Genomic DNA, 56,162 nt, shown 5'->3' with positions numbered 1-56,162 from the left:
GCTACCGGGCAGGCTGGACGGTGCTGGCCTATCCCGTGCTGTGGGTGGCCATCGATACCGTGATGGCGGCCTTGCTTCCCGATGGGAACTGGGGCAGCCTGGCGTATTCGCAAGCCGATAATCTTGCTGTGCTGCAGGTGGCCGCGCTGGCCGGCGTGCCGGGCCTGCTGTTCTTGCTGTGCCTGGCGCCGTCCGCGCTGGCCCTGCTGCTGGCCGGTGGCCGCGCATATGCGCCGGCGGCGGGCGCCACTGGCGTGGTGCTCGTGGCCGCGTTCGCGGGCGGCGGCTGGCGCACGCACGCGGCGCCGGCGCCGGCGGGGCCGCTGGCGGGACTGGCGGTCATCGACGATTTCATCGGCCCGGCCACGCCGCCGGCGCGTGCGCAAGCCGTCTGGGACCAGTACGCGCGCCACGTGGCGCAGCTGGCCGGGCAGGGCGCCCGGCTGGTGCTGCTGCCGGAAAAGATCGCCGTGCTCGCTCCAGCGCAGGCCGATGCCGTGCGGCAGCGCTTCCAGGCGCTGGCGCGGCACGCGGGGGTGTGGATCATTCTCGGCATCGGCGTGGAGGAGGCGGCCGGGCGGCGCAACCTGGCCTGGCTGTTCGCGCCCGATGGCGCCGCGCCCACCAGCTATCAAAAACATCATTTGGCGCCGCCCGAGCGCGATTTTCTTGCCGGTAGCGCGTATGCCGTGCAGCCGGTGGCGGGGCTGGCCATGGGCCTGGCCATCTGCAAGGACATGCATTTTGCGCCGCTGGGGCAGGCGTATGGCGCGGCCGGGGCGCGCGTGATGCTGGTGCCGGCCTGGGATTTCCAGCTCGATGGCTGGATGGGCGCGCGCATGACCGTGGTGCGCGGCGTGGAAAACGGTTATGCGGTGCTGCGCGCCGCGCGTGAAGGCCGGCTGACGGTCAGCGACGCGCATGGGCGGGTGCTGGCGGAGCAGGCCAGCAGCGCCATGCCGGGCAGCACTTTGCTGGCGCCGTTGCCGGCGGCGCTGCCTGTGGCGACCTGGGCCGGTTGGCTGGGACCGCTGTTCGGCTGGCTCTGCGTGGCGCTGGCGCTGCTTTTCCTGGGCATGGGGCGTCGCGCCGTGCCCGCTGCCTGACAGGACCTCCTTCATTTTGCTGCAATGCGCAAACACACCGCCGCGCCGCGCCTTTTCATATTAATAGCGGGGCAGGCACATAATCGCCCATGATGATGACACGGCTGCCGCATATATATAGGCGCAATGCCGGAATATATATTGCACTGCAATAAGTGGTTTTCTCTGGTATTGAGAAAAGCGTGAAACTGGTATTAATTGGTACTTAATTCGGCCACGAAGTCATACATATCGCCGCGGAAGTAAGAGCGGCAAAATTCCACGGCCCGTCCATCGCGCAAAAAACCCAGCCGCTCCACCGACAGGCCCGCATCGCCTTCCTCCGCCTGCAGCAAACTGGCCTGCTCCCCCGTCAGCAACAGCGCGCTCAGGCGCTGCAATGCCCGCACGGGGCGGTTGCCCGCCTGTTCCAGCGCGTCGTACATGGAGATGTCGACGGCATCGAGTGCCGGCAGGCAGCTGGCCACGATGGTGGCGTATTCCAGGCACATCGGCACCTCGTCCGCATAGCGGATGCGGTGGAAGCGGTAGACGGGGGCGCCCGGCGACAGCCGCAGGCGCAAGGCTTCTTCCGGCGTGACAGTTCCCTCGGAGCGCTTGAGCCAGACGCTGCGCGGCGTGCGTCCGCGCGCCCGCATGTCCTCGGAAAACGAGGTCAGTTTGGCGAAGTTCTTTTCGATGCGCGTATTGATGAAATTGCCCGAACCGGGACGCCGCACCAGCAAGCCTTCGTTGACCAGGCCGTCGATGGCCTTGCGCACGGTGATGCGCGAGACGGCGAGGTCGCTGGCCAGCTGGCGTTCGGCCGGCAGCGCTTCGTCAGGGCCGAGGATGCGTTTGTCGATCGCTTCGCGCAGGGCGCGCTGCAGTTGCTGGTACAGGGGCAGGCTACTCGTCTGCCCCAGGCCTTGCATGATGTGAGCCAGGGTGGTCATACGCTTGAGGGTCTCCGTGACGGCGCGTTGCAGACGCGCTCTGTATCTGTTTTGTGTCGCTGGATAATACCAAAAAAGACCGTCATAAAACCAATTTGAATTATCAGGCCAACAATTTCTCATTTGTCTCGCCGGTATTTGGTCCTGTCATACGGGCTACAGATTGATTCAAGTGAAGTGGTCTGTGTGATTCAAACAACGTTATAAAAAAAAAGTTGCAACTGGTAGTGTTCTGGTATTGGATAGTAGTATATTGGCGTTGAATTGGTTTTGTAAGTGGTTGTACCGAAGGGTCTGCAGCATGCCGGCGCGAGCGGGTGGGCTGGAAAGAAGACCTACATTAAAAATGAAAAGGTTCCAATCCTGGGGCCTAAATCAAGGGGGAGTACATGAAACGCAATTTGACAGCTAGCTCTACAGCACGCAATTTGACGCCGATCGCCGCTGCTGTGGCTATGTTGATGGCAGGCGCGAGTTTCTCGGCGCATGCGCAGGACGCCGTGGCAGCAAAGCCGGCTGCAACGGCTGATGCTGATGACAGCCAGACCGTCGTCGTGACGGGTATTCGCGCATCGCTGCAACAATCCTTGAACCAAAAACGCAATTCCGACAGCCTGGTCGAAGTGATCACGGCGGAAGACGTGGGCAAGATGCCGGACAAAAACATCGCCGACTCCCTGCAACGCGTGCCAGGCGTCAGCGTCGCTGCCGCCGGCGGCAACGAAGGCAGCTTTGGCGAGAATGACCGCGTGGCACTGCGCGGCACACCGTTCGGCCTGACCCTGACCACTTTCAATGGCCACTCGGTCAGCAGTGGCGACTGGTTTGCCGACAATATCATCGGCGGCGGCCGCAGCGTCAGCTTCTCGCTGTTCCCATCCGAACTGATCGGCCGTGTCACCGTGCACAAGGGTTCGCAAGCAAATCTGCTGGAAGGCGGCGCGCAGGGCGTGATCGATATCGAATCGCGCAAACCGCTGGACTTCAAGAAACAAATTACGGGTCAGGTCAGCCTGGGCGCCGTGTACTCGTCCAACTCGGGCAAGAAAGATCCGCAAGTCAGCGGCATGATCAACTGGAAGAACGACACCAGCACCATGGGCGTGATGCTGCAGGGCTTCTATCAGAAGCGCAAGCTGAGCCGCGTCGGCCAGGAAAATGGCGTCTGGTATGACGCCGTTGCTGCGGATTCGGCAGTCGCTGGCGCCTTGCCTGGTTCGGCTGGCGGCCGCGTCAACTACATGGGCGGCACCGCGTGGTTCGAACAGGAACGTACGCGCAAGGGCGGCCTGATCGACGTGCAGATCAAGCCGAGCAGCGCGCTGACGCTGGACTTTAGCCTGTTCCACTCGGAACTTGATGCACCGAACATCAACCATAACTTCATCCAGACCGTCGGCCTGGAAACAGGCAGCAAGGGTGGTTATCCGGTCGGCAATATTACCGGTACCTATAAAGGCGGCATCGTGACCGGCCTGCACACCACCGTGCCTGCCAACTGCGGCGCCATCTGCGCCGGCTACTCCAGCGCCGTGCAGGAAGAGTTCAGCCGTCCCGTGGCGGAAAGCAAGTCCGACTTCTTCAACGTCGATGCCAAGTACCGCGTCAATGACCGCCTGACCTTCTCGGGCAAGGTCGGCACGACCAAGGGCGTCGGCAATACGGAAAGTGGCGCGCTGGGCGTTTGGATGCCTTGGACGGGCGGCGGCTATACCCAGAACGGCGCCAGCCATGGCGTGATCTACGATACGCCGGGCGCCGACAAGTTCTCGATCGGTGGCCGTCAGGCAACGCCTTACACCTATGGCTCGCACGTTACCGCGAACGACAAGGAAACCTATGGCCAGATCGACGGTATCCTGAAACTGGATCTGCCAGCGATCTCGTCGGTGGAATTTGGCGCCCGCGTGGCGGAACACAAGCGTGACCTGACCGCCATCGGCATCGTCGCCAAGCCATCGCTGGGTGTCACCGCCAACCTGCCGATGAACGGCCTGACTTCGTTCCCAAGCAACTTCAACGATCTGGGCGTGAATGGCGCCGGTTACTGGACGTTCTCGCAAGCGAGCGTCAACAAGTGGCTCAAGGAGAACGCCACGTACGAAGGCAACCTGCGCCAGTCCGAGTTCAACATCAAGGAGCCGACCCAGTCGGTGTACGCGATGGCGAACTTCAGCACCGAAGGCTTGTCGGGTAACTTCGGCGTGCGCTACGTGCACACCAAGGAAGACGTCAACCGCTACGAGCTGAACCCGGCCGCCCAGTACGAAATCAAGAACTACACCAACACGTACAATGATTTCCTGCCTAGCGCCAACTTCCGCCTGGACGTGACGAAGGACATCATCGGCCGTTTCGGCATCAGCCGCACCATGGCCCGTCCTGAACTGGGCATGATGGCTGGGCTGGATCTGCGCGACAACCAGCTGGACGGCAACGCCGGCAATCCTAACCTGCGTCCTATCCGTTCGAACAACGCCGACGTGGGCGTGGAATGGTACTTCGCGCCGAAGTCGATGGTTTCGGCTGGCATTTTCTACTCCTCGCTGGATGGTTATGTGACCTACGGCAAGGGCGTGACGACGTTCTACAACCAGTTGCAGAACAAGTTCACGCAGTATGAAGTGGGCACGCCAACCAACACCACGGCGGAAGTCAAGGGTCTGGAGCTGGCCTACGTGCAAGCATTGCCGGCAGGCTTCGGTGTGAATGCCAACTACACCTATACCGATGGCAAGGAAACGGGCAACGTCAAGGGTTCGCCATGCGGCGATAGCGGCGAGTGCACCATGATCGGCACCTCGAAGAGCGCGTACAACCTGGGCGCCTTCTTTGAGAACGCCAAGTTCAGCGCACGCCTGACGTATAGCTACCGTTCGGAATTCCTGAACGGCACCTCGCGCCGCAGCGCCGCCTACCAGGCTGGCATCGGCAGCCTGTCGGCATCGATCGCCTACCAGCTGACGGAAAACCTGGCCATCACCCTGGACGGCAAGGACCTGAACAATCCGCTGTCGCGTTCGATCATCAAGACCGCCGGTGCGGACGACATGCCAGGCGCGTTCTACAAGAATGGCCGTCAGATCTACCTGGCACTGCAAGGCAAGATGTAAGACGTTTGACTCAGTTGATGCCTCCCGGCGGACACCCGGGATGGCATGACACATGGCGGAGCGCTGTTGGCTCCGCCATTTTTTTATCCGTATTTCCACCGTATCGTGCGCTTCGTCGCCGTTCATGGTTCCTGCCGGCAGCGGGTGCATCATCCTTACTAACGTCAGGCCGGACTGTCCAGGGCAGCCGGATTTCAGGAGATAACATGCAACGATCATTGAGTACCGTCCTTACGCCCATCGCCTGGGCGTGCGCCACGCTCGTGCTGAGCCTGCCGGTGCAGGCGCAGCCCGTGGCCGCGGAAAAACCCGCCGAACCCATGGCCGAAGTGGTCGTCACCGGCATCCGCGCCTCGCTGGAGCAGTCGCTGAGCCAGAAGCGCAACAGCGATTCCGTGATCGACGTCGTCAGCGCCGAAGACATCGGCAAGCTGCCCGACAAGAACGTGGCCGACGCCGTGCAGCGCGTGCCGGGCGTAAATATCTCCTCGTCGGCTGGCGGCGAGGGCGGCTTTTCCGAAAACGACCGCGTCAGCATCCGTGGCACCAGCCCCAGCCTGACGCAAACCCTGATCAACGGCCACGCCGTCGGCACGGGCGACTGGTTCGTCACCGACCAGGTGGGCACCGTGGGACGCAGCGTCAGCTTCGCCCTGCTGCCGTCGGAAATCGTCAGCCGGGTCACGGTGCAAAAGAGCGCCCAGGCCGACCTGGTGGAGGGCGGCGTGGCAGGCTCCATCAATATCGAGACGCGCAAGCCGCTCAGTTTCAAGCAGCCGTTCACGGCCGAACTGGCCGTGCAAGCCATCTACGCGGACTTGCCGGGCAAGACGGACCCGCAAATGAATGCCCTGTTCAACTGGAAGAACGAGGCGAAGACCATGGGCGTGCTGTTCCAGGTGTTTTCCGAGAAGCGCCACGAGCGCCGCGACGGCCAGGAATTCTTCGGCTACGGTGCCATCGACGCCAATAGCCCGGCCGCGCAACAGCATCCGGAACTGGCCGGCGTGCTGGCGCCGCTGGGCATCAACTCGGCCCTGTTCGAACAGGTGCGCAAGCGCCAGGGCGGCAGCGTCGACCTGCAATTCAAGCCGACGTCTGATTTGATGCTCGACGTCAACGGCTTCTATTCCAAGCTGGACGCAGCCAATTACAACCGCAGCTTTTATAACCAGCCCGGCGCCAACCTGAACGCCGTCGACAATGACGGCAAGCATGTGGGCGTCATTCCGGCCACGTTCACCGTCAAGAACAATACCCTGGTGGCGGCCGATTTTCCCGCGTCGCAATTTCCTGCAGCCAATGCCACCACGCCCTACAACGGCCAGCTGTATCCGGCCCTGGTCGACCAGATCTACCGCCCCGGCTCGAACTCGTCGACGGCCTACATCGACGTCAACGGCAGCTACCGCGCCAGCGAGCGCCTGCGCATCACGGGCAGCCTGGGCTACACGCGCGGCATCGGCGAAACACCCGTCGACCTCGGCTATGAGGCGGGCTTGACGAGCGTGGGCGTGTCGTACCAGCTGAACGGCCTGTCGCCGGCCAGGCTGAATTTCCCTGGCCTCGACATCTCCAAATTTACCAACGTGGTGACGGCGTCGGCCTGGGGTTCCCACGTGGAAACCCTGGACACGGAAAAATACGGCCAGGCCGATGGCGAGTTGAGCATGGATTATGGCGTGCTGGAATCGCTGAAGTTCGGCGCCCGCTATGCGGAACACCACCGTAATGTGGCGTGGCCGGAAAACCGCAGCTGCGCCGTATGCGACGGCACGACGAACGCGCCCTTGCCGAAGTGGAATGGCGGCACGTATCCCGGCGACTATGGCAAGGGACTGGGCGGCAACGCGCAAGGCCGCTACTGGCAGCTCGATCCGGCCGACCTGGTGGCGTGGGCGAACAAGTACGACAATTCGGGCGGCCCGAACTCGCGCAACTGGCCGGCCGAGCTGGACGTGAAGGAAAAGGATAGCGCCGCGTATATCATGGCCAACCTGGCTGGCAACAAGTGGCGCGGCAATGTGGGCGTGCGCGTGGTGCGCACGCAGCAGACGACGGTGACGAACGTGCCGGGCGGCGAGAACCCGATCGGCCAGGAAAACATCTTTGGCACCTATACCCCCACCATCGTCAAGCACAGCTACACGGACGTGTTACCGAGCGCAAACATCAAGTTTGACTTGAGCAAGGACCTGGTGGCCCGCGCGGCGGTGGCGAAAACCATGGCGCGCGCCGACTACAGCGCGCTGGTGGGCGCCGTCAACCTGAACGACCAGCTGCTGACGGGCACGGGCGGCAATCCGGACTTGAAACCGATCCGCTCGACCAACTACGATGCCACGCTGGAGTGGTATTTCGCGCCGAAGGCCATGCTGTCGGTGGGCGCCTTTTATATGGACATGGCATCGTACGTGACGTTCGGCACGGCGCCCGTGACCTACTACAATAATACCTTCAAGAAATTCAACACCTATGTGATCCAGTCGCCGACGAATATCGGCGCCAGCAACAAGGGTGTGGAACTCAGCTATCAGCAGGGCTTGTGGGGCGGCTTCGGCGTGGTGGGCAACTACACCTATACGGATGGCAAGGCGGATGATGGCGCCGCCGTGGTGGGCAGCTCGCGCGGCACTTATAACCTGGAAGGCTATTACGAAGATGAACGCCTGAGCGCACGCCTGGCCTATACCTACCGCTCCAGTTTCCTGGCCGGCCTGTTCAGCAGCTCGCCCCAGTATGTGCATGGCGTGGGCAACCTGGCCGCGTCGCTCAACTACAAGATCAACGAGCGTTACTCGCTGACCTTCGACGTGCTGAACCTGAACAACCCGGTGCTCAAGTATTACGGCGCCAACCAGGACCAGCCGACGGCGCTGTATGCGAATGGCCGCCAGTATTACTTTGGCTTGCGCGCCAAGCTGTAAGACCCGTGGCGCAAGCTTGCTCCGGCGCTTGCCTGCCGGGGCGGTGTCCTGCCTGACCGGCGCCGTGCGCGCCGGTTTATTTGTTTCTTTTTTTGTAGCGAGATTCACATCATGAAATTACACGCCCTGTTTGTTGCCTGCGCGCTGCCCTTGGCTGCGCTTGCCGCTGCCGCCGCGCCGGCCCCCGCGCCGGAAGTGGTGGCCTATTATCCCGGCTGGAAATCGGCCGACTTCCCTGTCACCGAGACCAATATTCGCGCGGGCAACGTCAGCCTGATCCAGTATGCGTTTGCCGATATCTGCTGGGATGGCGAACATGGCAATCCCGCGCCCGATGGCGGCGGCGTGAGTGCCTGCCTGGATGCGCAGGGCCAGCCGTCGCGGCCCGCGAATGGCAGCATCGTCTTGCCGGCACCCCGGGCCGATGCGGAAAACTTGCGCAAGCTCATCGCACTCAAGCGGCAGCATCCCCGCTTGCGCGTCCTGCTGTCGGTGGGCGGCTGGATCTGGTCGAACCGCTTTTCGGACGTGGCCGCCACGCCAGCCGCGCGCCAGGCCTTTATCGCCTCGGCGCTGGAACTGGTGCGCCGGCACGGCCTCGACGGCGTCGATATCGACTGGGAACATCCTGCCACGGGCGGCATCCCCTGCATCGAGGGCAAGGTCTGCCACCGCAGCGACGACAAGGAAAACTACGTGCGGCTGGCCGCCGAATTGCGCAGCGCCTTCGAGCACGCAGGCAAACAGGCCGCAGGTCGCCATTACCTGATCACCATCGCCGCGGGCGCCCACGCCAGCCTGACCGACGACAGCGATGCAGCGCCGGGCTGGATGGCGCGCCTGGCGGCGCAACTGGACTGGATCAATCTGATGACCTATGACTACCGTGGCGTATGGGATGCCGAGAATGGCCAATTGGCCCCCCTGTATGCCGACCAGCACGATCCGCAGGGCGGGAAACATCTGCATGCGGACGCCACCGTGACGCGCTTCCTGCGCGCCGGCGTGCCGGCGGACAAGCTGGTGCTGGGTGTGCCCTTTTATGGCTATGGCTGGAAACAGTGCGCCGCCGGCCCGCGCGGCGATGGCCTGTACCAGGCATGCCAGGGCGCGGCCAGCGGCAATGACGGTTCGCCCACCTTTACGTATCGCCACCTGGTCGAGCAGGGCTACCTGGTGGACGGCCAGGGCGCGCGCGGTTTCCAGCGCTACTGGAATAGCGCGTCGCAAGTGCCGTATCTGTATAACCGCGACAGTGGCGTCTTCATCAGTTATGAGGATGCGCAATCGGTGGCGGGTAAAGTGCGCTATATCCGCGACAAGGGCCTGCGTGGCGGCATGTTCTGGGAATTGAGCGGCGATGCGCAGCATGTGCTGGGCACGGCACTGGCGCCTGTCCTGTCGCAGGGCAAGCCATGAGCCAGCGCTATCTTGCCCTCGACGTCTTGCGCGGCCTGACCGTGGCCCTGATGATCGTCGTCAATACGCCGGGTGATTGGGGGGCCGTGTATGCGCCGTTTTTGCATGCCGAATGGCATGGCTTTACCTTGACCGATCTGGTGTTTCCCAGCTTTTTGTTTGTCGTCGGCAATGCCATGGCGTTTGCGCTGGGGAAGTATGAGCATCTGGGCCATGGCGCCGTGCTGGCCAAACTGTGCAAGCGCAGCGCGCTGATCTTTTTACTCGGCTTCCTGTTGTACTGGTTCCCCTTCTTCAAGCTCGATGACGCAGGCCAGTTCGCCTGGTCGCCGTGGTCGCTCACGCGCATTCCCGGCGTGCTGCAGCGCATTGCCCTGTGCTACCTGGCCGCCGCGCTGATCCTGCATTACGGGAAGACGCGCGGCGCGCTGGCCTTCAGTGCCGTTGCCCTGCTGGGCTACTGGGCCATCCTGTCCCTGTGGGGCGACTACAGCCTGCACGGCAATGCGCCCGCCAAGCTGGACTTGCTGCTGCTGGGCGACAGCCACCTGTACCATGGCGAAGGCATCGCCTTCGATCCGGAAGGCATCCTTGGCACCTTGCCGGCCATCGTCAACGTCATCGCCGGCTATCTGGCGGGCAGCCTGCTGCGCCAGACAGCGCCGGCGCAACTGCGTGCCCGCCTGGTTCAGCTGGCCGTGGCCGGCGCCCTCTGCGTGGCCGTGGCCCTGTGCTGGAACGAAGTTTTTCCGATCAACAAGAAGCTGTGGACCAGCTCCTATGTGATGCTGGGCATCGGCCTGGACTTGCTGCTGCTGGCTACGCTGATGTTCATCATCGACGTGCGTCACATGACGGGCTGGACTTACTTCTTTGAAGTCTTCGGCAAGAATACCCTGTTTATCTACCTGGTATCGGAAGTGCTGGTGATCATTGCGTTTACCGTGCGCACCGGCGGCGGCAATCTGTACCAGTGGCTGTACACGCAGTGGTTTACCGGCTGGGCGCCAGCGCGGGTGGGCTCGCTGCTGTTTGCCGTCAGCTTCATGCTGCTGTGCTGGCTGATCGCGTATGCCATGGACAAGCGCAAGCTCTATATCAAGGTCTAGAATTTCAACTTCAGGCCATGCCGCGTGGCCAGTGCCGTGAACAGCAGCATCAGGGCGGTGACGGCGGCGGCGTTCCACAGGCCGGCCGCGCCGCCCGTTTCCCAATACGGCCACCAGAAGCGCGGCAGGTGCAGCACGGCCGCCAGTTGCTGCCACAGGTCGGGCACGATGTAGGCGAACAGGGCATTGGTGCCGGCCGGCAGCAGCAGCACCGCCCAGGCGCGCCAGCGCCAGACATCGATGACGACATAAAACACCAGGAACAGGGCCAGGATGATGGCGCTGCACACGAGGGTGTAGGACTCCGTCGCCGCGATCTTGTTGATGTGGTGATACGGCCGCAGCAGCATGCCGGCGACAAACAATCCCAGCGCGAACCACGCCATGAAACGTATCCTGTGGCTCGGCGTGAAGGTGGTGCCGCGCAGGAACAGCTGGCCCACCAGGGTGCCGGCCAGCACGTTGGCCGACGTCGAGCCCAGCACTTGCGGCACATTGACGATGGCGTTGATGCCTGCCGGCAGGAAGTCCAGGCTACCCGCCGTGCCCCCCATGTACAGCACGATCAGCAGGGCCAGCACGCCCATCAGCGCGGTGCTGCTGCCGTGGCAGGCCAGGTACAGCAGGCTGCACAGCAGATAGGCCCAGCCGATCATGCCCAGGATGCCCCACCAGGACGGTTGCAGCCAGGTGCTGGAAAATTCGCTGTCGAGCGTGCCGCGGAAGGTCGCCAGCAAAAAGAGCATCAGGATGGCGCCCGCCGCCAGTTCAAACCTGCCCGCGCCCTGTCGCCACAGCAGGATCATGGCCACGTAAAACAGCAGGAAATACATGGCCTGCGGCAGCAGCGCCGCTTGCGCATCGTAGCGGTAGGCGTTGGCCAGCACCACGCCAGCGAGCATCAGGCTGGCGGAGCGCCACAGCAGCCGCGCCAGCAAGGCCGGCGTGACCTGGCCGCAATGGCGCTGCATGGACAGCGGGATCGCCATGCCGACCATGAACAGGAAGCCGGGAAAGACCAGGTCCGGCACGGTGATGCCATCGGCGCGGGGCCCCGCATGTTCAAGCCACCAGGCAATGCCGGGCATGCCGGCCAGGTAGTTGACCCAGATCATGGCGATGATCACGCAGCCGCGGAAGGCGTCCAGGCTGATCAGGCGTTCGGTGGTGGTGGCGGTGGTGGCTGGCGGCATGGATGGCAGGAGAACGTCGAAAAAAAAGCGGCCCCGGCGTTGACCGGGAACCGCTCTTGCAGGAAAGACCTAGGCAAGGATTACTGTGCCGCTGCTGCCGGCGCCGCCGCTGCCGTGGCTGGACGGTTCAGCCACAGGATCCAGTAGCGTGCCAGGTCGCTCACGCCATCGTTGCCCTTGACGGTTTCCAGGACCTTGATGGCTTCGTCTTTCTTGCCGGCCATGGCGTAGGAGTAGCCCAGGCGCAGCTTGGCATCTTCAGGACGCTTCAGGCCGCCCTTGGCGATGCCTTTCTGGATCAAGTCGATACCTTTGTCGAACTGGTCCATGGTCACATAGGCGTAGCCCAGGTTGATCAAGCCCGTGCCATCCTTGCTCTTCATGGCGGAGGCTTCGCCAGCGGCGATGTTTTTCACGTCATCGGCGGCAGCCTTGTTGGCCTGGTCGCGCAATTTCTTGTGCTTGGCGGCGTTCGCACCCGTGCCCAGCAAGCCCTTGGCATAGCCGGCGTCGAGGACTTTTTTCGCCTCCGTCGGGAAGGCATTGACCAGGGCGATTTCCGCCATGTCGCTGTAGTCCTGCGGCTGCATGCTGCCGACTGCCAGGAATTGCAGGCGCAGCACGTCCAGCGCGAAGCGGTCGGAGTAGCCGGCCTTGCCTTGCAAACGGCCCAGCAAGTCAGTCCAGTAGTCGTCCGACGGGTAGTAGCGCACCAGGTTTTCCATGGCGATCAGGTAGGTGGCCGGATCCTTGCTTTTCGAGCCGGTGTTGGCCAGCAATTGCAATTCTTCGATGGTCGGCGTCTTGCCGGCTTGCTGCTTGGCCGTCAGGTCGGCCATCAGTTCCTGCTTGGCGCGGGCGAAATCATTGCTGAAGTAATAGGCGCGGATGATGTACGGGCGCACGCTGGCCACGTCGCCAGTTTCTGTCTGATAACGGGTGAACCACTTGATGGCGTTCGGGTAATCCTTGGCGTTGTAATGGTAGTTGGCCAGTGCCTGGATGAAATCACCTTGCGATTTTTTGTCCAGCTTGCCCGATTCGATCACCGCTTCCAGTGCCGTCATGGCCATAGGCGCATTGTTGGTGGTGGAGGCCAGCGCCACGCGCAGGCGGTTGATGACGAACAGTTCGTAGGGTGTCAGGGCCGGAGTCGCGGCCGCCTGGTCGATGCGGCTTTGCACGTCGGCATAGTTTTTCGCATCCATCGATGCCTTCACGGCAGCCGGGTCGAGCAGCTTGAAGATTTCAGGGCGCACCGTGTCGGCCGGGGCAGCGGCAGGCGCACCGGCAGCCGGAGCTGCCGGTTTGGAATCCTGGGCATGCGACAGGGCAGGCAGGGCGTTCAGGCCGATGGCGGCCAGGAGCAGGCTAAGACGTGCAAGACGGAATTGGGACATGGGTTATCCTTCAATCAATAACAAAAATACGCCCCGACACTGCTTGCCGCAACAGGGTGCGGCGGTCTTGCCGGGGGGCAGGGAATCTGAAAAAACACGTATTTTGCCATCCACACCGCACAAGTCAAAGGGCGGCAGCATGGTAAACAAGGGCTATTGTCACATAAACGGCTGGGCTGGAGCGCCAAACGTGCGCGGCAGCGCATTGCCCGCCGCATCGAACAGCAGGCAATGCGCGGGCGGCAAGTGCAGGCGCATGGCGTCGCCCGCCTGGCGCAAGCCGTCGCCGGCCGGCAGCTTGACGGCCAGCGTCTCGGCCAGCATCCCGTCCGCGCCAGGCATGCTGGCGTAGACGATGGCCACGTCGCCCAGATATTCGACATGGCTGACGGCCGCGTCGACCACGTTGTTCCCCGCCCGGGCGGCGTCGTGCAGGCTGACATGTTCGGCGCGCACGCCCAGGGTCAGCTTGTCGCCCGGCGCCACCGTTTCGCCATTGGCCACGGCGTCGATGACGGTGCCGCCGGGCAGGCGCACGGCCACCGAGCCTGGGCCGCTGGCGACGGCCTCGCAGGCGATGAAGTTCATCTTCGGCGCGCCCAGGAAGCCGGCCACGAACAGGTTGCCGGGATGGTTATACAGTTCGTGCGGACTGCCCACCTGTTCGATGCGCCCGCCGTTAAACACCACGATGCGCTCGCCCAAGGTCATCGCCTCGACCTGGTCGTGCGTGACGTAGATCATGGTGGTCTTGAGTTCCTGGTGCAGGCGCGAGATTTCCACGCGCATCTGCACGCGCAGCGAGGCGTCCAGGTTCGACAGCGGTTCGTCGAACAGGAAGACCTGCGGCTTGCGCACGATGGCGCGGCCGATGGCCACGCGCTGGCGCTGGCCGCCCGACAGGTCCTTTGGTTTGCGCTTGAGCAAAGGCGTGATCTGCAGGATCTCGGCCGCGCGTTCGACGGCGGCGCGCACCTCGGCCTTCTTGTGTCCCGCCAGCGTGAGGGCGAAGGCCATGTTCTCGAACACCGTCATGTGCGGATACAGGGCGTAGCTCTGGAAGACCATGGCCAGGCCCCGCTCTGCCGGGGCGATGTCGTTGGCCAGCCGGCCGCCGATGTGCAGCTCGCCGTCCGTGATGTCTTCCAGGCCGGCGATCATGCGCAGCAGGGTCGATTTGCCGCAGCCGGACGGCCCGACGAAGACGACGAATTCGCCATCGCGGATATCCAGGTCGATGCCGTGGATGACCGGGTGCTTGTCGTCGTACAGCTTGACGATATTCTTTAAAACGATATGGGCCATGTCGTGTTTCTATCCTAGCTGGCGCTGGCTGGCGCTTGTGGCGACGCGGCCTCGGCTTGCGCCTTGGTCTGGTCAGGTTGGTCGGCATCCTCCTTCGGCCCGACGCGGATGAAGCGCGACAGGATCAGCACGGGGATGGCCGACACCAGCACCCACAGGAAGAAATTCTTGTAGCCGAGCGCCGTCTGGATGTCGCCGCTGATCATCTTGAACAGCACGAAGCCCAGCTGCATCACGCCCGTGGCGAAGGCATAGTGGGCCGTCTGGTATTTGCCCACCGAGACCACCTGCATCATGAACAGGATCAGGCCGACGAAACCGAAGCCATAGCCGAACATTTCCACGCTCAGGGCGGCCGTGATCAGGGCCAGGTCGGTCGGCATGCTGTGGCTCAGGTAATAAAACACCAGGTTCGGCAAGTTCATGGCCAGGATCAGGAAGAACATGGCGCGCTTCAGGCCCAGCCAGGAAGTGAAGTAGCCGCCGCCGATGCTGCCCAGCAGGAACGCGACGGTGCCGGCCGTGCCGTACACGGCGCCCACTTCCGTCGTCGACAGGCCCAGGCCGCCCAGCTCGCGCGCTTCGCGCAGGAACAGCGGGCCGATGGTCTGCACTTGCGCCTCGCCGGCGCGGAACAGGATGATGAAGGCGATCATGCCCCAGATGCCCGGTTTTTTCAGGAAGTCGACCAGCACGTCCCACAGGGTGCGGCTGATGCCGGCCACGCTCTTGTCGGCCACGGCCGCGTTGCGCACCTGCGGCAGCGCCCACAGGTGATACGCGGCCAGCGACAGCATCATGGCGCCGATGATCAGGAAGATTACCGACCAGGCGGGCTGGATGCCGATTTTTTTCTCCAGGTAGCCGGCCAGGATCACCAGGCCGCCGAGCGAGATGAACTTGCCGGCATTGAAGAAGGCGCCCTGCCAGCCCGCGTAGGCCGCCTGCTGCTTGTCGGACAGGCTGGCGATGTACAGGCCGTCGCAGACGATGTCGTGCGTCGACGATGCCAGCGCGGCGACAAACAGCACGGCGATGCAGGCGGCGAACCACAGCGGCGTTTGCAGCGCCAGCGCGATCAGGCCCAGGCTCAGGCCACCGAGGAACTGGAACAGCACCACCATGGTCTTCTTGCTCGATGCCAGTTCCAGGAAGGGACTCCACAGCGACTTGAAGACCCAGGCGAAGCCGATCAGCCCCGTCCAGCGGGCGATCTGGTCGTTCGGCACGCCCATGCTCTTGAACATCAGGCCGGCCACCAGGGCCACGGCATAAAATGGCAGGCCCTGGGCGAAGTACAGCGTGGGCACCCAGGTGATGGGGCTGCGGGCGCTCTTGCTGTTATTGCTGCTCTTGTCGTTCATGAACACTTCCTCGGGTGATGGCGCCATCCAGCGATGGCGAAGGTACGGCTGTTATGCATGCGCTTGTTCGTTTCATGGCTGTCGCGCCAGCGCGGCCCTGCAGCGACGCCAGCCTTCGGCCAGGATGATGCGGTCGGCCGCCTCCTGCACGTAATGCTGCGTGTGGTTCTCCGCCCTGGCCGGATAGCGTCGCGCCTGCGTGGCCAGGCGCGCCAGGCGCGTGCCCGCGGCCTCCAACGGCAGGCGGCCCGCGGCCAGCGCGCCAGCCACGGCGTCGAGCGCGGCGACAGCGGCGCGATGCTCGAGCACCATGGCCATGTCGCTGCCGGCCGTCACGCTGCCCAGCGCGATCTCGCCCGTCATGTGGCGTTCGCGCACGGCGCCCGTATCGAGGCCATCGCTGAGGATCACGCCATCGAACTGCCACTGCCCGCGCACCAGGTCCTGCAGCACGCGCGGCGACAGGCTGGCGGGCAGCTCGGCATCGAGGGCCGGATACAGCACGTGCGCGCTCATCATCGACGCCGCCTGCGCGGTGGCCTGGCGGAACGGCACGAAATCATATTCTTCCAGCTGCGACCGGCTCTTGGCCACCGTCGGCAGGCTGGCTGCCGGCGCTGCGGCGCTGGGCATGTGCAGCCTGGCGCAGCAGGCCACGCCTTCGGACTGGCTGCCGGCGATCCAGGCCATGGCCATCGCCGTCGCATGCGTGGGATCGCCGCCAAACGCATGTTCGGCGCCCGGCATGGCCGCTGTGGCGCCGGCGGGGGCCAGGTTCAGCAGTGGCGCCAGGTGCCAGTTGATGCCCAGCGAGCGCAATGCGCGCGCCACGCAGGCGCCCGTGCCATAGGCCAGACTGGCGTCGCCCTCGGCGCACAGCGCCGCGGCGGTCGGCGGCACGGGCAGCCAGGCCGGGTAGGTGGCGTTCGCGCCGGCCGTGTCGATGGCGATCAGCGCCTGCGGGCCCAGCTCGCGCTGCAGCGCGCAGGTCAGGCGCAGCAGCTGTGCCTTGTCGGCGATGTTGTCGGCGCGCAGGCAGACGGCGCGGATGCCGCTCTGCCGCAGCCATTGCGCCGTGGCCGTATCGAGTTCGGTGCCTGGGACCGCCGTCATCAGCAGCTGCCCGGCCAGCAGGCGCAGGTCGGTGGCGATGGCGGCGCTCATTTGACGGCGCCGTCCATGCCGCGCATGAAGAAGCGCTGGGTGAACAGGAAGGCGAGCAGGGTCGGCACGATGGTGATCAGGGTGCCGGCGGCGATCACGCGCGTGCTGCTGCCGAAGGTGCCGCGCAAATACAGCACGCCCACCGACAGGGGGAATTCATCGGGCTTGCTCATGACGATGGACGGCCAGATGTATTCATTCCACGATTCGACGGCCGTCAGGATGCCGACGGTGGCCAGCCATGGCGTGATCAACGGCAGCATGATGCGGCTGAAGATGACCCACTCGGACGCGCCATCGACCCTGGCCGCGTCGATCAGGTCCTGCGGCACTTCCTCGAACGCCTGCTTGAGCAGCAAAATGGCCACGGCCGTCACCACGTTGGGCAGGATCACGCCCGTGTAGGTGTCGACCAGGCTCATTTGGGTGATGGTGATGAAGTTGACGAGGAAGTTGACCTCCGACGGCAGCACCAGGGTGGCGAGGATCAGGCCGAACACCAGCTTGCGGCCGCGGAACTTCAGGCGCGCCAGCGGATACGCGGCCAGTGAGCACAGCAGCAGTTTCCAGAACACGGTGAACACGGCGATCAGCACGGAGTTCTTGAAGAACGACCAGATGGGAATCGCATTGAACACTTCGATGAAGTTCTCGAAGGACGGCGCCTTCGGCCAGAAGGTGGGCGGGAAGGCGAAGATATTGCCTTGCGTGGAAATGGCCGTCACCAGGGTCCACCAGAACGGGAAGACGCAGACGACGGCGATCGCGCACAGCACGGCATAGTGGCCCAGTATCTGCAGGCGCGTTTTCAGGGGGCGGGAACGGGTTGTCATGGTCATTGCCCTGTCAGCGGTGCTTGGGTTTCAGATAGCGCAGGCACAGCAGGGCGATGCCGATGCAGAACAGCGAGACGACGAAGCTGGCGGCCAGCGCGCGCGGCAGTTTCAAGTGTTTCAAGCCCTGGTCGTAGGCGTAGTACAGCGCCGTGAAGGTCGAGTTCATGGGGCCGCCCTGGGTCAGCACGTCGACTTCCTGGTAAGCCTTCAGGGCCGCCAGCACGGACAGGATGGAGCACAGCATGATGGTCGGGCGCAGCATCGGCACGGTGATTTTCCAGAAGCGTTGCCAGCGGCTGGCGCCATCGAGCATGGCCGCTTCCTGCATGTCCGAGGGGATGGACTGCAGCGCCGCCAGGTACATCACCATGTACCAGCCCAGGCCGCGCCACAGGGTGACGAACATCACGGCGAACAGGGCCAGGCTGTCGTTCGACAGCCAGCCCACGGGCGCGTTCACCAGCTTTAAGGTCAGCATCACGTAGTTCAGCGCACCCTGTTCATGGAACATGAAGCCCCACATGATGCCGACCACGGAGACCGTCGTCACCACCGGCACGTAGAAGGCGGCGCGGAACAGGCGGATGCCGGGCAGGCGGTTGTTCACCAGCACGGCGAGGGTGATGGCGCCCACCTGCACGAAAGGCACCATCAGCAAAAACATCAGCGAGTTTTTCAGGCCCGAGACGAACATCTCGTTATGGAAGATGTAGCGGAAGTTATCCAGGCCGACGAAGCGCGTCTCGCGTATCAGGCTGTAGTCGGTGAAGGCCAGCACGGAGCCATAGCCGACGGGCCAGAAGGAAAAGGCGGCCAGCAGCAGCAGGGCCGGGGCCAGGAACAGCCAGGCTTGCAGGGTGTGGCGGTGGGCGAGTTTCATGGTGTCCTTGATGGCCTTAATGGCGCGGCAGGGTGGCCAGCTTCTTGTTCCAGATGGCGACCGCCTGGTCCAGCGCCTGCTGCACATCCTGCTTGCCCGTCACGCCCGCCTCGACGGCTTTTACCAGCGAGCGGCGCAACTCGTCGTAGTCGTCGATGCCGGCCACGTACAGGGTGCGCGAGTGGCCCATCGACAGGGCGCCGGCGGCCACCGCCTTTTCGGCCGCGCCCGCGTTCTTCGGCGTGGACAGGAAGAACGGATCGGCGGCCGCCTTGACGGTGGTGGGGAAGACGCTGGCCTGGCGCGCGAAGTCCAGCTGGTTGGCATCGTTGGTCAGGAAGCGGGCGAATTTGCCGACTGACGGCAGCAGGCGCGCCGGCACGCCTTTCGGAATGGCGAAGTGCACCAGCCAGCCGCCATCGGCGATGCCGGTGGGCCCCAGCGGCGCGGGCGCCACGTCGGTGATGGCGTAAATGTCCTTGGCGTCGCCGCGGATGCGCTGCATGGCCGTGGGCGGCGCCAGCAGCATGCCCAGGCGGCCGCCCTTGTAGGCGTCGATGACGGCCGGGAAGTTATCTTCGGCGAACAGGCTTTCCTTCAGCAGGCCGCCCACCTTATAGGTGTCGGCCAGCTTTTGCACCAGCGCCACGTGCTGCGGCGAATTGAAGACGGCGCGGTTATCCGTGATGACGGCCAGGCCCTGCTGCATGAACAGGCCGTCGATCTTCGACAGGGCAGGGGCGATGCCGGCCTTGCCCGTCTGCCTGGCGATCTGCCGCGCGAACGCCAGCTGTTCATCGAGGCTGGCGGGCCCGCGCGTGAGTCCCGCCTGCTTGAAGATGTCGGTATTGAAGGCGATCACGGCGACATTGCTGTACATGGGGAAGCCGTAAGTGCCACCCTTGAAGCGCAGGTCTTCCAGGGCGCTGGGAATATAGCTGGCGCGCGCCGGCGCGATCAGGCCATCGACGGGCGTGAGCAAGCCGTCGCGCGCATATTCGTCGGCCCACGGCACGTTCAGGCTGACCAGCGCGGGCGGCGTGCGGGCCACGATGCGCGTGACCAGCTTGGTCTGGATGACATCCCACGGGAAGTCGATCCATTCGATCTTGACGCCGGGATTCTGCGCCTCATAGCGCGCCACCACGGCATTGAAATACGGCGTGAACTTGGGCTTCATGCTGAAGGTCCAGAATTCGATTTTCTCGACAGCCCATGCCTGTGGCGCGAGCAGGCTCGCGCAGGCAAATGCTGCCAACAGTCTCTTGATCATTATTATTATCCTGGCGACTGACCCCGCAAGTGCCGGGGTCGGACCCTCAGGATCCGACCCCCGTCTCTGCCTTTGGGGGGGCGTAAGTGACTACTTGTTGCTTAGTTTGTTTTTGTTACCTTGCTCAAGTGACGCGGCGCGTCCGGGTCCATGCCGCGCGCGGCCGACAGTTTCGCCGCCATCACGTAGAAGGACTGGATGGCGACGATCGGATCGAGATCCGGCGTGGCCGATACGGGCAGGGTCAGGTCGCGCTCGGCCACGTCGGCGGGCGCCGCCAGCAGGACCTTGGCGCCACGGCCGCGCATTTCGCTGGCCAGTTGCAGCAGGCCGGCCTGGGTCGGGCCGCGCGTGGCGAAAATCAGCAGCGGATAGCCGTCTTCGATCAGCGCCATCGGGCCGTGCTTGATTTCGGCGCCGCTGAAGGCCTCCGCCTGCAGGGCCGAGGTTTCCTTGAATTTCAGGGCCGATTCCAGCGCCACGGGGAAGCTGATGCCGCGGCCGACGACCATGATGTTGCGGGCCGGGGCCAGCACGTCGATGGCGGGCGACCAGTCGACGCGGGTCGCTTCGAGCAGCGCTTCGGGCAGCGCTTCCAGGCCTGCCTGCAGTTCAGGGTCGTTCTGCCACTGGGCCACCATGCGCGCGCCGGCGACCAGGCTGGTGATGAAGCTCTTGGTGGCGGCGACGCTCTGCTCCTTGCCGGCGCGCAGGGGCATGGCCCACTCGGCGGCGTGCGCCAGCGGCGAATCGATGTCGTTGACGAGGGCCACGGTGGTGGCGCCGCCGTCGCGGAAGTAGCGGATCGGTTCGACCACGTCGGGGCTTTGGCCCGATTGCGAGATCGAGATGGCCAGCGTATCGCGCGTCACCAGCGGCGACTTGTTCAGCGTGACCAGCGACATCGGCAAGGATGCCACGACGCGGCCCAGGCGCGCCATGATCAGGTAGGCGACGTAGTTGCAGGCATGGTCCGAGCTGCCGCGCGCGATGGTCAGCGCGGTCGAGAACGACGTGCTCCTCAATTTGCGGCCCAGTTCCGCGTAGCGTTCCGTGTCGCTGGCCAGTTGCAGGGCGACGCATTCGGCGGCGGAAATGGCTTCTTTAAGCATCATTGAGGTCACAGATTTCTCCTTCTATATACACAGCTTTGAGTTTGAGATCACGATCGAGTACCACCAGATCGGCGTAAGTACCGGGGGCCAGCCGGCCACGTTCTTCCAGGCCCAGGTAATCGGCGGCGTTGGTCGACACGCGCTTGGACGCGTCGGCCAGGTCCAGTCCCAGTCCCACCAGGTTGCGCAGCGCCTGGTCCAGGGTGAGGGTGCTGCCCGCCAGGGTGCCGTCTGGCAGGCGCACGCCGCCCATGCATTTCTGCACGGCGTGGCGGCCCAGCATGTATTCGCCGTCCGGCATGCCGGTGGCGGCGGTCGAATCGGTGACGCAGTACAGGCGCGGGATGGCGCGCAGGGCCACCTTGATGGCGCCCGGATGCACGTGCAGCAGGTCGGGGATCAGTTCCGCGTATTCGGCGTGCGCCAGGGCGGCGCCGACCATGCCCGGCTCGCGGTGATGCAGGCCGCTCATGGCGTTGAACAGGTGCGTGAAACCCATGGCGCCGTGTTCCAGCGCGGCCACGCCGTCTTCATAGGAGCCCAGCGTGTGGCCGATCTGCACGCGCACGCCGGCGTCGGCCAGGGCGCGCACCAGGTCCAGGTGGCCCGCGATTTCCGGCGCCACGGTGATGACGCGCAGCTTGGCCAGGGTTTGCAGGCGCTCGATTTCGGCCAGGGTGGCGGCGCGCGCGTAGTTCGGCTGCGCCCCGAGCTTGCCGGAGTTGATGTACGGGCCTTCCAGGTGGGCGCCCAGCACGCGCGCCGTGTTCGGGCGGCGGTCCTTGGCGGCGGCGCCGATGGCCGTCAGGGCCATGTCGATGTCTTCCGGCGGCGCCGTCATGGTGGTGGCCAGCAGGCTGGTGGTGCCATGGCGCGCATGGATGGCCGCGATGGCGTACACGGCTTCGCCGCCTTCCATGATGTCCTTGCCTGCGCCGCCATGCACGTGCAGGTCGATGAAGCCGGGCAGGATGTAGTCGTCGCTGTTGCCGGACGGGTGGAGGGAATCGCCCTCGATGCTGTCGACGCGCTCGCCGAAGGCGATGGCGCCGTGGATCCAGCCGCCGGGGGTAAGGATATTGCCTTTGATTGTGCTGCTCATCTGCGCGACTCCGCTACGAATTCATAATAATCACTGCGGCAATACGAGTGGGTCAGTTCCACCGCCGCGCCGTTATCGAGATAACTGACACGGGTGATGTGCAGCATGGCTTCACCCGTCTTGATGTTGGCCAGCTTGGCCTGCTCCGCCGTGGCGTTGACGGCGCGGATATGCTGCAGCGCGCGCATCGGGATGGTGCCGCGCGATTCCAGGTAGCCGTACAGCGAATCGGTGACTTGCTGCGGGTCCGGCATGTACAGCGCGGGAATGGTGGTGGTCTCGATCGCCATCACCACTTCGTCGGCCGTGCGCAGGCGGCGCAGGCGCGCCACCGGCATGTGCGGCGACAGGCCCAGCGACAGCAGTTCCAGCGGCGCCGCCGCGCCGATGTCGCGCTGCAGCCAGCGCGAGCCGGCCGTGAAGCCGCGCTGGCGCAATTCTTCCGAAAAACTGGTCAGGCGCGACAGCGGCTGTTCCAGCTTCGGCGTGATGTAGGTGCCCGAGCCGCGCTTGCGCGTCAGCATGCCCCGGTCGCACAGCATGTCGATGGCCTTGCGCGCCGTGACGCGCGAAATTTCCAGGATGTCCGACAGCACGCGCTCGGAAGGCAGGGCCTGGTTGGCGCGCCAGTCGCCGCTGGCGATGCCGTCCGACAGCATGTTCGCCAGCTGCATGTAGAGCGGCGTGTCGCTGGCGGGGTTGGGTTTGAAGGCAGACAGTTTGGCCAGCATGTCAGTGCTCCCGCAAGTGCTTGCGTATCAGGCGCAGGCCGCCTGCCGCCGAGTCGCCCTGTGCCGGCACGACCAGTTTCAACAGTTCCGCCGGCAGGTAGGCCGACAAGGGCGCCGCCAGGCCGCCGCACAGGGCCACGGGCAAGCTGCCGGCCGGGTCCAGCGCCCTGGCGATCAGCGCCACCTGCTGGCCCGCCTCGACGAGGATGGCGCGCGCCACGGCGTTGCTGGCCGCGTGTTCCAGCACCAGGCGCGCCAGCTGTGCGTACGTGGTCTGGCTGGCCGCCGCCAGCCACACCTGCATGGCGTCGCGCTGGCCGCCGCAGGCGTGGATGATGGCGGTGGCAAAGGCGCTGCCGGGCACGCGGCCGTCGACCACTTGCTGCGTATGGTTGATGGCGCGCATGCCGATCCAGGCGCCGCCCGCTTCGTCGCCCGAGGGGAAGCCCCAGCCGCCCACTTCATGCCGGCTGCCGTCCGCGTGCAGCACTTCGCCCACGCTGCCGGTGCCGATGGCCACGATGGCGCCCGCTTCGCCCGCATGCGCGCCCAGCAGGGTGGTCAGCGCATCCGATTCGAGCGCCACATGGGCGTAGCCGGGATTGTGTTCGATGAAACTGGCGGCCCACTGCTTGTTGTGCACGCCCGCCAGGCCCAGGCCGATGGCCATGCGCTGCAGGGCGGGCTGTTCCAGGTCGGCGGCGCGGAAGGCCAGGGTGACGGCATGCGCCACGGAAGTCCAGGCGCGTTCGATGCCATGCGCCAGGCCGGAAGGGCCGCTCTGGCCCTGGGCCAGTTCCTGGCCATCCGGGCGCGCCAGGCGTACACGGGTACCGCTGCCCCCGCCGTCGACGCCGATTATGTATTCGATCATGTGTTTGCAGTCCGGCTTATGGTTGATTGCGCCTGTCTCGGTTTTTTATTTGTCGGGCGGCGAAAAAGCTGAAGGCACTATATTGTTGCCTCGATGGCTTGTCAACAGGTATTTAAGTGGTATTGTAAATTGGTGTAAAGATGGCGCGCCGCCGCCTGCGATGGGGAACGTAAGTGATTGTTATTGAAGGGTTTTTTATGTCCTGTAAATGGTATTAAAATTGGCCTTGTTTAATGCCAATTTTCTCCAAGTGGTATACGGCTGGCCATGCGGTATTGCTTTCACGCATGCTTGGCAAGCCCGGCCATCAAGAGTAGAGTCCGCCTTTTACACCTGAGTTGGAAGAGCATGATGAACGACAAGGCAGCAAAGAGCGCGTACTGGGACGACTGGCAGCAAGAGGCGCTGGCCGCCGGCGTGTCGGCGCCCCTGGCCGCGCTGGGCATGGAAATGATGCGCACGCACCGCAAGAACCGCTGGCCGAAGGATTTCCTGGGCCGCGAAAGCGATGGCCCGGTCATGCTCGAGATGTGCCTGGAAGATGAGGCGGAAACGGAATTGTTCTTTATCGAGAACCTGTATCCCTATGATACGGCGCTGATCGAGAAGACCCGCCGCCGCCTGTGCCTGCACTGATCACGCGTAATGCGTGACGGGACGGCCGCCTTGCGCGGCCGTTTTTGCGTCAGAGGCTGAACTTTTCGCTGCTGACGCGGGTGTGCATGCGCAAGCTCAGCAGTCCTACGGCGACCAGCAGCAGGGAATAGGTGCTCGGCTCATGCGGGATGCGCGCGCGCAGTTGGCTGCGCGGCACCTGAAAACTGGCTGGCTGTATCACAGCGGAATTGTTTGCCTGGTAGCTGGTCCGGGTGCTGGCTGTTTGCGCATGCGCCGCGCCGGCATTGGCGCTGGCGCAGAACGACAGGGCTGCACCGAGCAAGATCATTGTTCTCATCATGGTAGGTCTTTGTCCAAGGCTGCACTGATTCCACCTGGCCGCGGCGCGCGCCGGCCAGTTCCTGTCCCCAGTTGTATGCTTGGTGCCGGCGCGGTGTTCGCTGCGCCGGAAGATATCTTTTTATAAATTGCGTGTATTAAAACATAATAAAGTGAAAATGCAAACGTCTTTTTTCAGATAAGGGCATGCGGGCCGCGCTCGCTGCCGCGCCGCCTCCATTGCACCTGGGAAATGACGTGGCATTTTCATGGGGCGGTGTCATAATGGCTGCGGCATTCCCGCCCAGGCATGGAGTAGATGATGAGCAAGGCACAGGACAGCAAGAAAGAAGCCAAGAAAGAACCGGCCAAGACCATGAAGGAAAAGAAGGAAGCCAAGAAGGTCAAGAAAGAAGAGCGCAAACGCTGATCATGCGCGCACGCGACCTGCTGAAGCGTCCCTGGCTGGCGGCGTTCGCGCTGCTGGCCTGTGGCGCGCCCGTCTCCGGCGTGCTGGCGCAGGCCAAACCGCCGCCGACGACGTTCGGGCAAGTGGTGGGCAACGCCGTGCTGTGCGTCGACCAGATCGACAACAAGGCCTTTTATGCGTATCTGCTGACCGCCTTCGGTCCCGCCTACAAGCACGAAGGGGGCGCCTACTGGTTCCGCACGGACGCCAGCCTGTGGGGCGCGCCCATTACCGATGTGATCGTCAGCGACGATACCAGTCCCCTCGTCTTCATGGGCGTGGTGGCCGACACGACACCGGAAAAGCTGGAGCCGGCCATCCGCAGCGCCTCGGGCATGCGCTTTGCCAAGCTGGATAATTCCGCCTTTCCCGTCCGCGGTTCCGTGCCTGGCAGTAAAATCGTCTACTTCCGTAGCAAGGCGAAAGTCTATTGCGCCAAATACAAACCATTGCCTCCCGCGCAAACCCGGTGAATGAGCGCTTCGCCGCGTCGCCGTGCCCGGGCGCACTTTGATCGTTTTACCGCAGGGTCTCCATGTACACGCATTATTTCCAGCTCAAGCAATCGCCGTTTTCGATCGCCCCCGACCCCCGCTATCTGTACATGAGCGAACGCCACCGCGAGGCGCTCGCGCACCTGCTGTATGGCGTGGGCAGCGGCGGCGGCTTCGTCCTGCTGACGGGCGAGATTGGCGCCGGCAAGACCACCGTGTGCCGCTGCTTCATGGAGCAGATCCCGGAGAATTGCCAGCTCGCCTACATCTTCAATCCGAAACTGTCCGTCGAGGAATTGCTGCATTCGATCTGCGAGGAATTCGGTATCGCGCTGGCGCCCGGCGTGTCCAGCGTGAAGGGCTATGTCGACGCCATCAACGCCTACCTGCTGGCCAGCCATGCGCAGGGCAAGAACAATGTCCTGATCATCGATGAGGCGCAAAACCTGTCCGCCGCCGTGCTGGAGCAGCTGCGCCTGCTGACCAACCTGGAGACGAGCGAGCGCAAGCTGCTGCAGATTATCCTCATCGGCCAGCCGGAATTGCGCGCCATGCTGGCCCGCCCCGAGCTGGAGCAACTGGCGCAGCGCGTGATCGCCCGCTATCACCTCGGTTCCCTGTCGGCCGCCGAGACGGCCAGCTACATCCACCACCGCCTGGCCGTGGCGGGCAGCACGGCGCAGATGCCGTTCGCGCCGCGCCTGATGGCGCAGATCCATGCCTTGAGCCACGGCGTGCCGCGCCGCATCAACCTGCTGTGCGACCGCGCGCTGCTGGGCGCCTACGTGGAAAACCAGCCGCAGGTGACGCGCCCGATCCTGCGCCGCGCCGCCGAGGAAGTGTTTGCCGAAGAGGGCGGCAAGGCGCCGGCGCAGGGCTTGCGCTGGCCGCACGTGGCCGGTGGCGTGCTGGCCGGCGCCGTGGTGACGGCCGCGCTGGCCTGGCATTTCCTGCCGCACGCACCGCACGCGCCGGCCGTGACGGCCACGGCGAAAGCGCCCGCCGCGACTGTGGCGCCGGCGGCCGCAGCCGCAGCCGCATCTGTCGCTGTGCCTGCGCCTGCTCCTGCCAGCGTGCCGGACCGCAATGCCGTGCTGCGCCAGCTGGCCGATTTGTGGGGCGAGCACTTGCCCGATGGCGACGCTTGCCAGGCTGCCGCCAGGGCCGGCTTGCGCTGCCTCGTCAGCCGTGGCGGCATCGCCGAACTGCGCGTGCTGGACCGTCCCGCCATGCTGGCGCTGCGCCAGCCGGCGGGCCAGGAACAGCTGGCGCTGCTGACCCAGGTACGGGGCGAGACGGCCACCGTGGTGCTCGACGGCAAGCAGCACAGCCTGCCGCTGGCGGAGCTGGCGCAGCGCAGCGATGGCAGTTTCACCACGTTCTGGCGCGCCCCGCGCGCCTGGCGCGACGAAGTGCCGGTGGGCGCGCGGGGCGCCGACGTCGACTGGCTGGCGCAGCGCCTGGCGCAACTGCACGGCTTGCCCGCACCACAGCCGAATCAGCCGCTCGATGCCGAGATGCAACGTCTGCTGCGCGACTTCCAGCACAGCCAGAACCTGAAGGCCGATGGCCTGGCGGGACCGAAAACTTTCATGCGCCTGATGCAGCTGGGCGACAACGGGGAGCCGCGCCTGTCCGGCGCCGCGCCCGCCGTGTCCGCGCCTGCCGCGACGGCGATGGTGGCAGGGAAATAAGATGTCTTACATACTTGAAGCACTGAAAAAATCGCAGGCCGAGCGCCAGTTGGGCGAATTGCCCTCGATCCATGCACCGCAGGTGCAGCTGCACGCCGGCGCGGCGGCCAGCGGCGCGCAACGCGGCCCCGTCTGGCTGGCGCTGGCTGGCATCCTCGTGGCCGTGGCAGCCGCGTTGCTGTGGTGGCAGCCTTGGCAGGCGCCAGCGCCGTCGCCTGTGCCGGCCGCCGCCTTGGCTGCCGCCGCGCCGCCGCCCGCGTCCGCGCCCGTGGCCGCGCCATTGCCCGTTGCTGCACCCGTGCCGGCGGCGCCGGCCATGCCCGTTCCATTGCCTGAACCCAAGCCGGTGCCGAAGGCGCAAGCGCAACGCGAAGCGCCGCCTGCGCCGGCCGTCGCGGCCGCTCCGGTCATGCCGCTGCCTGCTGTGGCGGCGCCTGCCCCGGCAGCCGACGAGTCCGTGCCCGGCATGCGCGATTTGCCAGAGCCGATACAGCGGCAGATTCCGCCCATCGCCCTCGGCGGCTATATCTATTCGAAGAATCCGGCCGACCGCCTCTTGCTGATCGATAAAGTCTTGCGCCACGAGGGCGAGGAAGTGGCGCCGGGCCTGGTCCTGGAAAAGTTGCAGCCGAAGGGGGCCATTTTCAGTTTCAAGGGCTACCGCTACCGCGTGCCGTACTGAGGTGCTTGTGCTACCGTCGCGTTGTCGCGCATCAAAGCCAGGACCCGTTAGCTGAACCATACTGGCGGCGCCTGGTCGAACCAGGGTTGCCGCGCCTGTGCGCGCGGCCGGGGAGTGTTGATGACCGCTGCTGACTCTGTCTCTGCCGACCATGCGCCGGGAAACCTGGCGCGGATCGATCACATCGTCGTGCTGATGATGGAAAACCGCTCGTTCGACCACATGCTGGGCTACCTGAGCCTGGAAGGCGGGCGCGCCGATATCGATGGCTTGCGCGCCAGCCACGCCAATGTGCATGCGGGCGTCACCTACCCGGTGCACCATTTGCGGCGCACGGCGTTCGGCCCGCAGCAAGACCCGTCGCATACGGGCATGTCGGTGGCGCAACAGTTACAGAACAATAACGGCGGCTTCGTCGACGACTATGCGCAGACGCATCCGGGCGACCCTGATGTCGATTTGGTGATGGGCTACTACAATGGGGCCGATGTGCCCATGTACGACTTCCTGGCGCAGCAATTCTGCGTCTGCGACCGCTGCCACAGCTCGGTGCCGGGCGCCACCTGGCCGAACCGCCTGTATGCGATCAGCGGCAGGGCGGCGGGCAGCAAGGACAGCAAGCGCGTGCCCCTGTATGCGAACAAATCGTTCGTGCGCCAGCTCGAGCGCAGCCTGGTCAGCTGGAAATTCTATTCCGCCTGGAAGCCGTGGAGCCTGGCCCTGACGGACGACCACTACCGCTCGTCCGAATTCTACGAACCGTTCGGTTCCAGCCAGCGCCGCTACGGCTTCATCGGCGATGCGCTGGCGGGCACCCTGCCTGCCGTCAGCTGGATCGACCCGCACTTCTTCGTCAATGACGATCATCCGCCAGCCGATATCCGTGCCGGGCAGGCGCTGGTGGCCCAGGTGTACCAGGCACTGGCGCGCGGCCCCGCCTGGCAGCGCACCTTGCTCATCCTCAGCTATGACGAGCATGGCGGATTTTTCGACCATGTGCCGCCGCCCGCCGCCGCCGACGACGACCCCGCGTTTCGCCAGTTCGGCGTGCGCGTGCCCATGCTGCTGGTGTCGCCGTGGATCGCCGCCGGCAGCGTCAGCCACAAGCTCTACGATCACACCTCCATCATCAAGACCATTTTGCAGCGCTTTTGCCGCGCCGCCGACGGCAGTGTGCCGGACATGGGCGCGCGCGTGGCGGCTGCGAATGGCCTGGGCGAGGTGCTGAGCCTGGCCCAGCCGCGCAATGCCCCTGCCGTGCCCGCCAGCGTGCAGGCGCAGCGCGCGCAGTGGGAAGCCGATGTGCGCGCCATGGACTTCGCCATGCCGTTGTCCGCTGGCGATGCGGCGGGTGCGGATGCGGCCACGGCGTCCGGTGTGCCCGCCCTGTCCGACGAGGAGGCGGGGGCGATCGCCGCGCACCGGCAACTGGCCCGCACGGCCCGCAATGCGCTGGCGGCGAATGGCAAGACGGCGCCGCAGTCGGTGGGGCGGCGCCGGCGCGGCAAGGGCGCCGTGCACGGCGGCCTGCCTCCTGCCCATGTGCTTGAGCAGGGCGCGGCCGGGCACAGCGGCAGCGTGGACGGCGAAGGCGCTGACTGATGGGGGGAGGGCGTGCGCGATCGTGCGTGGCAAGCTGATCGATCAATGCTTGATGTGGGCAAGCCTGGGTAAAACCGGGCGCCGCCGTCATGCCATCGTGCAGGGGGAGGGCTGCGTATAATACGGCATACTCAAACAAGGAATTGCCCCCATGCACGATGCAATGCCCGCGCACCCCGTACTCGGCGTGATTGGCCGCTCCGGTAGCGGCAAGACGACCCTGCTGGAATTTGTGGTGAAGGAAATGGCGGCGCGCGGCGTGCGCGTCAACCTGGTCAAGCACAGCCACCATGACCTGGCCCTGGAACCGCCGGGCAAGGATAGCGCGCGCCTGCGCATGGCGGGCGCGGCGGAAGTGCTGGTGGCGTCGCCGTATCGCTTTGCCATCGTGCACGAGCTGCGTGGCGCACCCGAGCCCAGCCTGGCGCAGCAATTGGCCCGCATGGGTCCGGCAGACCTGACCCTGGTGGAGGGTTTCAAGACGGACCCGATCCCGAAACTGGAAGTATTCCGCCCGGAAGTAGGGCAGGAACCCCTGTATCCGCATGACCCGAACGTGATCGCCGTGGCCTCCGACAGCCCCGCACCGGCCGGTCTGCGCGACGGCGTCCAGTGGCTGGACTTGAACGCGCGCGAACTGGTGCTGGACTGGCTGCTGCAACGGCTGGAAAAATAAGGCTAAAGGTTTGCCATCGTTGTCCGTTAACAAGGGTAGAACCTCATTGGAGAAACGTATGGACGTCGGAAGCATTGCTCAACTGTCAACCACGATGGCGGAGACAGGCACGCGGCAGGCCGTCGGCTTGACCGTCCTGAAGAAGGCGCAGGATATCCAGAGTTCCACGGCGAATGCCTTGCTGGAAGCCTTGCCGCCGGTGCAGTCGTCGGCGAACCTGCCGGCCCACCTGGGTAACCGCATCAACACGACTGCCTGAGTCGTACCTCGGCGCCATCCCGGCGTCCGCCATGCCCACGCCAGCGTGCTCGACGGTGGCGCGTGGGCGTCGCTTGTCGTTTTTGTCCGCGTTCGCCACCTTTCCCCCTTTCTTTCCGCCCTCTGGCTTGGCCCGGTGTGCTTTTGCGTGCAGCATAATTCGCCATGGCGCGGCCGATTCAGTAGAATGATGTGCATTGCATCCTGACTGCCCGCAATGGCGTCAGGCTGCCGTGCCGTATCGCCGTGCCGTCTCGCCGATTCCCCCGACCATGCCAGAGGATTACCCATGAATAAACGTCAAGCTCTCATCGCCGCCGCCCTTGCCGGCATTTGTGCCAGCGCCACCGTCAGCGCGGCCGCGCATGATGCGCCGGCCACCAACGGCGACAAGGAAAAATGTTACGGCGTGGCCAAAGCGGGCCAGAACGACTGCGCCTCGTCCGATGGCGCGCACTCCTGCGCGGGCCAGGCTGTCGCGGACAAGCTGCCCACGGAATGGGCCTATGTTGCCAAGGGCACGTGCACCCAGGCGGGCGGTTCGCTCAAGCCCGTCAAGGCCGCCAAGGGCACGAAGCCAGCCACGCAGCCATAAGCATTCCGCGCAGCATCGCCATGCCGTCTCCTGTGCTCGCTGGCGCGGGCGTCGGCCTGCGCGCCTTGCATTACCGCGATTTTCTCGCGCGCCGGCCCCGGGTGGGCTGGCTGGAAGTGCATACCGAAAATTATCTGCAGCCATCGGGCTGGGACTGGCAAGTGCTGCGGACCTTGCGCCAGGATTACCCCATCAGCCTGCACGGCGTGGGCCTGGGGCTGGGCTCGGCGCGCGGTTTTTCCGCGCCGCACCTGCAGCGCGTGCGCGCGCTGGTCGAACGCATCGAGCCGGCCATGGTATCGGAGCACCTGTGCTGGGGCGCCGTAGCGCAGCAGCAACTGAACGATCTGCTGCCGCTGGTCTTGAACGGCGCCGCCATGGACTTGCTGTGCGCCAGGGTCGGCCAGGTGCAGGATGTCTTGCAAAGGCCGATCTTGCTGGAGAATGTCTCCACTTACCTGCGTTTTGCCGACGATGCCATGAGCGAGGCGCAATTCCTGGCCGAGCTGTCCCGCCGCAGCGGCTGCGGCATTTTGCTCGATATCAATAACCTGTATGTGAACCAGTGCAACCACGGCGAAGACGCCCTGGCCGCCTTGCAGTGCCTCGCGCCCGGCAGCGTGGGCGAGCTGCACCTGGCCGGCCACCTTGTCACGCCGCAGGCCGTGATCGACCACCACGGCGCCACCGTGGCCGGGCCCGTCTGGGACTTGTACGCGGCGGCCTTGCAGCGCTTTGGCGCCATTCCCACCCTGATCGAATGGGATACGGACTTGCCGCCGCTCGATGTCCTGCTGGGCGAGGCGGACAAGGCGCAGGCGATGCTGGCGCGCCAGGCGCCGCATTCCCCGTGGCAAGGCGCGCCGGTGGCGGCGCCAGCCCCTGTTCCTGCCGGCGCCCTGGCTGCGGGACAGCAGGCGTTTGCCACGGCCCTGCTGGATGCCAACCGCGAAGCGGCGTTCCTGCGGCAATGCCAGGGGCCGGCGTCGGCCGAACGTTTCGCCTTGTATCGTGGCAACTTGAGCGCCACCTGGCGCCGTACCCTGGGGCACGCCTATCCCGTCGTGCTGGCGCTGGTGGGGGAGGAATTCTTTGCCGGCCTGGCGCGCGCGTATGGCAGGCAATATCCGTCAGATAGCCCCGACTTGAACCAGTTTGGCGCCCGTTTCGCCGATTTTCTCGCCGCCTTCCCACACGTGGCGGATTTGCCTTACCTGCCGGACATGGCGCGCCTGGAGTGGGCCGTGCACCTGGCCCATTACGCGCCCGATGCGCAGGGCGTGGCGCCCGCGGCGCTGGCCGCCTTGAGCCCGCAGCAGCTGGAGGCGAGCCGCTGGATGCTGCACCCGGCGTGCGGCTTGCTGGCGTCAAGCTGGCAAGTGCCGGCCTTGTGGCTGGCGCATCAGGAGGGGGAGGGGCATGGGAAATTTCCGCAAGACCTGCAGCTGGCCAGCCATGCGCTGGTCTGCCGTCCCCGCTGGCAGGCGCAGGTGCTGGTGCTCGATGAGGCCGCGCATGCGGCCCTGGTCTTGCTGCAGCAGGGGCTGCCGTTCGGCGCGGCGCTCGACGCGGCATGCGAGCGCGATGAGCAGTTCGACCTGGGCGGGCAGTTGCGCCTGTGGCTGGCGCATGCGGTGCTGGTTGAACTATCGCCTGGCTAGTCGAAGGCGCGCAGCAAACGCGCTTCGCCCGTCTGGTCCTGGTACAGGGCGTTGGCGGCCAGGGTGGCGTCCATCATGCGCGTCACCTGCTCTTCTTCAAAACGGGCAAGCTCGGCGGTAGCGGCGACGAGGGCCAGTTCCAGCCGGGCGCGCGCGCTCTGGTATAGCGTGCTTGTGTATTTGTCTGTGTTGCGGAGCAATTCTTCCGCATTTTCGATGACCTGGCGCAAGTCGCCGATCAGGCGCTCCTGGCTGCGCGTACCTTGTTCGGGATGTTCCATGGCGCTTCCCTTCCGCAATCGATATTCATATGACACAACGCTGGCAATGACGCTGGCAATAACGACGTGTTGCAGCTTGATCAGGCAGCCGGAAGGCGCGATGGCGGGCAAGGTGCATGGGGCCGCTCGCGCGCCCCATGTGGGGATCAAACAGGGCCGACGACCGTGATGCGGATATCGCCCACGCTGACGACCTGGCCGGCGCGGATCTTGGCGGTCTTGCGCAATTCCTTCTTGCCATCGACCTTGACCACGCCGCTATCGACCATGACCTTGCCTGCGCCACCGCTGTCGCACAGGCCGACCAGCTTCAAAAGCTGGTTCAGCTCGACGAACTCGGATGTTAAATCAAAGCTTACTTTTTGCATTGTATCCCTTATTGCAATGATGTGTTTTAAACACTTGATGACGACCTCAACTAAATCATAGTTTACCTGAAGCCGCCAGCAATGCAGGGAGCAGCCTCAGCTTTTATTGGGGTGCGTCATCTCCAGGGGCACGATCCAGGCACTGAATTGCTCTTCCGTCACAAAGCCCAGGGCCAGCGCCGCTTCCTTCAAGGTCGTGCCTTCGTGCTGGGCTTGCTTGGCGATTTGCGCCGCCTTGTCGTAGCCGATGTGCGGCGCCAGCGCCGTGACCAGCATCAATGAGCGTTCCATCAGCTCGGCGATGCGACCACGGTCCGGCGCGATGCCGTGCGCGCAATGCTCGTCGAAGCTGCGCATGCCATCGCCCAGCAGGCGCGCGCTTTGCAGGAAGTTGTGGGCGATCAGGGGCTTGAAGACGTTCAATTCAAAGTTGCCCGAGGCGCCGCCCACCGTGATGGCGACGTCGTTGCCGAACACCTGGCAGCACAGCATGGTCAGCGCTTCGCACTGGGTCGGATTGACCTTGCCCGGCATGATGGAGCTGCCCGGTTCGTTTTCGGGTATCGTGATTTCACCGAGGCCGGAGCGGGGGCCGGAAGCCATCCAGCGCACGTCGTTGGCGATTTTCATCAGCGCCGTGGCCAGGGTTTTGAAAGCGCCATGGGCGGCCACCAAGGCATCGTGGGCGGCCAGCGCGGCAAACTTGTTGCCGGCTGTCTCGAACGGCTGTCCCGTCAGGCGCGCCAGTTCGCCGGCGATGCGCTCGGCAAATTCCACGTGGGCATTCAAGCCCGTGCCCACGGCCGTGCCGCCGGCGGCCAGCTGCAGCAGCGGCGGCAGGGCAGCGGTGATGATGTGTTCGGCAAAGTCGAGCTGCGCCACGTAACCGGAGAATTCCTGGCCCAGGGTCAGCGGCGTCGCGTCCTGCAAATGGGTGCGGCCGATCTTGACGATGTCGGCAAATTCCGTGGCCTTCGCATCCAGGGTGGCGCGCAGCTGGCGCAGCGGCGGCAACACGGTGTTGGCGACGGCCAATGCCGCCGCCACGTGGATTGCGGTAGGAAAGATATCGTTCGAGGACTGGCCCAGGTTGACGTCGTCGTTCGGGTGCAGCAGGCGCTCGGCGCCGCGCAAGCCGCCGATCAGCTCGGAACCACGGTTGGCCAGCACTTCGTTCATGTTCATATTGCTTTGCGTGCCAGACCCCGTCTGCCAGACGGCCAGCGGGAATTCCGCGTCATGCTTGCCGGCCAGCACCTCGTCGGCCGCCTGCGTGATGGCCACGGCCTTCTTGCCGTCCAACAGGCCCAGATCCAGGTTGACGTGGGCGGCCGCGCGCTTGACGGTGGCCAGGGCGGCGATCAGTTCAGGTGGCATCTTTTCCGTGGAGATACGGAAATGTTCGAGCGAGCGCTGCGTTTGCGCTCCCCACAGCCGGTCGGCGGGTACGTCGATCGGGCCGAAACTGTCGCGTTCGATTCTGCTACTCATGGCATCCCTTTCATCGATGGAGGTGGATCGAGTGTACTCCAGACGCCAAAAAGGCACAGGATGATGCTGTATTGCATCATTTTTGCCTGCTTGCCTCTACATTTCCCCGATTTCCTGCCGTTAAAGAGGGGCGAGTCCCCTTCCTTTACCCTGTTATCAAAGCGATCAGCCCATGCCACGTAGCGCCTTTTTCCGTCGGATCCTGATCGCGTGCGCCGCCGCCTGCCTGGCGCTGCCCCCGGCCATGGCAGCCGAACTGGGCGAGATGACGGTGCAGTCGCACGTGGGCCAGCCCTTGCTGGCCGAGGTCGAGCTGACGGCGCTGGCGCCCGAGGAAGCCAATGGCGTGGCCGTGCGCCTGGCCTCGCCCGATGTGTACCGGGGCGGCGGCATCGGCATGGATGCGGCGCTGCAGGGCTTGACCATCACGCCGGTGGAGCGGGGCGGGCGCCGCTACGTGCGCGTGGCCACCCAGCAAGCGATCCAGGCCGGCCACGTGCATTTGTATTTGTTGCTGGGCAATGGCAATGCCGCCATCGTGCGCCTGGCAACGCTGTGGCTGACGCCGCCGCCGCCAACGCCGCCAACGCCGCCAACGCCGCCAGTCGTCACCGCACCCATCAAGCCACTGTCCGCGCCGCAGTCGCCGGCGGCATCGGTGCCGCCGGACGCTGCCGCGCTGGCGGCCCGCGCGCGCGCCGAAGGCATGCTGCGCCCGCCTGCCGTGTTCGTTGCGCCACCGGCCCAGCCCAAGGCTGCCGCCGCTGCCATCCGCCCGCCCATGGTCGTGCGTCCACCGCCGTTGCATCGCCGCGCCGCGCCCGTGGCGGCCTGTGCGCCGCAAGCCGATGCGGAAGCTTGCGTGGCGCTGGAGCAAAAAAATACGGCCCTGAATGACAAGCTGGGCGAGCTGGAAGGCAAGATCGGTGCCTTGCAAAAAGCGCTGGCCCAACCGGCCACGGCCGCCGCAGCCCTGCCCGCCGCCGCGCCAGCCGTGGCGCGGCCGCCGCATGCCAAGCCCAAGCCTGTGGCGGCGCCGGCGGACGAGAAGAAGGCGGGCGGCCATGGCTTGCTCTGGCTGGGGATCAGCACCTTGCTCTTCCTGCTGCTGACGGCCGCCATCGTGTACTTCCTGCGCAAGCGCAAGGAAGCGGGGCGGCCCCCGGCGCCGTCAAAGTATTGGGTCTTGCTGCGCAAGCCGTTTCGCCGCAAGCCGGCGCCGCCTGTCCTGACGGAAGCGCCAGAGGAGGTTGAAGCGGCCGCGCCGGAGCCGGAGCCGTTTTCGCGTTAATTTTGATGCAAAAAAAGATATTGAAAAAATACAGGGAAACGCTTGCCAATGGCGTTGCATATTTTTCAAAGATGGCGATATAATCAAGGCAGTGGACTTGCTCTACGACAAAACAGTCCCTGCCTGGCGCAGTCACCAACGATAGTGTGGCGCGGCAAACAGGTGTAGCGTTGCATAAACGCCTGGGGCTGGAAGCGGTCTGCGATGCCAACGATGTGCTCGCGGACGCCGGATGCAACCGGCAGCGAGGCGACGCCAGGAGATACCTGGGGCTCGCCTTCCCAATTCCCTGTCATGCCCTGGACGCCGCTACCAGCAATCGGCGCGCGCGCCAAGGCCATGGCGGCAGACGTAAAAAAAGCACCCGCGGGTGCTTTTGTGTTTTCTGGTGCGGCAAGCTTACATGCTGGCGCGCGCTGCCGGCATCACGCTGGCCATTTGCGCCATCCACGGTTCCGTGATGGTGCGGATTTCGCGGTCGTTCGCCAGGATCTGCTTGAGCAGGTCGATCTTGCGCATGCGCGCGGCACCGGCCAGGGCGGGCACCTTGCCCGGCAAGGTGGGGCTGGCGGCGCTGGCGCACTGGTTTTCCAGTGTATTCAAGCCATCCCAGTCACTCGCACGTGCGGCCACGACCATTTTATCGGTCATTCCTGCAATATTTTCGTACATCGAGAGAACGTCGTTGGAGGTCATGAGCACACCCGTAACTAGTGAATGGATTACCGCTTGTCTAGATTAACGGCGGTGCCACGGGGGACTTGAGGGTGTTTGTGAAAAAAAAGTGAAAATAATGCGAATTATTTTCTGGTGCTCGCCGGCAACGCCCGCCAACCCGCATGGATGCTGGGGGTTCAAGCTGCGCGATGCCGGCGAATGGCGGTCTTATTTGACGAGTTCTTCCAGTCCCGCGCTCAATTCGGCGGGCGGCGGCATCTTGTCCACCAGCACCGAGGGCGGCAAGCCCAGCGCTTCAGCCACGTCGCCCGGATAGCAGGCGATGATTTCTTCGTTGCTGAACTGGTTTTCCTCGATGCGCGCCCGCCAGGCGGCCAGGTGGATGATGGCGGCCAGGCGGTTCAGCGGTGTTTGCGCCAGCGGGTCGGGAAACGCGGCGATGGCGTCCGCAAAGGCGGCGGGGAATTTCCAGCGGCGTGCCAGTTCCGCGCCCACCTGCGCATAGCTGTAGCCCAGCGAGACCCGCTCCGCGTCGAGCCGGCGCGCATCGAAGGGCGGGGCGATCTTGTCGAGCTGCATGGCTTGTTCGGGCATGGCGGCATGGATCACCAGTTGTCCGATCGCATGCATCATGCCGATCGTAAAGGCCAGTTCCTGGTTATCGCCCGTCTGCCTGGCGATCCAGCGGGCCGTGACGGCGCTATGCAGGCTGTAGCGCCAGAACTGCGGCAAGTTCAAGCCGGGCACGGCCTTGAAGCCGCTGACCAGGCCCGAGCTGATGACCAGGGTGCGCACGGTCACGAATCCCAGCATCAGCACGGCGTCTTCCACCGTGCCGATGCTGCGCGAGACGTGGTAATACGCGGAATTGGCCAGGCGCAGCAGCTTGGCGCTCAGGGCCGGGTCCGCGCCCAGCTTGCGGGCGATGTCTTCCGTGGAGATGGCGGGATTGTCGAAACTGCGCACCAGTTCATCGACGATCTTCGGGGCGGCAGGCAGGGCATGGGGATGCTGGAACAGCGCTTCAAGTTGCATGGCAATCTCCTGGGCGTTCGCGCGGCACGGTGTGGGGTCGTGAAACTATATGCCGATTTTTTGTTCTCATGCAAAAAAGATCCCGCACGCTGTTTACACTGGAAGCAAGCTGAAAACAGGCTATGATTTTGGCTATTCCATTGAAAGGATCACCATGCACGGTTCGCGTTTTTCCTGGCGCCAAACGCCACTCCAGGCTGCCATCGCCCTCGTCCTGGCCGGCGCCACCCTGGCCGGCGTGCCTGCCCACGCGCATGGCCAGGATGGGGCGGCTTCCGCTGCCGCCGCCGTCCCGGCGAACGTCTTGCCCGGCGACGACTTCTACGACTACGTGAATGGCGAGTGGATGCGCAGCACGGAGATCCCCGCCGACCGCAGCAGCTGGGGCTCGTTCGCCATGCTGGCCAACGCCACCAACGAGCGCATCATTGGCCTGGTCGAAGGCTTGTCCGCCACGCAACAGAAGGATGCGGCGGCGCGCCAGGTCAGCGATTTTTACCGCACCTACATGGACGAAGCGGCTATCGAAGCGAAAGGCTGGGCGCCGATCAAGCCGCTGCTGAAGAAAATCGATGGCATACGCGACCGGGCGGGGCTGGCGCGGGCGCTGGGCGAGAGCTTGCGCGCCGACGTCGATCCCCTCAATTCCACCAATTTTTATACGGAAAACCTGTTCGGCCTGTGGGTGGCGCAAGACTTGAACGACACCACGCGCAACGTGGCCTACCTGCTGCAGGGCGGGCTGGGCTTGCCCGACCGCGCCTTCTACCAGGACGGCAGCGCGCGCATGCAGGGCTTGCGCACAGGCTACCAGGCGCATATCGCCGCCATGCTGGCCCTGGCCGGCTATCGCGATGCGCCCGCCCGCGCGGCGCGCGTGTTTGCGCTGGAGCAGCAAATAGCCGCCAGCCACGCCAGCCGCGAGGACTCGGCCGATGTCGCCAAGGGCAACAACGCGTGGCGCGCCAGCGACTTCGCCAGCAAGGCGCCAGGGCTGGACTGGAAGACCTTCTTCCAGGCGGCAGGGCTGGGCGCGCAACAGGACTTCATCGTCTGGCATCCGACGGCCATGACGGGCAGCGCGGCGCTGGTGGCGAGCGTGCCGCTGGCCACCTGGAAAGATTTCCTCGCCTTCCACGCGCTCAACCATTTCAGCCCCACCTTGCCGAAAGCGGCGGCCGGTCAGCGCTTCGCCTTCTATGGCCAGACCCTGAGCGGCACGCCGCAGCAGTCGCCGCGCAGCAAGCGGGCACTGGCGGCAACCAACGCGGCCCTCAGCGACGCCGTGGGCAAGCTGTACGTGGAACGCTATTTCCCGCCTGAATCGAAAGCGCGCGTGCAGGACATGGTGACGAATATCGTCGCCGCCTTCTCGCGCCGCATCGACAAGCTGGACTGGATGGCGCCGCAAACCAAGGCCCAGGCGCAGGAAAAACTCAAGACCCTGTATGTGGGCGTGGGCTACCCGGAACGCTGGGAAGACTATGCGGGCCTGCGCGTGGTGCGCGGCGATGCGCTGGGCAATGCACAGCGGGCGGAACAGTTTCATTACCGGCAGGAACTGGCCAAGCTGCGCCAGGCGCCTGACCGCAAGGCCTGGGCCATGCCGGCCCAGCTGGTCAATGCCGTCAACCTGCCGCTGCAAAATGCCTTGAATTTCCCCGCCGCCATCCTGCAGCCGCCGTTCTTCGATCCGCAGGCGTCGGACGCGGCCAACTATGGCGGCATCGGCGCCACCATCGGCCACGAGATCAGCCACAGCTTTGACGACCAGGGCGCGCAATTCGATGCCCAGGGCAAGCTGCGCGACTGGTGGACGCCGGCCGACCTGGCGCATTTCCAGTCGGCATCCAAGCAATTGGTGGCGCAGTTCGCGGCCTACAAACCGTTCCCCGACCTGGCCGTGAACGGCCAGCTGACCCTGAGCGAAAACCTGGCCGACCTGGCCGGCGTGGCGGCCGCGCATGACGCGTTTACCCTGTCGCAGCAGGGCAAGCCGGCGCAGGCGGACGCGGACCGCGCGTTCTTCATCGGCTATGGCGTCAGCTGGCGCAGCAAGGCGCGCGAAGCGGCGGCGCGCCAGCAAATCCTCACGGATGGCCACGCGCCGGCGCAATACCGCGCCGCCACCGTGCGCAATCTCGACGCCTGGTACCCTGCCTTCGACGTCAAGCCGGGCCAGCAGCTGTACCTGGCGCCGGAGCAGCGCGTGCGCGTCTGGTAGACATTGACGGTGCCGCACGCCTGGCGCGCCGGCACCGTAAAATGGCGGGACATATCGACAGGACCGCCATGAAGCCAACCACGCCGCAAGACCCCCTCCACGCCATCACCGGGCGCACGCTGGCCCATTACGACGCCAGCGCCGAGCAGTTCTTCGAGGGCACGCGCGACCACGACGTCAGCCAGAACATCGGCGCGCTGCTGAACGCCATCGGCCGGCCCGCGCCGCTGGCCATCCTCGACCTGGGCTGCGGCCCGGGCCGCGACCTGAAGGCGTTCACGGCCCTGGGCCATCACGCCACGGGCGTCGACGGCTGCCCCCGTTTCGTCGAGATGGCGCGCGCCTACAGCGGCTGCACCGTGTGGCAGCAGGATTTCATCGACCTCGATTTGCCGGCCGCGCACTTCGACGGCGTGTTCGCCAATGCCGTGCTGTTCCACGTGCCCGGCGCCGCCTTGCCCGGCGTATTGCGCGCCCTGCACGCGTGCCTGAAACCCGGTGGCGTGCTGTTCAGCTCGAATCCGCGCGGGCAGAACCAGGAAGGCTGGAATGGCGCGCGCTACGGCAGCTACCATGACGAGGAGCGCTGGGCCGCCTACGTGCAGGCGGCTGGCTTTACGCTGATCGAGCAGTATTACCGTCCGCCGGGCCTGCCGCGCGAACAGCAGCCGTGGCTGGCAACGGTCTGGCGCAAGGAAAGATAAGCAGGAAAATACATGCATTTTGACATGTGTTAGGAACCGTACAGAACTTTTGATTCCTCAGGCGTAGTATGAACACATCGACACGCAGCAAGCAGTTTGCAAGGCGTGTGAGCCGCAGTACCGGCCCTTCGGGGCAGGACAACAGATGTACCAACTACAGTGAGGATCCATCATGAACAAAGATCAAGTCGAAGGTAAACTGAAGGAAGTCGGCGGTAAAATCCAGGAAGCCGCTGGCAAAGTCGTCGGCAGCGAAGAACAGCAAGCCAAGGGCCTGGCAAACCAGGTCGAAGGCAAAGTGCAGAAGAAGGTTGGCGACGTCAAGGATGCAGTCGAAACCGTGACCCGCAAGCCGTAATGGCAGACATCTGACAAGACCTGCTGCGCGTCGCGACTTGCGGCCTGCGATGCTCACTGCCTCGGCGGCCCCGTGCACAGCACAGTTCCGCTTCTCGGCCACATGGCTTCCGCTCGCTACGGTCCTGTCAGATGTCGTTACTGTGCTTGATGGTATTCAGTACAGTACAAAATAAAAACCGCCGCCTGTCGCAAGACAGGCGGCGGTTTTTTTATGGGATGCAGAGCAAGCTTACTGTGCCGGTTTCATCAGGTTCTGCTTGAAGAACAGCTCGATCTTCCTGTACACGTGGCGCTGCCCCGCGCGCGACGAGATGCCATGCTTGGCGCCCGGATACGTCATCAGGTCGAACTGCACGCCGCGGTTCACCAGCGCGTCGATCAGGCGCGTGCTGTTGCTGAACAAGACGTTGTCGTCGGCCATGCCGTGCACCAGCAGCAGCGGCGATTTCAAACCATCGAGGTGGGCGAACACGGTGCTGGCCTTGTAGCCGTCCACGTTTTCCTTCGGCATGCCGAGGAATTGCTCCGTGTAGTGGGTGTCGTACAGCGACCAGTCGGTCACGGGCGCCACCGACACGCCCATGGCGATCTTGTCGGACGCCGCCGACAGCAGGCGCAGGGTCATGAAGCCGCCATAGCTCCAGCCGAACACGCCGATGCGTTTAGGATCGACGAAACTTTGCTTGCCCAGCCAGGCTATGCCCTCCAGCTGGTCCGCCACTTCGGCCGCGCCCAGATTGTGAAAGATGGCGTCCGTGAAGGCGCGCTCGCGGCGCGAGGAACCGCGGTTATCGAGGCGGAAGACGACAAAGCCCTGCTGCGCCATGTACTGGTCGAAGTTGTTGCCCCAGCGGCGCGCCACGTGCTGCGAGTGCGGGCCGCCATACGTCGACAGGTAGACGGGGTAGCGCTTGCCCGCGTCGAAGTTCGACGGTTTCACCAGCGAGTAGTGCAAGGTCTGGCCATCGTCGGCCTTCAGCGTGCCGTACTGCGTCGGCAGGTGGTCCGCCTTGTACTTGAAGTAGGGATGGCTGGCGTTGAGCGCATTTTCTTCCAGCCAGCCCACCATGGCGCCGTCCGGGCGGCGGATGCTCACTTGCGGCGGCGTGGCCGGATCGGAATACGTGTCGACGAAGACTTCGCCATTGCTGGCAAAGGTCGTGTCGTGCCAGCCGTCCGCCTTGGTGACGCGCTGCGGTTTGTCGGCCGTGCTGCCGTCCAGCGCCAGGGCGTAGGTCTGCTTGTCGATGACGGCGTCGCGGTTCGACGACACGAATACCTTGCCCGACTTCTGGTTCACGGCCAGCACGCCGTCGATGCCCCATTCGCCGGAAGTGACCGGGTGCAGCAGCTTGCCGCTCATGTCGTACAGGTACAGGTGGTTGCGGCCCGTGCGCTCGGACGACCACAGGAAGGTGCCGTTGGCCAGGAAGCGCAGGTCGTCATGGATGCTGACCCAGGTCTTGGACGTTTCTGTCAGCAGGGTACGCTGCGCCAGGGAAGCCGCGTCGACGGCGACCAGGTCCAGGGTCTTCTGGTCGCGCGACTGGCGCTGGTATACGAGCGACTTGCCGTCCGCGCTCCAGTCGGCGCGCACCAGGTAGATGTCCGAGTTCGCACCCAGGTCCACCTGGCGCTGCGCGCCCGTTTCCGGCGAGACGATCAGCAGCTGCACCAGCACGTTCGGGTCGCCCGCGGCAGGGTAGCGCTGCTCGACGACGTCGGTGCGGTCGGCGAAGATCTCGAAGCGGCGCGCGACGGGCACGGGCGCTTCGTCATAGCGTTTATAGGCGATGGCGGAATCGTCGGGCGCCCAGTAGTAGCCGGTGCGCTGGCCCATTTCTTCCTGTGCCACGAATTCGGCTTCGCCGTTATGGATGGTGCCCTTGCCATCTGTGGTCAGCTGGCGTTCCTGGCCCGACTTCAGGTCGATCACATAGATGTTCTGGTCGCGCACGAACGACACGTAGCGGCCTTTCGGCGAGATTTTCGGATCGAGCACATTGCCCTTGGCGACCAGGCGCGCCTGGTCCGGGCGGGCCGCGTCGACCAGGTACAGATTACCGGCCAGCGGCACCAGCAGCTGCTTGCCGTCCGGCGACCAGCTGTAGCTGAGGATGCCGTTCAGGCTGGCCGTGCGTTCGCGTTCGCGGCGCGCCTGCTCTTCCGGCGAAATCGTTTCATGCGGCACCAGCGCCTTCGAGTCGACCAGGCGGTGCGTGCTCTTGTCCTTCAGCTTGAATTCCCACAGGTCGAGCTGGAACTGGTTGTCGGCGCGGCCGCGCAGGAAGGTGACGCGCTCGCCGTCGGGCGAGACCTTCAGGTTGCGCACGCCGGGGCCGGCCAGCGCCGGATCGGCGTGGATGCGTTCCAGGGTCAGCTTTTCAGCCGATGCGGGAACGCTGGCCATCGCGGCCAGAAAACAAAGAATAAAACGCATGGATGTCTCGGTAGTTGGAAGGGAAGGGCACTGCATGTGAGGGCAAGCTTGAGCGTTGCCCAAGCGTAAGACGATACCAGAGCGCAGCGGTTTAGGCGATAGCGCTGGCCACGGAATAAGCGCTTCCTGGCCGTATTTTCTTCGTGAAAAATATCCAGGCGCCGCCCATTCCATGGCGCTTTGCCTGTTTCAGGCCAATATCGTGCCTGCGATCACCGTCAGGCAGGCGCCGCCTATCCAGGCCTGGCCAGCGCGGAAAGTCACGGACACGCGGCCATCGCGCTGCAGACACGTGCCCTGGCGCACCGTGTAGTCGGCGCCCGCCAGCAGCTGCGCGATGCAGGCGTTGGCGCTGCCCGTGACGGGGTCTTCCACCAGCGCGCCGTGTTCGCTGAGCAGCGCGCGCACTTCGTAGTCGGCCGGCCCGCCCGCCGCGTGGGCGCCGTACAGCGCCAGGCCGTCGGCGCCGGCGGCGGCCAGCAAGGGCGTCAGCGCGGCGATGTCGGCGCGCACGGCCAGGCAGGCGGCGGCGCTGGCCAGCGGCACGCACAGCCAGCGGATGCCCATGTCGGCGACGGTGGCGCCAGCGGCCCTTTCTCCGCCCAGCGCTGTTTGCAGCAGCGGCAGCAGATCCGGGTCGAGCGCGCGCGTGGCGCAGGGCGGCGCCTGGAACGCCAGCACGCCCCCGGCGCCCCGTTCGATCGGCACCAGGCCGACGCCGCATTCCTGCACGATGCGCGCGCCCTTGGGCTGCAGGCCCGCGTCGAGCAGGGCATGCGCCGTGCCCAGGGTCGGGTGGCCGGCGAACGGGAATTCCGTCTCGGGCGAAAAAATCCGCACGCGGTAGTCGGCGGCCGGGTCGCGCGGCGCCAGCACGAAGGTGGTTTCCGACAGCCCCGTCCAGCGCGCGATGGCCTGCATCTGCGCGGTATCGAGGCCATTCGCGTCCAGCACCACGGCCAGCGGATTGCCGAGGAAGGGCACGCTGCTGAAGACATCGACCTGCCTGAAGGGGCGCGGTTGCGGCATGGGATCTCCTTGTCTCAGGCGTCGCGCAGGCGCTGCAGCGACAGGCGGTTCAGATACCAGGTCAGCAGCACGGCGGCCACCGTCAAGCCCGTGACCAGGCCGATCCAGAAACCGGCGGCGGCCATCGGTTCGGCCGGCGACCAGATGAAGCCGGCCGGCGCCAGGCCCAGCACATAGCCGATGGGCAGCGAAAAGCCCCAGAACGCCAGCAGCTGGATCAGCATCGGCTGGCGCGTCACCTTGTAGCCGCGGATCGCGCAGGATGTCGCCACCTGCGTCGCGTCGGACAGCTGGAACAGGGCGGCAAACAGCAGCAGCTGCGCGCACAGCTGCTGCACCTGCGGGTCGGACGTATAGGCTTGCGCGATTTGGTGGCGGAAGACGGTGATCAGGGTGGCCGAGACGATGGCCGCCGTCAGCGACATGGCCACGCCCACCCACGAAATGAAGCGTGCCTTGCGCAGATTGGCTTCGCCCACCGCATGGCCCACGCGCGTGACGAGCGCGATGCCGAAGGTGAGCGGCACCATGAAGACGACGGACGAGAAATTGAGGGCGATCTGGTGCGCCGACACCTGGATCACGCCGAAGCGCGCCACCAGCAGGCTGATGACGCCAAACGCGCTCACCTCGGCAAAATACGTCACGCCGATGGGCAGGCCCAGGCGCAGCATGGGGCCGATGGACGACAGTTGCGGCCCTTCCCAGTGCGTGAACGGGTAGGTGGCGCGGTAGGCGGGGGCGATCCTGATCCAGGCCAGCATGGCCAGCAGCATCATCCACACGCAGCAGGTGGTGGCCACGGCGCAGCCCACGCCGCCCAGTTTCGGCATGCCCCAGTGGCCGTAGATCAGCAGGTAGTTGACGAAAATGTTCAGGGCCAGCGCGGCCAGCGCGATAACCATCACGGGCTTGGTCTGGTTGATGCTGGTGCTGTAGCCGTACAGCGCGCGGTAGGCGGCGAACGGCGGCAGGGCGCAGCTGATGATGTGCACGAACAGCTTGGCCTTGGCGGCCACCGCCGGTTCCAGCATCAGGTGGTCGAACACCAGCGCCGCCATGTTCGTCAGCAGGCACGCCACCAGGCCGACGAGCAGCGCCTTCCACAGCGACTGGCGCACGATGTGCGGCACCTTGTCGTGGCGCGCGGCGCCGATTTCATGCGCCACCAGGGTATTGATGGCCATCATGATGCCGCTGACGGTGACGAGCACGATGGACCAGATGGCCGCGCCCAGCGACACGGCCGCCAGTTCCTCGGGATTCGTATGCCCCGTCATCGCCACGTCGGCCGCGCCCATGCCGACGGTGGCCAGCTGGCCGATCAGGATGGGCCAGGCCAGCTTCCACAGCGAGGAGACTTCATTGCGGATGGCGGGCAGGGTGAACGAGGTAGTGTGGGGCATGGGGAAGCGAGCTTGACTAAACACAGGATTCTACTGATTTTCAGCCCGCTTGTCCGCCGCCGCGCCCCGGCGTGCGGGGCGCGGTAATCATTTGTTACAGCTAAGAAGGGCGGCCGCGGATAGACTGCGCGCTCTATTTGGCAAAATGACCAAATAGTCAACCGCAATATCCTGACTATGGAGCAAGACCATGTTGAAGAAAGCCTTGAACTGCGCCCTGTTGCTGGGCGCCGCCATGACGGCCGAACTGGCCGGCGCCGGCGAACTGACCCTGTATTCGCGCGACGATTATCACGGCCGCTCGCAGACCGTGCGCGACACCGTTGCCGACCTCGAAGATCTGCGTTTCAACGACACGACGCAAAGCATCCGCGTGCGCTCGGGCCGCTGGGAAGCGTGCGAGGACGCCGATTTCCGTGGCGCCTGCTTCCTGCTCGAGGCGGGCGAGTACCCGTCGCTGGATGGCCAGGCCAACAAGATCACGTCGCTGCGCGAAGTGCGCGGCGGCTGGGACGGCCGCCGTGAGCGGGAGCGGGACCGTGAGCGTGAGCGCGGCGATTTGCCCGGGCGCTCGCTGGGCGGCGAGCTGACCTTCTATACGCGCGACGATTTCGCCGGCCGCCGCTTGAGCGTGAGTAACGCTTCCGCCGATTTGCGCGAGCGCGACTTCAACGACACGGTGCAAAGCGTGCGCGTGCGCGCCGGCTATTGGGAAGTGTGCGAGGACGTGGGTTTTCGTGGCCGCTGCCGCATCTTGGCGCCGGGCGAGTACGCGAGCCTGGAGCGCATGAGCAACCGCATCTCGTCGGTGCGCGAAGTGCGCTGACGCGGGGCAGGCAGTAAGGGAGGTGGCAATAACCGGCGCCTGCGGGCCGGTTATTGCTTTTGGTAACAATTTATTGTCCTTTTCTCATACTTTGTTACACCGTTTTTTCTACGCATGGCTACACTGGCATCAGTTGTCATGTCGATCACTTGCCTTTGCCACCACCGGAGACCGCCCCATGAATCGCCCGCTCGCCTTTGCTCTGCTATGTGCCAGTTCGCTGTTTGTCCACCTCGCGGCGCAGGCCGGCGAAATCCGCCTGTATACCGATGACAATTTCAAGGGCAGGGTGGTGGTCTTGCGCGATACGACCGACGACCTGTCGCGCGTCAATTTCAATGACACCGTGTCGAGCATCCAGGTCGGTGCGGGCAGCTGGGAAGTCTGTACGCATGCCGATTTCAAGGGCGATTGCAAGACCCTGGAACGGGGCGACTACCGCTCGATGCCGGGCATGAACGATAAGATTTCCTCCGTGCGCGAAGTCGGCACGGGGCCAGGGAGCGGCGGTGGCGGTGGCGGCGGCGGACGCCGCGCGGCGCTGGAGCTGTTCGCCGATGGCGGCCAGCGCGGCGCGTCGGCCGGCGTGAACTCGGACCGCGACGACCTGGTCGACATCCGCTTCAACGACCGCGCCAGCAGCGCGCGTGTCGAATATGGCTACTGGCAGCTGTGCAGCGATTCCAACTACCGTGGCAGCTGCCGCGTGTTCGGGCCTGGCAGCCACGATGACCTGGGCAGCCTGAATGGACGCGTGTCGTCGGCGCGCCTGGTCGATCCGCGCGAGGAGAACCGGCCGCAAAATGACGAGGGCCTGGTGGTGCTGTATGGCCGCGCGTTCCTGAAGGGACGCGGGCTGCAGGTGAACCGCGACGTGAGCGACCTGGTGCACCTGAACTTCAACGACCAGGCCGAATCCCTCGCCATCAACGAAGGCACCTGGGAAGTGTGCACGGACTCGCAGTTCAACGGCACCTGCGAGCGCATGGGGCCGGGCAAGTATGAAGTGCTGGACACGGCGCTCGACAAGCGCATTTCCTCGCTGCGCCGCCTGTACTGAACGCGTGACCGGGCCTTCGCCGAGGCCTTGTATTTGTTACAATGAGACCCTGGCGTCTTGGCCAGGCAAATCATCACCAAAGAATGAAGAATGGAGTTAATCATGACGGGCCCTTTCAAACACGCGCTGGCATGCGCGGCCACCTTGCTGCTCTCGCTGGGGACCCATGCGGTCGCCCATGCGGGCGATATCACCTTGTTCGAAGACGTTGACCTGCGTGGCCGCGCGGTGAACCTGCGCGAGACGACGGACGACTTGTCGCGCATGGGCTTTAACGACAAGGTGTCGAGCATCCTGGTGCGTTCGGGTACCTGGGATGTGTGTACCGACGCCGGTTTTCGCGGCAATTGCCGCACCCTCGGTCCGGGCGAGTACCGTTCGCTACCGGGCATGAACGACGCCATCAGTTCGGTGCGCGAGTCGGGGCGCGGCGATGGCTACAATCCGGGACGCCCGGGACGCGATCCCGACCGGGGCAATGGCGGCTATGGCCGTGGCTCGACCCTGGAAGTGTATTCGGGCGCCGGCCAGAATGGCGGCTCGGCGCGCCTGAACCGCGATACGGACGATTTCGTCAGCATCGGTTTCAATGACCGCACCACCAGCATTGTCATCTACAACGGCTACTGGCAGTTGTGCAGCGATTCGAACTACAACGGCATGTGCCGCGTGTTCGGGCCTGGCCGCCACGACGACCTGGGACGCGGCCTCGATGGTCGCGTATCGTCGGCGCGCATGGTCGATGAACGCGAAGCGCGGCGCCAGCAGCAGTATGAAAATCAGTACCAGCGGCCGCAATACGAGCAGCCGCAGTATCCGCAATACCAGCAGCCGCAATACCAGCAGCGCGGCGCCATCCTGCTGTTCCCCGATGCGGGCATGCGCGGCGAGCCGCTGGCGCTGGACCGCAACGCGGAGGACCTGGTGCGCTACAACTTCAACGACCGCGCTTCGTCCATCGTCGTCAATGAAGGGCAGTGGGAAGTGTGCAGCGATTCGAATTTCCACGGCCGCTGCGAAGTGATCGGGCCGGGCGAATATGGCCGCCTGAATGGCCTGGAAAACAAGATTTCCTCGCTGCGCCGCGTGCGCTGATCACGCCCCGGCTTCTTGCTGACAGGCCGCCTGCCGGGTGCATCCCGCCAGGCGGTTTTTACATTCCCTGCCGTGTGCTGACATTTGCTTGCCCTTTGTTACACTCGCCGCCTGCCGCCTGGTCTACACTGGCGAAAATGTAATCTGTATTGGAGTTGTCATGGTTCGATCTTTCCGCCCCGCGCTGTTGTGCGTGGCCACCTTCCTTGCCCCTGCCACCGCGTTTGCCGGTGAAATCACCCTGTTCGAGGATGCCGGCTTCCGTGGCCGTCCCGTCACCCTGCGCTCCGACACGGGCGACCTGTCGCGCATGGGTTTCAACGACAAGACCTCCAGCATCATCGTGCGCTCGGGTACCTGGGAAGTGTGCAAGGACGCCAATTACCGCGGCAATTGCCGCACCCTGGGACCGGGCCGCTACAGCAGCATGCCGGGCATGAACGACGCCGTCTCCTCGGCGCGCGAAGTGGGCCGCCCGGGCCATGGCGGCGGCGATCACCGTCCCTATCCGCCGCGCCCTCCGCGTCCGGAACCCGAGCGTCCGCATCCCGGCTATCCTGGCCATGGTGGCGGCCACCGTCCCGATGCCAGCGGTGCGGTGCTGATGTTTCCCGATGCGGGCATGCGCGGCCGGCCCGTGCGCCTGGACCGCGAAGTGCGCGACTTGAGCCATTACGGCTTCAATGACCGCGCCGAATCGATCATCGTCAATTACGGCCGCTGGGAATTCTGCGTCGACGCCAACTTCCGTGGCCGCTGCGTGGTGATGGGGCCGGGCAGCTATGCCCGCCTGCACAATGGGCTGGATCGCCGCATTTCCTCGCTGCGCCGCGTGCGCTGACCCGCCGGCGTGCGCCGTTGTATTGTGCGCACGCTGTTCTTTGACTAATTCGTGTACTCTTCCCACAGGCGGTTCAACCATGGGGAGCAGGCACGGTGGAATACAAGGACTACTACAAGGAACTCGGCGTCGAGAAAACGGCGACCGAGGCCGAGATCAAGAAGGCGTACCGCAAGCTGGTACGCAAATACCATCCCGACGTCAGCAAGGAGCCGGACGCCGACAAGCGCACCAAGGCCCTGAATGAAGCCTACGGCGTGCTGGGCGACCCGGAAAAGCGCGCCGCCTACGATGAACTGGGCCGCAACCAGGGGGCGCAGGGGCAGCCATTCCGCCCGCCGCCGGACTGGGGTTCAGGCTACGAATCGTCGGGCGTCGACGACAGCGATTTCTTTGCCGACCTGTTCGCCCACGTGGGCGGACGGCGCCGCGCCAACAGCAGTTTCCAGATGCAGGGCGAAGACAATCACGCCGCCATCACCATCGATTTGCAGGATAGCTACCAGGGCGCCAAGCGCCACATCATCATGCGCGTGCCCGAAGCGGATGCGCAGGGCCACGTCGTCACGCGCGAACGCACCCTGGAAGTGACGATCCCGAAAGGCGTCACGGAAGGCCAGCAGCTGCGCATGAAGGGCCAGGGCCATCCGGGCAGCGGCGGCGCGCCCGCCGGCGACTTGTACCTGGAAATCCGCTTCCAGCCAGACCCTCGCTACAAGGTGGAAGGGCGCGATGTGTTCGAGACCGTGCCCGTGACGCCATGGGAGGCGGCGCTGGGCGGCGAAATCGCCGTGCCCACGCCATCGGGCACCGTGGCCGTCACCGTGCCGCCCAATTCGCAGACAGGGCGCAAGCTGCGCCTGAAGGGACGCGGCATTCCCGCCGCCCAGCCGGGCGACCTGTACCTGCTGCTGGAAGTGGTGCTGCCGCCGGCGAACGACGCCAAGGCGCGCGAACTGTATGAAACCATGGCGCGCGAGATGGCCTTCAATCCGCGCCAGAAGCTGGGAGCATAAATCATGGCAAACAACGTAATCGGCGAACTGCTCGAAGACCGCGCCCTGAGCCTGGAAGAACTGGCGCGCGCCTGCGCCGTGGAGCCGGACTGGGTGGTGCAGCATGTGCAAACGGGCGTGCTGCTGCAGGATGGCCCGCCGCCCGGGCAATGGACGGCCTGGCGCTTCACCAGCCTGGATCTGGTGCGCGCGCGCCGCCTGCATGAAATCGAATCCGTGTTCGATGCCAACGCGGACCTGGCCGCGCTGGTGGTCGACCTGTCGGAAGAGGTGGCGCGCCTGCGGCGCCGCCTGCGCGTGCTGGGCGCCGAGTAGCCCTTATGCGGGATCGCCGTGCCGCTGCACGGTGATCCTGCCGATATAGAACTGTCCGTCGACGACCACCCGGTGCGGGATGCCGGCCACGTCGAAGCCGGGACCGCCGTCTTCCATCCATTCCTGTGCCAGCGCGTCGAACTGCTGCGGCGTCATGCGCAGCATCTGCGCCGTGATGACGAAGCGCGCGCCTGGTTTTTGCTTGTTGACGAAATCGTCGATGCCGGCCATGTGAATCCTTGTAATGAAAAGTTAACCCAAGTAGAGGCCGGGGTCGGACCCTCAGGGTCCGACCCCAGTGTTTGCCGTTGGGGGGCTAATCATACCTGGGGAAATCGGGGTCAGACCCCCGGACACGTTGGCACGGAGCTTTGCGTTGGCGGTGTCGAGGGTCTGACCCCAGCAGTTGTTTGGGGCTTGCCCACGCATGATACCCGCCCGCTCGCGCCTCTAAAAGACTTGTTCCAGCAGCGGCAGCTGCTCCGCAAAGCGTTCCGCCAGCCACTTGCCCGCCTGGCCCGGCGGCGTGTCGGCGCGCTGGATCAGGTAAATCGGGTAATTCTCTCCATTGTCGACGGCCAGCGGCAGGCGCACCAGCCGTCCCTGCGTCAAATCCTCGCGCACCATCGCTTCGGGCATGTTGCCCCAGCCCAGGCCTGCGCGCAGCAGCGCGTGCTTGGAGCCCAGGTCGCCCAGGCGCCAGTTGCGCAGTCCCAGCACGCCGAAATCCTGGCCTTCCGTCAGGGCGCTGCGGTCGCTGAGCACCAGTTGCACGTGTTCGCGCGCCACGTTTGACGCAATCGGGCTTTCCAGCTGCGCCAGCGCGTGGCTGGGCGCGGCGACGGGAATCAGGCGCACGTGGCCCACGGCCAGGCGCTCGAAGACGCTGGCCGTGGCCGTCATCCAGCCGCCCAGACCCAGATGGCAGCTGCCGTCCATCACCAGCTGCGCCACCGCGCCCATGGCTTCGATGCGCAGGCGCAGGGCGACGGTGGGAAACTGCGCCTGGAACGCCTCCAGTACGCGCACCAGCACGCACGTAGGGAACATCACGTCGACCACCACCGACACTTCCGACTCCAGCCCGCCGGCCAGCGCCTTGGCGCGCGCGCGCATGCTGTCCACCTTCAGGGCCACGGCGCGCGCGTCGGCCAGCAGGGCGCGGCCCGCGTCCGTCAGGGTGGGCTTGCGCTTGCCGCGGTCGAGCAGCACCACGTTCAGCTGCTCTTCCAGGTTGGCGATGGTGTAGCTGATCACCGATTGCGTGCGGTGCAGCTGGCGCGCCGCGTGGGCGAAGCCGCCCGCGTCGATGACGGCGACGAACACGCGCAACTGGTCGAGCGAAGGCTGGCCCGGTTCTCTCATGGCAACTCCCTATCTAGAAATTCGATGCTAACCATTGATATTTATACGGTTTCATCGATGGTAGACCCGAACTATGCTGTATGCAAGGGCTGCGATGCGGCCATTCCCGTCACCCGTTTTCACAGGAGCACTTCATGAGCAAGGTTTTACACATCAATAGCAGCGTGCGCAGCAACGGTTCCCTGTCGCGTCAATTGTCCGGCGAATTCGTCGCCAAACTGGCCGCGCAAGGCGCCAGCGTCGTCGAGCGCGACCTGGCGGCGCAAGCCGTGCCGCACCTGACGGAAGAGGTGATGGGCGCCTTCTTCACGCCGGCCGAGCAGCGCAGCGCGCAGGCGGCAGCGGCCGTGCAGCTGTCCGACACCCTCGTCGATGAATTGCTGGCCGCCGACGTGCTGGTGCTGGCCGCGCCCATGTACAACTTTTCCGTGCCATCGACCCTGAAGGCGTGGATCGACCACGTGGCGCGCGCGGGCCGCACCTTCCAGTACACGGCCACCGGTCCCGTCGGCCTGGCGACGGGCAAGAAAGCGGTGATTTTCACGGCCAGCGGCGGCGTCTACAGCGAAGGTCCGGGCGCCGCGTATGACTACCTGAGCACGTACTTGCGCACGGCGCTGGGTTTCATCGGCATCACCGACATCACGTTCGTGCAAGCCGAAGGCGTGGCCATGGGCGAGGACGCCGTCGCCGGCGCCATTGCCAAGGGCCGCGCCACGATCGAGGCCCTGGCCGCCTGAGCGTGATCCCCGCCTAGTTCCGATGGGGGATTGCCAGCCTGGTCGGGCTGGCATAAGCTTGCCGGCGGCACGCCCCGTGCCAGCCCGGCGAGCCGTTCGCCATGACATCCCCGACAAAGCAGATGGCAAGCGACTATTTCCTGTATCCCCTGCGCCCCTGCGCGCGCCCGCAAGACTTCCCCCACCACGTCAGCAGCAACGAGGAATGGCCGGCATGGCACGCCATCGCCGTTCAGTAGGAGTTGCTCGCGAATAATTTTTTTGCATCGTTTATACTTTCCCTTGCCTGGCAGGCGCTTGCGCCGCCAGCAGGGCGATGTGTATCGTCATGCCTCCTTTTCTTCTGTACCGCGTCATAAAAAAATAGATAGCTGACTTGATTTTCCTGAGCAAGCGCGATTGCATGAATTCCAACCCTACGTCGTGACAGTGTATTGAGACGAGCTGTCCGGCCATGCCAATTTTGGAGCAACCATCGTGCCGATAAAGTATGTTGAGTTTTATGAGGTGAATTACACGGCGGAACCCTTGCGGGGCTGCAAGCTGTGGGGCGCTTACGTCGCCATCTATGCGCCATCGCCCAATCCCATGCACCGCATGAACCTGGTGAAAAAACGCCGCGTCTCGGCCGACCATCAATTTGCGACGGAAGCGGACGCCGTCGCCGAAGCGGGCGAAGTGGCCGTCAAGCTGGTCGAGCGGCGCCGGCGCCGCTACGTCTTCCATCCCTGATGCCACAGCGCGCCATCCTGCAGCGCGCGCCAGGGCAAGGTTTGCACGCGGCGTGTATGCACGGCTTCCAGCACCACGTGCGTGACGGGCGCGTCCGGCGTGTCCGGCGCGCACAGCATGACGACCAGGAAGTGTTTTTCCTTGTCGACGGGCGTGACGGCTGTCCATTTGCTGTTCAGTAATTTGTTTGGACGCAATTCATTGCGATTTGGAAGCTTCATGGCGGCCCCTGAAATGGTGTGATGGCGATGTTGGCATTATCATGCAGGTTCCCGCCACGCACGAGGACCACCATGAAACGCCAGTTGCACCTGCTTGTCATCGATCCGCAAAACGACTTCTGCGATTTGCCGCCCGACTATCTGCCGCCTGGCGCCGCGCCCGCGCTGGCCGTACCCGGCGCCCACGCCGACATGCTGCGCCTGGCGCGGCTGATCCGCGAAGGCGGCGCCGGCCTGGCGCAGATCAGCATCACCCTCGACGCGCACCACCGCTATGACATCGCGCATCCCGCCTTCTGGCGCACGGGCGACGGCGGCGCCGTGGCGCCGTTCACGCAGATCAGCGCGCGGCAGGTGCGCGACCGCCTGTTCCTGCCCGCCGCCAGCGATGCCTTGCCGCGCGCGCTGGCCTACCTCGCTGCGCTGGAGCAGGCGGGGCGCTACCAGTTGATGGTGTGGCCCGTGCACTGCGAGATCGGTTCCTGGGGACAGAACATTCATGCCGATGTGCGCGCCGCCTACAACGACTGGGAAGAAGCGAACCTGCGGGTTGTCGCCAAGCTCAGCAAGGGCTCGAATCCGTGGACCGAGCATTACTCGGCCGTCATGGCGGAAGTGCCTGATGCGCAAGATGCCACCACCCAGCTCAACCGCGCCTTCCTCGACACCTTGCTGCCGGCGCAGCAGATTTACATCGGCGGCGAGGCGGGCAGCCATTGCGTGAAGGCCAGCACGGAGCATATCGCCGACTATCTGCAGGCGCAGCAGGGACCGCAGGCGTTGGCGCGGCTGGTGCTGTTGACCGACTGCATGAGTCCCGTCACGGGCTTCGAGGCGCAGCAGCGCGACTTCCTTGCCGCCATGCGCGAGCGCGGCGCGCGGCTGGCCACGGCGGCCGAGGTGTTGCCGGAATGGCTGGCCAATGCGGACGCTTGAGGGGATTTCTTCAGCGGGCCCTGTCGAAATGCCGGCGGTGGCGTACTATTCTGGCTTCAGGAAGTTGGAGAAAACACACATGACCCCGATAGTGCGCAGTTTGCTGGAAACCGATCTGTATAAATTTACAATGTGGCAAGCATTGCTGCACGGTCATCCGAATACCCATACCGAATACGAATTTGTCTGCCGCAACGCCACGGCCTTTCCCCTGGCCGAGCTGAAGGGCGAGCTGGAAGAACAGCTCGACCACCTGTGCGCGATGTCGTTTGCCGACGACGAGCTGGCTTATCTGCGCACGCTGCGTTTCATGAAGAGCGATTTCGTCGACTTTTTGACGGTGTTCCGCTTCCAGCGCAAGTTCATCGACGTCAGTACCGATGGCGATACCTTGATCGTGCACGCGGCCGGGCCGCAGGTGCACGTGATGGGCTTCGAGATTTTCGTGCTGTACATCATCAACGAACTGTATTTCCGCCGTTTCGACCTCGATGCGGCCATGCGCGAAGGGCGCCACCGCCTGGGCTTGAAAGTGGCGGCCGTGAAGGAATTCGGCAAGCTGCCGCGCCGCAAGCATCCGTTCGAATTTTCGGACTTCGGCGTGCGCCGGCGCTTTTCCGGCGCCTGGCATGACGAGGTGGTGCAGCGCCTGGCGCGCGAAGTGCCCGAGTATTTCAAGGGCACGTCGAATGTCTACCTGGCGAAAAAGCTGGGCATCGTGCCGATCGGCACCATGGCGCATGAATACATGCAATCGTTCCAGTCGTTCGGCGTGCGCCTGCGCGACTTCCAGAA

54 protein-coding genes (2 of these 54 running past the window's edge) are annotated in these 56,162 nt (G+C 64.8%); 29 read left to right on the top strand and 25 right to left on the bottom strand.

The annotated features are described in order from the left end of the window. On the top strand, positions 1-1,106 hold the 3' portion of the coding sequence (locus BM193_RS08195; RefSeq protein WP_092798317.1) for a carbon-nitrogen hydrolase family protein. It extends 352 nt beyond the left edge of the window; 1,106 of the gene's 1,458 nt are visible here — the last part of the coding sequence; its start codon lies beyond the left edge, outside the window; it ends in the stop codon at positions 1,104-1,106. Positions 1,107-1,300: 194 nt separating this feature from the next. Here BM193_RS08195 and BM193_RS08190 read toward each other — a convergent pair whose 3' ends face one another. After that, positions 1,301-2,041, bottom strand: coding sequence for a GntR family transcriptional regulator (locus BM193_RS08190; protein ID WP_092798318.1), 741 nt, complete (start codon positions 2,039-2,041; stop codon positions 1,301-1,303). Positions 2,042-2,430: 389 nt separating this feature from the next. Here BM193_RS08190 and BM193_RS08185 point away from each other — a divergent pair, with 389 nt between their 5' ends. The 4 genes from BM193_RS08185 to BM193_RS08170 all read left to right on the top strand — a co-directional run bounded on the left by BM193_RS08185 (position 2,431) and on the right by BM193_RS08170 (position 10,609). Continuing rightward, positions 2,431-5,154 (top strand): TonB-dependent receptor, encoded by a 2,724-nt coding sequence (locus BM193_RS08185; RefSeq protein WP_092798319.1) that lies wholly within the window; start codon positions 2,431-2,433, stop codon positions 5,152-5,154. A 206-nt stretch (positions 5,155-5,360) separates the two neighbouring features. Continuing rightward, entirely contained in the window at positions 5,361-8,081 is a 2,721-nt protein-coding gene (locus tag BM193_RS08180) for a TonB-dependent receptor (RefSeq protein ID WP_092798320.1), read from the top strand. A 111-nt stretch (positions 8,082-8,192) separates the two neighbouring features. Continuing rightward, on the top strand, positions 8,193-9,500 hold the full coding sequence (locus BM193_RS08175) for a glycoside hydrolase family 18 protein (protein ID WP_092798321.1): 1,308 nt from the start codon (positions 8,193-8,195) through the stop codon (positions 9,498-9,500). Beyond that, the gene (locus BM193_RS08170) at positions 9,497-10,609 is read left to right on the top strand and encodes an acyltransferase family protein (protein ID WP_092798322.1); all 1,113 of its coding nucleotides are present in this window, start codon (positions 9,497-9,499) and stop codon (positions 10,607-10,609) included. Before BM193_RS08175 ends, BM193_RS08170 begins: the two co-directional genes overlap by 4 nt. Here the strand turns inward: BM193_RS08170 and BM193_RS08165 are convergent. The 12 genes from BM193_RS08165 to BM193_RS08110 form a co-directional block, all read right to left on the bottom strand. Further along, positions 10,606-11,802, bottom strand: a complete 1,197-nt coding sequence (locus BM193_RS08165) for a DUF5009 domain-containing protein (protein WP_092798323.1) — start codon at positions 11,800-11,802, stop codon at positions 10,606-10,608. The two genes, BM193_RS08170 and BM193_RS08165, sit on opposite strands and share 4 nt — an antisense overlap. 80 nt (positions 11,803-11,882) lie before the next feature. Beyond that, positions 11,883-13,202, bottom strand: coding sequence for a tetratricopeptide repeat protein (locus BM193_RS08160; protein WP_092798324.1), 1,320 nt, complete (start codon positions 13,200-13,202; stop codon positions 11,883-11,885). A 159-nt stretch (positions 13,203-13,361) separates the two neighbouring features. After that, on the bottom strand, positions 13,362-14,507 hold the full coding sequence (locus BM193_RS08155) for an ABC transporter ATP-binding protein (protein ID WP_092798325.1): 1,146 nt from the start codon (positions 14,505-14,507) through the stop codon (positions 13,362-13,364). 14 nt (positions 14,508-14,521) lie between these two features. Beyond that, positions 14,522-15,871 (bottom strand): MFS transporter, encoded by a 1,350-nt coding sequence (locus BM193_RS08150; RefSeq protein ID WP_092798563.1) that lies wholly within the window; start codon positions 15,869-15,871, stop codon positions 14,522-14,524. 72 nt (positions 15,872-15,943) lie between these two features. Next, positions 15,944-17,035 carry a glycoside hydrolase family 3 N-terminal domain-containing protein gene (locus tag BM193_RS08145; protein ID WP_092798326.1) on the bottom strand — a complete coding sequence of 364 codons (1,092 nt, stop codon included), beginning with the start codon at positions 17,033-17,035 and terminating at the stop codon, positions 15,944-15,946. Further along, a complete protein-coding gene (locus BM193_RS08140) occupies positions 17,032-17,868 on the bottom strand; it encodes a carbohydrate ABC transporter permease (protein ID WP_092798564.1) in 837 nt (278 codons plus the stop codon). The genes BM193_RS08145 and BM193_RS08140 overlap by 4 nt, the downstream gene beginning before the upstream one ends. 13 nt (positions 17,869-17,881) lie before the next feature. Further along, the gene (locus tag BM193_RS08135; protein WP_092798327.1) at positions 17,882-18,751 is read right to left on the bottom strand and encodes a carbohydrate ABC transporter permease; all 870 of its coding nucleotides are present in this window, start codon (positions 18,749-18,751) and stop codon (positions 17,882-17,884) included. Positions 18,752-18,767: 16 nt separating this feature from the next. Further along, complete coding sequence (locus tag BM193_RS08130) at positions 18,768-20,024, bottom strand: ABC transporter substrate-binding protein (protein WP_092798328.1); 1,257 nt, start codon at positions 20,022-20,024, stop codon at positions 18,768-18,770. Positions 20,025-20,125: 101 nt separating this feature from the next. Further along, complete coding sequence (locus BM193_RS08125; protein ID WP_092798329.1) at positions 20,126-21,139, bottom strand: SIS domain-containing protein; 1,014 nt, start codon at positions 21,137-21,139, stop codon at positions 20,126-20,128. Then, on the bottom strand, positions 21,129-22,241 hold the full coding sequence (gene nagA / locus BM193_RS08120) for an N-acetylglucosamine-6-phosphate deacetylase (protein ID WP_092798330.1): 1,113 nt from the start codon (positions 22,239-22,241) through the stop codon (positions 21,129-21,131). The genes BM193_RS08125 and nagA overlap by 11 nt, the downstream gene beginning before the upstream one ends. Continuing rightward, on the bottom strand, positions 22,238-22,972 hold the full coding sequence (locus BM193_RS08115; protein WP_070282815.1) for a GntR family transcriptional regulator: 735 nt from the start codon (positions 22,970-22,972) through the stop codon (positions 22,238-22,240). Before BM193_RS08115 ends, nagA begins: the two co-directional genes overlap by 4 nt. Before the next feature lies 1 nt (position 22,973). Further along, complete coding sequence (locus BM193_RS08110) at positions 22,974-23,846, bottom strand: glucosamine kinase nucleotide-binding domain-containing protein (RefSeq protein WP_092798332.1); 873 nt, start codon at positions 23,844-23,846, stop codon at positions 22,974-22,976. Between the two features lie 348 nt (positions 23,847-24,194). Between BM193_RS08110 and BM193_RS08105 the strand changes: the two genes are divergently transcribed. Continuing rightward, a complete protein-coding gene (locus tag BM193_RS08105; RefSeq protein ID WP_092798333.1) occupies positions 24,195-24,482 on the top strand; it encodes a hypothetical protein in 288 nt (95 codons plus the stop codon). A gap of 49 nt (positions 24,483-24,531) precedes the next feature. On the opposite strand, the gene BM193_RS08100 is transcribed toward BM193_RS08105, so the two are convergent. Beyond that, positions 24,532-24,804: a PEP-CTERM sorting domain-containing protein gene (locus BM193_RS08100; RefSeq protein ID WP_139176161.1), complete on the bottom strand. Its 273-nt coding sequence runs from the start codon at positions 24,802-24,804 to the stop codon at positions 24,532-24,534. A gap of 410 nt (positions 24,805-25,214) precedes the next feature. Between BM193_RS08100 and BM193_RS08095 the strand changes: the two genes are divergently transcribed. From BM193_RS08095 to BM193_RS08060, 8 genes are all read left to right on the top strand, one after another. Further along, entirely contained in the window at positions 25,215-25,724 is a 510-nt protein-coding gene (locus tag BM193_RS08095) for a hypothetical protein (protein WP_092798335.1), read from the top strand. A gap of 62 nt (positions 25,725-25,786) precedes the next feature. Next, entirely contained in the window at positions 25,787-27,439 is a 1,653-nt protein-coding gene (locus BM193_RS08090) for an AAA family ATPase (protein ID WP_092798336.1), read from the top strand. A gap of 1 nt (position 27,440) precedes the next feature. Continuing rightward, positions 27,441-28,121, top strand: coding sequence for a general secretion pathway protein GspB (locus BM193_RS29270; protein WP_092798337.1), 681 nt, complete (start codon positions 27,441-27,443; stop codon positions 28,119-28,121). Positions 28,122-28,241: 120 nt separating this feature from the next. Next, positions 28,242-29,723, top strand: a complete 1,482-nt coding sequence (locus BM193_RS08080) for an alkaline phosphatase family protein (protein ID WP_092798338.1) — start codon at positions 28,242-28,244, stop codon at positions 29,721-29,723. Positions 29,724-29,874: 151 nt separating this feature from the next. Then, the gene (gene mobB, locus BM193_RS08075; protein ID WP_092798339.1) at positions 29,875-30,399 is read left to right on the top strand and encodes a molybdopterin-guanine dinucleotide biosynthesis protein B; all 525 of its coding nucleotides are present in this window, start codon (positions 29,875-29,877) and stop codon (positions 30,397-30,399) included. Between the two features lie 58 nt (positions 30,400-30,457). Then, a complete protein-coding gene (locus BM193_RS08070; RefSeq protein WP_092798340.1) occupies positions 30,458-30,658 on the top strand; it encodes a YjfB family protein in 201 nt (66 codons plus the stop codon). Positions 30,659-30,946: 288 nt separating this feature from the next. Next, positions 30,947-31,252 (top strand): BufA1 family periplasmic bufferin-type metallophore, encoded by a 306-nt coding sequence (locus tag BM193_RS08065; RefSeq protein ID WP_092798341.1) that lies wholly within the window; start codon positions 30,947-30,949, stop codon positions 31,250-31,252. Between the two features lie 20 nt (positions 31,253-31,272). Then, on the top strand, positions 31,273-32,913 hold the full coding sequence (locus tag BM193_RS08060; protein WP_092798342.1) for an MNIO family bufferin maturase: 1,641 nt from the start codon (positions 31,273-31,275) through the stop codon (positions 32,911-32,913). Here BM193_RS08060 and BM193_RS08055 read toward each other — a convergent pair. The 3 genes from BM193_RS08055 to fumC all read right to left on the bottom strand — a co-directional run bounded on the left by BM193_RS08055 (position 32,910) and on the right by fumC (position 35,053). Next, positions 32,910-33,194, bottom strand: a complete 285-nt coding sequence (locus tag BM193_RS08055; RefSeq protein WP_092798565.1) for a hypothetical protein — start codon at positions 33,192-33,194, stop codon at positions 32,910-32,912. The two genes, BM193_RS08060 and BM193_RS08055, sit on opposite strands and share 4 nt — an antisense overlap. Positions 33,195-33,340: 146 nt before the next feature. Further along, positions 33,341-33,562: an RNA-binding S4 domain-containing protein gene (locus BM193_RS08050; RefSeq protein WP_092798343.1), complete on the bottom strand. Its 222-nt coding sequence runs from the start codon at positions 33,560-33,562 to the stop codon at positions 33,341-33,343. A gap of 96 nt (positions 33,563-33,658) precedes the next feature. Beyond that, entirely contained in the window at positions 33,659-35,053 is a 1,395-nt protein-coding gene (gene fumC, locus BM193_RS08045) for a class II fumarate hydratase (RefSeq protein WP_092798344.1), read from the bottom strand. A 172-nt stretch (positions 35,054-35,225) separates the two neighbouring features. On the opposite strand from fumC, the gene BM193_RS08040 reads away from it, so the two are divergent. Continuing rightward, complete coding sequence (locus BM193_RS08040) at positions 35,226-36,344, top strand: type IV pilus assembly protein FimV (RefSeq protein ID WP_092798345.1); 1,119 nt, start codon at positions 35,226-35,228, stop codon at positions 36,342-36,344. A 399-nt stretch (positions 36,345-36,743) separates the two neighbouring features. Here the strand turns inward: BM193_RS08040 and BM193_RS08035 are convergent, their stop codons facing one another. Continuing rightward, complete coding sequence (locus BM193_RS08035) at positions 36,744-36,995, bottom strand: flagellar protein FliT (protein WP_368087090.1); 252 nt, start codon at positions 36,993-36,995, stop codon at positions 36,744-36,746. A gap of 234 nt (positions 36,996-37,229) precedes the next feature. Next, on the bottom strand, positions 37,230-38,057 hold the full coding sequence (locus BM193_RS08030; RefSeq protein WP_092798347.1) for an HDOD domain-containing protein: 828 nt from the start codon (positions 38,055-38,057) through the stop codon (positions 37,230-37,232). A 154-nt stretch (positions 38,058-38,211) separates the two neighbouring features. Here BM193_RS08030 and BM193_RS08025 point away from each other — a divergent pair, with 154 nt between their 5' ends. From BM193_RS08025 to BM193_RS08015, 3 genes are all read left to right on the top strand, one after another. Next, complete coding sequence (locus BM193_RS08025) at positions 38,212-40,281, top strand: M13 family metallopeptidase (RefSeq protein ID WP_092798348.1); 2,070 nt, start codon at positions 38,212-38,214, stop codon at positions 40,279-40,281. Positions 40,282-40,349: 68 nt separating this feature from the next. After that, positions 40,350-40,985, top strand: a complete 636-nt coding sequence (locus BM193_RS08020; protein ID WP_092798349.1) for a class I SAM-dependent methyltransferase — start codon at positions 40,350-40,352, stop codon at positions 40,983-40,985. A 172-nt stretch (positions 40,986-41,157) separates the two neighbouring features. Beyond that, positions 41,158-41,343: a CsbD family protein gene (locus BM193_RS08015; RefSeq protein WP_034759763.1), complete on the top strand. Its 186-nt coding sequence runs from the start codon at positions 41,158-41,160 to the stop codon at positions 41,341-41,343. Positions 41,344-41,574: 231 nt separating this feature from the next. Here the strand turns inward: BM193_RS08015 and BM193_RS08010 are convergent, their stop codons facing one another. The 3 genes from BM193_RS08010 to BM193_RS08000 form a co-directional block, all read right to left on the bottom strand. Then, positions 41,575-43,785: a S9 family peptidase gene (locus BM193_RS08010; protein WP_092798350.1), complete on the bottom strand. Its 2,211-nt coding sequence runs from the start codon at positions 43,783-43,785 to the stop codon at positions 41,575-41,577. 189 nt (positions 43,786-43,974) lie between these two features. Continuing rightward, positions 43,975-44,814, bottom strand: coding sequence for a PhzF family phenazine biosynthesis protein (locus BM193_RS08005; RefSeq protein WP_092798351.1), 840 nt, complete (start codon positions 44,812-44,814; stop codon positions 43,975-43,977). Positions 44,815-44,828: 14 nt separating this feature from the next. Continuing rightward, positions 44,829-46,220 (bottom strand): MATE family efflux transporter, encoded by a 1,392-nt coding sequence (locus BM193_RS08000; RefSeq protein WP_092798352.1) that lies wholly within the window; start codon positions 46,218-46,220, stop codon positions 44,829-44,831. Between the two features lie 190 nt (positions 46,221-46,410). Between BM193_RS08000 and BM193_RS07995 the strand changes: the two genes are divergently transcribed. From BM193_RS07995 to BM193_RS07970, 6 genes are all read left to right on the top strand, one after another. After that, on the top strand, positions 46,411-47,046 hold the full coding sequence (locus BM193_RS07995; protein ID WP_092798353.1) for a beta/gamma crystallin family protein: 636 nt from the start codon (positions 46,411-46,413) through the stop codon (positions 47,044-47,046). 178 nt (positions 47,047-47,224) lie between these two features. Further along, positions 47,225-48,106 (top strand): beta/gamma crystallin-related protein, encoded by an 882-nt coding sequence (locus BM193_RS07990; RefSeq protein ID WP_092798354.1) that lies wholly within the window; start codon positions 47,225-47,227, stop codon positions 48,104-48,106. A 102-nt stretch (positions 48,107-48,208) separates the two neighbouring features. After that, complete coding sequence (locus BM193_RS07985) at positions 48,209-49,201, top strand: beta/gamma crystallin-related protein (protein ID WP_175533200.1); 993 nt, start codon at positions 48,209-48,211, stop codon at positions 49,199-49,201. 160 nt (positions 49,202-49,361) lie between these two features. Continuing rightward, entirely contained in the window at positions 49,362-50,042 is a 681-nt protein-coding gene (locus BM193_RS07980) for a beta/gamma crystallin-related protein (RefSeq protein WP_092798356.1), read from the top strand. A 95-nt stretch (positions 50,043-50,137) separates the two neighbouring features. Then, complete coding sequence (locus tag BM193_RS07975) at positions 50,138-51,058, top strand: DnaJ C-terminal domain-containing protein (RefSeq protein ID WP_092798357.1); 921 nt, start codon at positions 50,138-50,140, stop codon at positions 51,056-51,058. A gap of 3 nt (positions 51,059-51,061) precedes the next feature. Continuing rightward, on the top strand, positions 51,062-51,373 hold the full coding sequence (locus BM193_RS07970) for a MerR family transcriptional regulator (protein WP_092798358.1): 312 nt from the start codon (positions 51,062-51,064) through the stop codon (positions 51,371-51,373). A 3-nt stretch (positions 51,374-51,376) separates the two neighbouring features. On the opposite strand, the gene BM193_RS07965 is transcribed toward BM193_RS07970, so the two are convergent. Together BM193_RS07965 and BM193_RS07960 are read right to left on the bottom strand one after the other, a co-directional pair. Further along, a complete protein-coding gene (locus BM193_RS07965) occupies positions 51,377-51,604 on the bottom strand; it encodes a hypothetical protein (protein ID WP_092798359.1) in 228 nt (75 codons plus the stop codon). 219 nt (positions 51,605-51,823) lie between these two features. After that, complete coding sequence (locus BM193_RS07960) at positions 51,824-52,738, bottom strand: LysR family transcriptional regulator (RefSeq protein WP_092798360.1); 915 nt, start codon at positions 52,736-52,738, stop codon at positions 51,824-51,826. A 134-nt stretch (positions 52,739-52,872) separates the two neighbouring features. Between BM193_RS07960 and BM193_RS07955 the strand changes: the two genes are divergently transcribed. From BM193_RS07955 to BM193_RS07945, 3 genes are all read left to right on the top strand, one after another. Continuing rightward, a complete protein-coding gene (locus BM193_RS07955) occupies positions 52,873-53,478 on the top strand; it encodes an FMN-dependent NADH-azoreductase (RefSeq protein ID WP_092798361.1) in 606 nt (201 codons plus the stop codon). Between the two features lie 101 nt (positions 53,479-53,579). Further along, complete coding sequence (locus BM193_RS28715) at positions 53,580-53,717, top strand: hypothetical protein (RefSeq protein ID WP_175533199.1); 138 nt, start codon at positions 53,580-53,582, stop codon at positions 53,715-53,717. A 238-nt stretch (positions 53,718-53,955) separates the two neighbouring features. After that, positions 53,956-54,210 (top strand): hypothetical protein, encoded by a 255-nt coding sequence (locus BM193_RS07945; RefSeq protein ID WP_092798362.1) that lies wholly within the window; start codon positions 53,956-53,958, stop codon positions 54,208-54,210. Here BM193_RS07945 and BM193_RS07940 read toward each other — a convergent pair. Beyond that, a complete protein-coding gene (locus tag BM193_RS07940; RefSeq protein ID WP_092798363.1) occupies positions 54,192-54,431 on the bottom strand; it encodes a TIGR02450 family Trp-rich protein in 240 nt (79 codons plus the stop codon). The genes BM193_RS07945 and BM193_RS07940 overlap by 19 nt on opposite strands. Positions 54,432-54,503: 72 nt before the next feature. Between BM193_RS07940 and BM193_RS07935 the strand changes: the two genes are divergently transcribed. Both BM193_RS07935 and pncB read left to right on the top strand, forming a co-directional pair. Then, a complete protein-coding gene (locus BM193_RS07935) occupies positions 54,504-55,367 on the top strand; it encodes a cysteine hydrolase family protein (RefSeq protein WP_092798364.1) in 864 nt (287 codons plus the stop codon). 79 nt (positions 55,368-55,446) lie between these two features. After that, positions 55,447-56,162 carry the 5' portion of a nicotinate phosphoribosyltransferase gene (gene pncB, locus BM193_RS07930; RefSeq protein WP_092798365.1) on the top strand. The gene runs 475 nt beyond the window's last position, so the window shows 716 of its 1,191 coding nt (coding positions 1-716); its start codon is at positions 55,447-55,449; the stop codon falls past the right edge of the window.

The organism is Janthinobacterium sp. 344 (genome assembly GCF_900112025.1).
GTDB lineage: Bacteria > Pseudomonadota > Gammaproteobacteria > Burkholderiales > Burkholderiaceae_D > Janthinobacterium.
The sequence above is the reverse complement of the archived record's forward strand: the minus strand, read 5'-3'. Positions and strand labels throughout refer to the sequence as shown.

Coding starts and splice junctions, on each gene's coding strand:
- BM193_RS07990 (WP_092798354.1), top strand. CDS start 47,225: ATGAATCGCCCGCTCGCCTTTGCTCTGCTATGTGCCAGTTCGCTGTTT.
- BM193_RS08015 (WP_034759763.1), top strand. CDS start 41,158: ATGAACAAAGATCAAGTCGAAGGTAAACTGAAGGAAGTCGGCGGTAAA.
- BM193_RS07965 (WP_092798359.1), bottom strand. CDS start 51,604: ATGGCCGGCATCGACGATTTCGTCAACAAGCAAAAACCAGGCGCGCGC.
- BM193_RS07970 (WP_092798358.1), top strand. CDS start 51,062: ATGGCAAACAACGTAATCGGCGAACTGCTCGAAGACCGCGCCCTGAGC.
- BM193_RS07985 (WP_175533200.1), top strand. CDS start 48,209: ATGACGGGCCCTTTCAAACACGCGCTGGCATGCGCGGCCACCTTGCTG.
- BM193_RS08135 (WP_092798327.1), bottom strand. CDS start 18,751: ATGAAACTCGCCCACCGCCACACCCTGCAAGCCTGGCTGTTCCTGGCC.
- fumC (WP_092798344.1), bottom strand. CDS start 35,053: ATGAGTAGCAGAATCGAACGCGACAGTTTCGGCCCGATCGACGTACCC.
- BM193_RS08185 (WP_092798319.1), top strand. CDS start 2,431: ATGAAACGCAATTTGACAGCTAGCTCTACAGCACGCAATTTGACGCCG.
- BM193_RS08100 (WP_139176161.1), bottom strand. CDS start 24,804: ATGATGAGAACAATGATCTTGCTCGGTGCAGCCCTGTCGTTCTGCGCC.
- BM193_RS08115 (WP_070282815.1), bottom strand. CDS start 22,972: ATGCTGGCCAAACTGTCTGCCTTCAAACCCAACCCCGCCAGCGACACG.
- BM193_RS07995 (WP_092798353.1), top strand. CDS start 46,411: ATGTTGAAGAAAGCCTTGAACTGCGCCCTGTTGCTGGGCGCCGCCATG.
- BM193_RS08005 (WP_092798351.1), bottom strand. CDS start 44,814: ATGCCGCAACCGCGCCCCTTCAGGCAGGTCGATGTCTTCAGCAGCGTG.
- BM193_RS07935 (WP_092798364.1), top strand. CDS start 54,504: ATGAAACGCCAGTTGCACCTGCTTGTCATCGATCCGCAAAACGACTTC.
- BM193_RS08130 (WP_092798328.1), bottom strand. CDS start 20,024: ATGATCAAGAGACTGTTGGCAGCATTTGCCTGCGCGAGCCTGCTCGCG.
- BM193_RS08095 (WP_092798335.1), top strand. CDS start 25,215: ATGCGCGCACGCGACCTGCTGAAGCGTCCCTGGCTGGCGGCGTTCGCG.
- BM193_RS07960 (WP_092798360.1), bottom strand. CDS start 52,738: ATGAGAGAACCGGGCCAGCCTTCGCTCGACCAGTTGCGCGTGTTCGTC.
- BM193_RS08160 (WP_092798324.1), bottom strand. CDS start 13,202: ATGTCCCAATTCCGTCTTGCACGTCTTAGCCTGCTCCTGGCCGCCATC.
- BM193_RS28715 (WP_175533199.1), top strand. CDS start 53,580: ATGACATCCCCGACAAAGCAGATGGCAAGCGACTATTTCCTGTATCCC.
- BM193_RS08180 (WP_092798320.1), top strand. CDS start 5,361: ATGCAACGATCATTGAGTACCGTCCTTACGCCCATCGCCTGGGCGTGC.
- BM193_RS08050 (WP_092798343.1), bottom strand. CDS start 33,562: ATGCAAAAAGTAAGCTTTGATTTAACATCCGAGTTCGTCGAGCTGAAC.
- BM193_RS08025 (WP_092798348.1), top strand. CDS start 38,212: ATGCACGGTTCGCGTTTTTCCTGGCGCCAAACGCCACTCCAGGCTGCC.
- BM193_RS08040 (WP_092798345.1), top strand. CDS start 35,226: ATGCCACGTAGCGCCTTTTTCCGTCGGATCCTGATCGCGTGCGCCGCC.
- BM193_RS08070 (WP_092798340.1), top strand. CDS start 30,458: ATGGACGTCGGAAGCATTGCTCAACTGTCAACCACGATGGCGGAGACA.
- BM193_RS29270 (WP_092798337.1), top strand. CDS start 27,441: ATGTCTTACATACTTGAAGCACTGAAAAAATCGCAGGCCGAGCGCCAG.
- BM193_RS08145 (WP_092798326.1), bottom strand. CDS start 17,035: ATGAGCGCCGCCATCGCCACCGACCTGCGCCTGCTGGCCGGGCAGCTG.
- BM193_RS08170 (WP_092798322.1), top strand. CDS start 9,497: ATGAGCCAGCGCTATCTTGCCCTCGACGTCTTGCGCGGCCTGACCGTG.
- BM193_RS08030 (WP_092798347.1), bottom strand. CDS start 38,057: ATGCAACTTGAAGCGCTGTTCCAGCATCCCCATGCCCTGCCTGCCGCC.
- BM193_RS07980 (WP_092798356.1), top strand. CDS start 49,362: ATGGTTCGATCTTTCCGCCCCGCGCTGTTGTGCGTGGCCACCTTCCTT.
- BM193_RS08000 (WP_092798352.1), bottom strand. CDS start 46,220: ATGCCCCACACTACCTCGTTCACCCTGCCCGCCATCCGCAATGAAGTC.
- BM193_RS08110 (WP_092798332.1), bottom strand. CDS start 23,846: ATGATCGAATACATAATCGGCGTCGACGGCGGGGGCAGCGGTACCCGT.
- BM193_RS08125 (WP_092798329.1), bottom strand. CDS start 21,139: ATGATGCTTAAAGAAGCCATTTCCGCCGCCGAATGCGTCGCCCTGCAA.
- BM193_RS08175 (WP_092798321.1), top strand. CDS start 8,193: ATGAAATTACACGCCCTGTTTGTTGCCTGCGCGCTGCCCTTGGCTGCG.
- BM193_RS08165 (WP_092798323.1), bottom strand. CDS start 11,802: ATGCCGCCAGCCACCACCGCCACCACCACCGAACGCCTGATCAGCCTG.
- BM193_RS08060 (WP_092798342.1), top strand. CDS start 31,273: ATGCCGTCTCCTGTGCTCGCTGGCGCGGGCGTCGGCCTGCGCGCCTTG.
- BM193_RS08140 (WP_092798564.1), bottom strand. CDS start 17,868: ATGACAACCCGTTCCCGCCCCCTGAAAACGCGCCTGCAGATACTGGGC.
- BM193_RS08020 (WP_092798349.1), top strand. CDS start 40,350: ATGAAGCCAACCACGCCGCAAGACCCCCTCCACGCCATCACCGGGCGC.
- BM193_RS07955 (WP_092798361.1), top strand. CDS start 52,873: ATGAGCAAGGTTTTACACATCAATAGCAGCGTGCGCAGCAACGGTTCC.
- BM193_RS08155 (WP_092798325.1), bottom strand. CDS start 14,507: ATGGCCCATATCGTTTTAAAGAATATCGTCAAGCTGTACGACGACAAG.
- BM193_RS08065 (WP_092798341.1), top strand. CDS start 30,947: ATGAATAAACGTCAAGCTCTCATCGCCGCCGCCCTTGCCGGCATTTGT.
- BM193_RS07940 (WP_092798363.1), bottom strand. CDS start 54,431: ATGAAGCTTCCAAATCGCAATGAATTGCGTCCAAACAAATTACTGAAC.
- BM193_RS08190 (WP_092798318.1), bottom strand. CDS start 2,041: ATGACCACCCTGGCTCACATCATGCAAGGCCTGGGGCAGACGAGTAGC.
- BM193_RS08010 (WP_092798350.1), bottom strand. CDS start 43,785: ATGCGTTTTATTCTTTGTTTTCTGGCCGCGATGGCCAGCGTTCCCGCA.
- BM193_RS08150 (WP_092798563.1), bottom strand. CDS start 15,871: ATGAACGACAAGAGCAGCAATAACAGCAAGAGCGCCCGCAGCCCCATC.
- mobB (WP_092798339.1), top strand. CDS start 29,875: ATGCACGATGCAATGCCCGCGCACCCCGTACTCGGCGTGATTGGCCGC.
- BM193_RS08090 (WP_092798336.1), top strand. CDS start 25,787: ATGTACACGCATTATTTCCAGCTCAAGCAATCGCCGTTTTCGATCGCC.
- BM193_RS08105 (WP_092798333.1), top strand. CDS start 24,195: ATGATGAACGACAAGGCAGCAAAGAGCGCGTACTGGGACGACTGGCAG.
- BM193_RS08035 (WP_368087090.1), bottom strand. CDS start 36,995: ATGACCGATAAAATGGTCGTGGCCGCACGTGCGAGTGACTGGGATGGC.
- BM193_RS08080 (WP_092798338.1), top strand. CDS start 28,242: ATGACCGCTGCTGACTCTGTCTCTGCCGACCATGCGCCGGGAAACCTG.
- nagA (WP_092798330.1), bottom strand. CDS start 22,241: ATGAGCAGCACAATCAAAGGCAATATCCTTACCCCCGGCGGCTGGATC.
- BM193_RS08055 (WP_092798565.1), bottom strand. CDS start 33,194: ATGGAACATCCCGAACAAGGTACGCGCAGCCAGGAGCGCCTGATCGGC.